Below are 50,219 nucleotides of genomic sequence, written 5' to 3'. Positions count from 1 at the left end.
CGGTGTTGGCCAAAGGCCCGTCGGGTGGGGTGGGTTGGGGGTGGCGGTTCGGGTGGCAACCCGACTCGCCACTCACGACCACGGTGACGCTGGGTCAAGGATGGACTCGGTGATCGTCAAGTCGTCTGAGCGCGTGCCGACGGGGTGCCGGTGAAAGGCAACGCGTCGAAGGGTGTGCGGTAGGACGGAGGCTGGTCTCGCAGGTCGAGGCGCAGCGTCAGGCGGACACAGGTGGAGGGAGGCAAGTCGACTCCGAGCCACGGGCCGTCGACCTGTGTGGACACTGAAGTCACCGTCGGCTGACGATGTCCGTAGTCGTAGAGGTCACCGAGCCAAGACGAGTCCTCGCAGGCGGTGTGCCGCACGCAGCGGATGGAGTGCTCGGCGAACGCCCCCGCCTGCACGACAACGGAACGCGCGGTTCCGGGATCGAGATTGACCAGGTCGAGCGTGGTCGCCTCCGGGTCGATGCTCGACACGAGTGCCGCCACCGAGGGCGGCAGGCCGGGCCGCAGGGCTTCGGCGTCGTAGTAACGCACCCGAGCCTGCTGCAGACCACCGTTGTAGATCACCTGCGGACCACCCCAGGTGAGTTGTACCAGTGCCTCGGTGACGACGGGATTCGACTGCTGCCACAGGTGGATGTCGGCCTCGGACACGTCGTGTTCTCGGTGGCGCTCCATCCGGGCGAGGCGGTGCCGCACCTGCGCCTGCGCGGCGGCCAGGATCCGTTCCGGGTAGTCGGGGTTGTCCCCGGCGAGGAAGGCGAACCAGGGCTCTTCGTGCCCGGCCTCCTCCTTGAGCCGGAACGGTCGCACGGTGCGCCAGTCGTGGCCACTGGCATTACGCAGCGACTCGACGCGCTTCCGGTCGGCGGGTGCGGCCGAGTGATGCCACAGCGCGGCGGGGACCGACATCAGCATCGGGTTGTAGTCGAACCATCCCCGGTCGCCGTGCCGGAACGGTACGAGCAAGGTGGGTGTGTGGACGTCCTCGCCGAGTTGCACGATCCACCTGGACTTCAGGCTGGAGTCCGCCTCGGTGAACGCCATCGTCTTGCCCTGTTGGATGACCTCGTCGAGGGCGGGCCGCACCAGGTCGAGAAAGGACTCGTCGCCGGTCGCCGCGACCGCCGCCAGCGCCGCGATCATCGCGGCGTGCCCGACGCTGTACCAACCGTGTGGCCAGGACCAGCCGTAGTGTCCGCCATACCAGCGACCATCCAGCAACCCGCCGACCGTGCCATCCGGGCCGACGTTGTCGGGGACGATGCCGCCGTTGCCGTCGGCCCGCTTCCGCCACGCCCCGACGTAATCGGCGATCCAGTCCCGATAGCGCTGCTCTCCGGACAGCAGCAACGCGTTGAGGACGAGCCCCGAGGCCGCCAGGTTGACCGCGGTGTCGCCCACTGCCATCCGCCGTCGCATTTCCTCGCCGAGGCGCGGGTCCCGATCTCGCCGCGGTTCGGCCTCGCCCGGAGGCAGCACCCAGTCCAGCGGAAAGCCGTACATGCGGGCTTCTTGAGGCAGCCAAGGATAGGACTCGCCGTCGAACAACCCTTCCCGGTGCGGATCGCTGCCGTTGTGCGGCCGGCGGATGATCCGGTGTTCGGGGTCGTAGTTGCCGTGCGCCGGGTCGACGTAGAGCTCCGCGAAGCGCAGTGCCCGCTCGGCCCAGCGATCGGGCGCGGCCATACACAGGAAGTAGAACATCTGCAGGCTTTCGCCTTGATGGAACCAGTCGTAGCCGCGCTCGTACTCGCCGTGGAGCATGCCCAGTCCGGTGAGCTGGCGGGTGACCCCCTCCCAATGCCATTCGGACGCGGGCAGGAGGTCATCGGCACCACCCAGAAGGTAAAGCTGGGGCCAGTTGAAGAAGGTCTCGTAGAAGTCGTCCACGCCGTCGCGTGAGGTGAGCCGGGCCTGGTAGTTCAGCTGCCCGTCGGCGCCGGTGAAGTCGTGCTCGAACCGGCGCCAGGCATGGTCGAGCAGGTCGAACAGTTCACGTTGCGCGATCGCCCAGTTCGGCGGCTCGAGCAGGGGCACCGAGGCGGTGATGACGGGATGCATCCGGGGCGTTCTCCGTTCCGCGGGTGGGGCGATCACTCCTTGGTCGCGCCGGCCAGCATTCCGGCGACGAGGAATCGTTGGGAGAAAAGGAAGACGACGAGTACCGGGATGATGGCCACCAGGGTCGCCAGCGCCAGTTGGGGGCGCTGGACCGCGAGTTCGCCGACGGTCGGATTGAACTGGGGGACGTTGTTGAGCAACTCGCCCAGGCCGACCTGGACCGGGAAACGGTCGCTCGCGGGCAACAGGACGTAGGGAAGGAAGTAGTTGGTCCAGTTGGTCACGAAGCTGAAGAAACCGACCAGTGCGACGACCGGAGCGGCCAGTGGCAGGGCGACGCGGCGAAACACCCCGAATTCCGAGCAGCCGTCGAGTCTGGCGGCGTCCAGCAGTTCCCTCGGCAGCGCGGTGGTGAAGAAGATGTAGGCCAGGTACACGCCGAACGGGTAGAACGAGTACGGCAGGACGATCGACCAGATCGAGCCGATCAGGCCGACGGCGTTGAGCTCGAGAAAGAGCGGTACCACCAGGGTCGCGTTGGGCATGAGCATCACCACGAGGGTGGCCACCAGCAGCGTGTGCCGACCGAGGAACTCGGTCATCGCGAGCGCGTATCCGGCCGGAATCGCCACGCACAGCGTGATGACCAGCGCGAGACACGAGTACAGCGCGGAATTGCCCAGCCAGCCGAAGATCGCGTTGTCTCCGAATGCTGTCAGCGCTTCCCAGTTCGCCCGTAGCGCCTGCCACGACCCGAGGGACAGCGGGTGGCCGTGGACGAGCTGGTCGTCGGTCTTGGTGGCGGCCAGCACCAGCCAGAGTGCCGGGAGCGCGAAGAAGAGCAGGAAGAACACAAGGACCACTGTGGACAGTGGGTTCGGCAGGTCGCGGCGAGGACGCGCGCGGCGCGAGATCACCGGTCGCGGCGCGGTGACGGGGCCGGAGCCGAGCGTGGACCGCCGGGTGTCAGTCGGCATCGAAGAACCTCGATCGCGCGACGAACAGACCCGCGGCGATGAGCCCGGCCACCAGCAGCTCGACCGAGATGGCGGCGGCGGTGTTGACGTTGTCGTTCTGGAAGGCGAAGTCGTAGGAAAGCTGGTTAAGCGAATAGTCACGACCGGCGACTCCGACACTCGCTTGAGACAGTAGTTGCGGCTCGACGAACAACTGCGTCCCACCGGCGAACGCCAGGATCACCATGTAGACGATCCATTTGCGCAGCAACGGAAGCTGGATGCGCCGCGCGATCTGCCAGGGTCCAGCACCGTCGATTCGTGCCGCTTCGACAAGGTCCGGTGAGATGTTGTTCAACGCCCCGTACAGCACCACGATCCACCCGCCGGCGCCGGTCCAGAACGCGATGAGAGTGAACAGGACCGGCAGGTGTCCCGGCGCCACCACTTGGCCGAAGGTGTCGAAACCGAACGCACGCAACAGGAAGCCGACCGGGCTGACCGCCGGATCGAGCAGGAACAGCCAGACCAGGACGCTCGCCGCTCCGGACAGTGCGCCGGGAAGGTAGTACAGGAAACGCAAGGACCTGCCGAGGGCGCGGGAGGTCACGCGGTGCAGCAGCAGTGCGAGGCCGACCACGAACACCACTAGGGTGGCCAACCAGAAGACCAGGTAGAGCGCGACATGCCCGACGGCCGAGGCGAACCGGAAGTCGCTCGCGGCGGTGGTGAAGTTCGCCAACCCGACGAAGTCGCCCTGGGAATCGGTGAAGGCGAAGTAGAACGCGTAACCGATCGGCACGACCCCGAACCCGGCCAGCAGTACCACGTAAGGCGCGACGAAACCGTAACCGGCGCGGCCACGCCGGCGCGCTACGGCGCTCGACGGCGAGGTCATGGGCTGACTTGGTAGCCGTCGGACCGCGCGTGGTCGGCGATCGCTTTCCGCCACTCCGGGAGCATCGACACGATGGTCTTGCCGGCGTTCAGCCCCGGGGTGACCGTCGCCGCCCAGATCGCCTCCTGGCTGAACTGCCCGTAACCCCAGCCCGGCCACACCTGCCCCGCCGCGGCCTGCAGCGGTGGGGCGATGTCCTGGGCGTAGTACCCGGAGGAGTTCTGGTTCGCCAGCCAGGTTTTCGCCGCGGGCTCGTATGCCGGGTAGCCGGGGGCGGTCTTGCCCTGATAGTCATCCGACGTGGTCACCCAGGTCAGGAAGTCGGTGGCCGCCTTCAAATTCGCGCTGCGGGCGGACAACAGCCAGGTACCACCGCCGACATTGCCGACCGAAGGGGTGCCATCGCCGGACCATTGCGGCATCGGGGCGACCGCGGTCCGGCCTGGCGGAACTTTGAACGTACCCTGGAACAGCGAGCCTCCGTACCACGCGGGCCCCGGCATCATCAGGATCTTGTCGGCGTGGTTCTTGCCGAAGTCCGAACTGAACACGCTGCTGGTGGACAGCGTGCGGTTCTTGATCAACGTGTCGAGCAGCGAGGCCATCCGGGTGCATTCCAGGCTGCTGGTGTTCACTGTGACGGCCTTGGGCCCGGTGATCTGGTTGGCGCCGCATTTTCCCGCCCACAGATAGATTTCCGGGGTGAACGTGTCGCCTGCGGAACCGACCAGGTAGCCGGGGTGTTCGGCGGCGACCTGCTCACCGAGTGCCTGGTACTGCTCCCAGGTCGTGGGGACTTGGTACCCCCACTGCTTCATCAAAGACGCGTCGTACCAGAGCACGGTCTGGGACAGATCGTTGCGCAGACAGTAAAGCGTGCCCTCGACCAGGCACGGGTCGTTGGCACGGGGAGCCCAGCCGTCGAGAAGCGACTGCGGGATCAGTCCCTTGTTCAGCGGCGCGGTGAACTTCGCTTGTACAGCCCAGGTGGTCTCGTTGTTCTGCGAACTGAAGACCACGTCCGGCCAGCCACTCCCGGTCCGATTGAACAGACTCACCTTCGTCTGCAGGTAGTTCGAGCCGTTGGCGCCACCGTCGTAGGTGACGATGTCCATCGGCACCGAAGGGTTCTGCTTCTGATAAAGCTGTGCGGCGGCCAGACGCGTCGAATCCACCCACACCGTCAACTTGCCGCCAGTCTGTTCCACCGGCGTGAACTCGTTCTGGGCGCCCGCGGGCCCGCCACCATTGCCGCAGGCTGCGACCGCGGCCAGGACCAGGGCGGCACCACCGGCCAGCAACGCCGTCCGCCCGCGGCCCTTCCTGGAAGTCGTTTCGCCGCCCGCGTCGAACTTCGCTGTCATGAGCTACTCCACTACGTTGTGGTGCCGACCGATCGAGGCACTGCGAGCTCAAACTTCCAGTATGTGTCTTACTCATTTTTGCGCCACAGGCAGGCAACAACCGAATCATTACTGGGGTCCATGAGAACGCCAGGACGGAGTACCTTGGTTAGATCACACATAACAGCCGCCCGAACGCAGTCAGTCAAGAGATGAACCTGACTAATCCGCCGATCATCGGAACCTGCCGCGTCCGTTTGGCCCTGTCGCGAGGGCAACGTCCACACGCCGCGCAGGTAGGGTCAGGTGGAGTCCGACGATGACTCACACTCTTCTGGTGGTCCTACGATGTAGGAGGCATGCAGGTGGACAGTGAGCCTCTACCGGCCGGCGCCGGCGCGCCCGCGCGGGAGCAGGATGTCGGCTCGTCCGGCGGGTACCGGCCCGGTTACGAACTGGTGGCCGAGCGGATCCTGCACCTCATCGCCGAGCTGAAACTGCGGCCAGGTGACCGCATGCCCACCGAGAACGACCTGGCCACCCGGCTGGGCTCGAGTCGTACCGTGGTGCGGGAAGCGGTCAAGATCCTCTCGGCCATCGGCCGGATCCGGGCCCAGAAGGGCAGGGGGCTCTACGTCGCGGACGACGACGGCATGCTGGGTTCGGCACGCTGGGGAGGATTCTTCCTGCCCACCGACCTCGACCACGTCTACATGCTCTTCGAGTTCCGCCGGGTCCAGGAAACCGCGGCCAGCCGGCTGGCGGCCACCCGGGCGACACCGGCCGAACTGCGAGCCATCGAAGCCGCCGCCGAAACCTGCCACCAGGGCCACCTGACCGATCAGGCCGCGCTGTTCGATCGCGGCGACGACGACTTCCACCTGGGCATCGCCGCCGCGTCACACAACGACTTCCTGGTCGCCTCGGTGCGCGAGGCCCGCCGCCTTCAACGCCAGTCCAGCACCATCGGCCTGCACGGCACGGTCGGCGGCCACGCGGAGGGAGCAATCGAGGAGCATGCCGCCATCTACCGGGCGATCCGCGACGGCGACCCGGAAGCCGCGGCACAGGCCACCGCCGTCCACCTGGACAACACGCTGCAGGACTACCGCCGCGAGATCCAGCGTCGAGTCTTCGGCTGACCTCGGCGCCATCAAGGGCACGCTCGCCGGGGTCATGTCGAGCATGCTGTCCGGCGGGCCAGCTCGACCAGGATCTCCTCCCCACCCCGCACATCCCCTTCCGAGACGGTGGAGGAGATGCGGGCGAGGGGGCGGATGATCGCGTCGATCTGCGCGCCGCCGACCGCGCCCTTCGCGGCGGCTTCGGCGGTCAAGGGCGCGAGAGGCGGCATGCCAACTGGCCATGACCTGAACGATACCGAAGATCGAACACATGTGCTAGCCCGATTAGCGTAGCGGTCAGCCGCCGCTCATTTCACCCCATAGAGGTCAACCTGCGGCCAAACAACTGCGCCGAGCAACAAACTTACGAGACGCGTAGGCGCCTTCTCGACCCGCAAAGCGCCACAACGGAATCGCCGCTCACGACGGCATGGCCGCTTTCTGCGCCGCCCCGGTGATGTTGCGGACCATGCCGCCGAAGATGACACCGTGGAACGGCGCGATCCCCTTCCAGTACGCGTGCCCGGCGAAGCCGTGCGGTTCGAACACCGCGCGCTGCCGGTAGATCGCCCCGCCGTTCCCGTCGGCCTCGACGCCGAGCTCGAGCCAGGCCCGCCCCGGCAGTTTCATTTCCGCGCGGAGCCGCAGCAGCCGTGGCCGGTCGAGGTATTCGACGCGCCACCAGTCCAGTGCCTCGCCGAGGTGCAGGCGTCGCGGATCCCGGCGGCCGCGCCGCAGCCCGACGCCGCCGGCGAGCCGGTCGGCCCAGCCTCGGACCGACCACGCCAGCGGGAACGAGTACCAGCCGTGCTCGCCACCGATCGACTCGATGACGTCCCACAGGGCTTCCGGCGAGGCGTCCGTCCTCTGTTCGCGCTTGTCCTCGTAGACCGTCCCGCCCGCCCAGTCCGGGTCGCTCGGGAGCGGATCCGAAGGTGCCGATGCGGTCGACGCGTCGGACCAGCGGGTCGGTACGTCGGCGTTGCGGATCCGGGTCAGCGCCAGTTCGACGGCGTGTTCGTAATGGGCCAGGCCCGCTTCCGGGTCGGGGATGTGCTCGGCGATCGCGTGGTCGTGGCAGACCACCTCGTGCACCAGCGATTCGATCAGCGGGGCGGCGATCGACTTCGGCACGGGGGTCACCAGGTTGACCCACTGCGCCGAGAGCCACGGCGTCAGCACCGGCACGGGTACGATGGCTCGCCTCGGCAGCCCGGCGACGACGGCGTAGCGGCGCATCATGTCCAAATAGGTCAGGACGTCGGGGCCGCCGATGTCGAAGGCACCTTGCACGTCGGACGGCAGTTCCGCGGCGTGTACGAGGTAGTGCAGCACGTCCCGGATGGCGATCGGCTGGATGCGGCTGTGCACCCAGCGCGGGGTGACCATCGCCGGGAGCCGCTCGGTCAGGTAGCGCAGCATCTCGAAACTCGCCGAACCCGAACCGATGATCACCGCGGCCTGCAGGACGATGGCCGGCACCCCGGACTCCAGCAGGACCCGGCCGACCTCGGCCCGCGACGCCAGATGCGGCGACAACTCGTCGTCGTCCGGCACGATGCCGCCGAGGTACACCAGCCGTCGCACGCCCGCCGTCTTCGCGGCCTCGGCGACCGTGCGCGCCGCCTCCCGGTCGATTTCGACGAAATCCTTGCGCGACAGGGAATGCACGAGATAGTAGACGACCTCGCCGTCGGCGAGCGCCTGCTTGATCGACGCCGGATCGGTGACGTCGCCGCGTTCGACCTCGACCCGATCCCGCCACGGCTCTTCGGCGACCTTCTCCGGAGAGCGCGCCACCACGCGGACTTCATGGCCGGCGTCGAGCAGTTGGGGCACCAGCCGCCCGCCGACATAACCCGTCGCACCGAGCACCACACATCGCATTCCACCGAGTCTTCCCGGCGGAGGCCGGTGGCGCAGCCCGAGTGGCCCGTTCAGGGGGCCAGGCGCCCGCGGACCTCCACCGTCGCGGCGATGCTGCTCCGGAGGAACCGGGCGACCGTCCGGCGCTCGTCCCGCCCCAGGTCCCGCCATGCCGCGGAAAAACGCTCACCCAGCGGCAGGAAGAACTCGGCCCCGATCTGGCGTGCCTGGTCGTGCATACGCAGCTCGACCTTGCGCCGGTCCGTCGCGCTGCGGTCCCGGTAGAGATGGCCGGCCCGCTCGAGCCGGTCGAGCACCGCGGTCGTCGCGGACGCGCTGAGGTGCAGCGCCTCCGCCAACCGGCTCGGACTCATCGGTGCGCCCATCTTGGCCGCGTCCATGATCACCGCGAGCGCGTTCAGGTCGGTCCGGTGCAGGCCGTGCGCCTCCCCGAACATCTCGGCGAACCGGTCGGACTCGACGGTCAGTTGACGCAGCAAGAGGACGAGCAGGGCGTCCGTGACCTCCTCATTGTCTTCAGCTTCGACTTCAGCCACGTCCGAAACCTCCCCTCGCGCTGCACCGTCCGGGTGACCACTCTACTATTTCGATCGTCGAACTATTCACTCGTCGAAGTAGTACTGCCACGGGAGCCATCCGCTCATGATCTCGGAAGTCGAACGCCCCACCCGCACCCGGTCACGTCTGCGCTGGCTACTCCCCGCCCTCGTGGCGGTCGCCTGGCTGATCTTCGGCGGCTTCGGCGGCCCGTACGCGGGCAAACTGAGCCAGGTCACGGAAAACGACAGCAGCAGTTTCCTCCCCGCTTCGGCCGAGGCGACCGAGGTCGGCGAACTCCAGAAGCGGTTCTCGAGCGCCGCCGTCATCCCGGCGATCGTCGTCGCCGAGCGGCCGTCCGGCCTGACCGACGGCGACAAGCGCTTCCTCGCCGACCGGACCTCGAACGCTCGGCTCGTCCCCGCACCGCAAAGCGATGCCGGGGCTCAGGTCGTCGTCCTGCTCGACGCCAAGGGCGATCCCGGTGACGGTGTCGAGGCACTGCGGGAGGCACTGGCTCGCGACACTCCCGACGGCTTGAAGGTCCTCGTCACCGGCCCCGCCGCCCAGGTCGCCGACCTCAAGGAGGCTTTCGGCGGGATCGACGGGCTGCTGCTCCTGGTCGCGGGCGCGGTGGTCGCGCTCATCCTGATCATCGTCTACCGGAGCCCGCTGCTCCCGCTGTTCGTCCTGCTGTCGGCCGTGTTCGCCCTCGGGACGGCGAGTCTCGCGGTGTACCTCCTCGCGGACAACGACGTACTGGCCTTGAACGGGCAGAGCCAGGGAATCCTCTTCATCCTCGTCTTCGGCGCCGCCACGGACTACGCGCTCCTGATGGTCTCGCGTTATCGCGAAGAACTCCGGACGACCGACGACGCCCGCGCCGCCCTGCGCACCGCGTGGCGCTCGACGATCGAACCGATCGCGGCCTCCGCCGGAACCGTGATCCTCGGCGTCCTCTGCCTGCTGTTCAGCGACTTGAACTCCAACAAGGGACTCGGCCCGGTCGCCGCCATCGGCATCGCCGCCGCCCTGCTGACGACGATCACCTTCCTGCCTGCCGTCCTGGCCTTGTGCGGCCGCAACGCCTTCTGGCCCTTCCGGCCGACGGTGGCTCCGCCCCGCGACGAGACCGGCAAGCTTTGGGGACGCGTCGCCGGCTGGGTCGCGCGCGCTCCCCGCACGATCTGGATCGTCACCACCGTCGTCCTCCTGGCGGGCGGCGCGTTCCTGCCGCAGCTCAAGGCTTCCGGCACGGCCCAATCCGACGTCTTCCTCACCCCGGTCGATTCCGTGGCGGGGCAGGAGGTCCTCTCCCGCTACTTCCCCGGCGGCTCCGGCTCCCCCACGGTGCTCATCACCCCTGCCGGACAAGCCAAGACCGTGACCGAACTGGCGCGCGTCCCCGGCGTCTCGGACGTTCGTCAAAGCGGTGAAGCCGGCGGGCTCGCGAAGATCGACGCGGTGCTGGCCGATCCTCCGGACTCCGACGCGGCCGTCGCCACCGTGGAACGGATCCGCGCGGCCGTGCACCCAGTGGAGGGCACCAAGGTCGGCGGCCCGACAGCGACCCTGCTCGACACCAGGACGACTTCCGAACACGACCGGATGGTGATCATCCCGATCGTCCTGCTCGTGATCTTCCTCGTGCTCGCCCTGCTGCTGCGCTCGCTGCTCGCGCCGCTGCTGCTGATCGCGACGGTGGTGCTGTCGTTCGCGGCCACGATGGGCGTCTCGGCGCTGGTGTTCAACCACGTCTTCGACTTCCCCGGCGCCGACCCGGTCGTCCCGCTGTTCGGCTTCGTCTTCCTTGTCGCGCTGGGGATCGACTACAACATCTTCTTGGTGACCCGGGTCCGCGAGGAGGCGGGCAGGATCGGGACCAGGGAAGGAACCCTGCGCGGCCTGCGGGTCACCGGCGGCGTGATCACGTCCGCGGGCGTCGTACTCGCCGCGACCTTCGCCGCCTTGGCCGTCCTGCCGATCCTCTTCCTGGCCCAGCTCGCGTTCATCGTCGCGTTCGGCGTTCTGCTGGACACCCTGCTGGTCCGGTCGCTGCTGGTACCGGCTCTGACGGTGGACGTCGGGCGGAAGATCTGGTGGCCGTCGAAACTGGCGAAAGCAGACCACGGACAAACGCCGACAACCAGCTGAGGACGTGGCGGAGCGCGAATGATACCGACCAATTTAAGTCAATTGATTGACCGCCGGGCTCGCGACGGTGGACTCGTTGCGCCGCAAGGGACATCCGGACGAGATCACGGTGCTGGGCGCTGAACCGCATCTCCCCTACGACCGGCCAGATCCACGTGCACGGAACCTCTTCACCGACGCTGAAGTGTCCATTGTGGAGGGCGAGCCGACCGCACGCCGGTTCGTCGCGGAGTACCGGCGGAACGGTGTGGTGACCGGCGTCCTCGGCTGGAACATGCCCGAACAAGCCCGCCTGCGTCGATCCCCTCGGCCCTGCGGACCGCCTTCTTGACCGGCAGCACGTAGGCACCGCGTTTGGCCTCCAAAAGATCGACGTTTTCCATTGCTGCCACCGATACCGACCTGGACGCGGACGGCACCGAACCCACGGCGCGGACCGTCGGTGATCTCACGGATCTCCTCGGAGATATTCCGCCTCGTGAGTGGTAATGGGGGTTATAGAGGGTTAAGGCATACGTGGCGTGTTCGGGCGGGGTGGTGGCTTGGGTGACGTAGCGCCGTACTCGCGTGCTTGGAGACGGATCTCGTGTGCTTGGAGGCGTAACACCCGAGTGCGGGGTCCAGGCACGCGAGTCCCGTCTCTGAGCACGCGCGTCACGCCTCCGCCCTGCCCCTCACATTCGTCTTTCTTCTCAATAACCGTCATTACCACTCTCGAGGCGGATGCCGCAGTGAGCGGGCCGTCGAAGTCCCGAGCACACGCGAGGCCATCCACGCCAAAGCGTCGGCCGTGCGAGCCGGGGTGTCCGACGGCTGCATGATGTGGCTCAGCACCGTCCGGACGACGACGTCGATCGCCACGTCGAGCTGCGCGGCGTCCAGCGGCGGGCCGTAGGAGCGCACGCGGCCGCGCAACATGACCGTCGCTTCGCTCAGCAGGCTGCCCGCACGGACCGTCAGCAGCGGCAGCAATTCGGTGTCGGCGCCGTGCGTCGCGGAGACGATGGCGCGCAGCAGGAGGTTGTCGTCGGCGAGTTCGAGAACGCCGCGAACGGCGTCGTGGATCGCCTCGACGAGGTCGTCGGGGTGCCGTTCGAAAGCCTCCCGGACGACCGAGAGGAACCTGCCGAGCTCGTGCGAGATCATCGCTTCGGCCAGCTGGGACTTCGAACCGAGTTCGTTGTAGACGGTCTGACGGCTGACGCCGACGATCTCCGCGAGTTTGCTCATCGTCACCGACGACCAGCCGGAGCGCACGGTCAGTTCGATCGCCGCCGCAACGATCGGCTGCCGGTACGGGCCACCCGTAGCGGAGACGGAGGGTGCCTCGCTCATGATCGTCATTCTAGGCCGCCGTTCCCGCCGCGAACGCCAGCGCCTCCGGCCAGGGTGCCCGTCCGGCGATGTGTCGGCGGTACTTCATGATCTCGCGCGGCCGGTCGACGGTCAGGGCGCCGACGATCCGGTCCCCGCGCCGGTACAGCGCGGTGAAGCCACCGGAAGCCGGAACGGCGGTCACCACCTCGTCCGCGCGCGGGGTGCCGACGAACTGGATCCGGTGGTCGTACCAGTCCGACCAGAAGTACGGCACCGGCGCCAGGGCCCGCGCCGACTCCGGGGCGAGCGCGTGGCGAGCGGCCGCGGCTCCCTGCTCCGCGGCGTTCGTCCAGTGTTCCAGTCGCATCAGATCGCCGTCGAACAGCGGGTTCTCGGCGTGCGCGACGTCCCCGGCGGCGTACACACCCGGTATCCCGGTCGCGAGGGTGGCGTCGCAGACCACGCCGCCGTCGCGCTCGTGCAGCGGGACCCCGCTCCCGGCCAGCCAGCCCGTGGCCGGGACGACACCGATGCCGGTGACCACCAGGTCCGCGGGCAGCGTCTCCCCGGTCGAGAGCCGGACGCCGGTCACCACGCCACCGGCCGACTCCAGGCCGGTGACCGCCGTGGACAACCGCAGTTCCGTGCCCGCCTCCCGGTGCAGTGAAGCGCACACCTCGCCGGCCTCGGCTCCGACGGATCGGACGAGGGGGACGTCGAGCGCCTCCAAGATCGTCGCCGCCAGCCCGCGTTTCCGGGCCGCGGCGGCGACTTCCGAACCGATGAACCCCGCCCCGATCACGACCGTGCGTGCCCCGCGATCGAGTGCGGCCCGGATGGCCAGTGCGTCTTCGGCGGTCCGCAGCGCGTGGACCCCGGCGATCCCCTCGCTTCCGGGCAACCGTCGCGCCGTGGCGCCGGTCGCGATCACCAACGCGTCGTACGACACGGTCCGGCCCGCCACCGAGACTTCCCGCGCGGCTGTGTCGAGCCCGTCCGCGGGCGCGCCGAGCAACAGGTCGACGCCGAGTTCGTCGCGCAGCACCGCCTCACTGTGGAACGGCTCGGCCCGGCCGGGACCGTCGGCGTCGAGGAACGTCTTCGACAGTGGCAGCCGGTCGTAAGGCGGATGCACCTCCGCGCCGATCAGCAAGATCCGCCCACGGTAGCCGTCCCGGCGCGCGGCCTCCACCGCGCGCAGCCCGGCCAACGACGCTCCCACGACGACCAGGGTCATGATCAGTCCCGCAACTTCAGAGCGAGGACCGGGCAGGCGTCGACGGCTGCCGTGAGGTCCTGCCGGTACTCCTCGCCGGGCCGCTCGTCGAGCACCACGACGGTGCCGTCGTCACCCACTTCGAAGAAGTCTGGCGCCATCGCCTCGCACATGCCCAGGCCGTCGCATTTCGCGCGGTCCGCCTCGATCCTCATCATGCTCCGACCCTTCCCGGCGCCACGAAATCGATCTTTTCCCGCACCCCGCAGTCCGGGCAGCACCACGAGTCCGGGATCGCCGACCACGGTGTTCCGACGGGGAAACCCTCACGCGGGTCGCCGAGTTTCTCGTCGTAGACGTAGCCGCAGCCGGGGCACATCCCACCCTCGGACGCGTCGCCGTAGGTGTCGGCGGCTACGCGGGACGGCGCGGTGACCCGGGTTCCGTGGCGCGCGAGGATCTTGGCGCGTTTCGACGGCTGGATGTTGGCACGGGAGATGTCGCCGTCGAAATGCGCGAACACCCGCGGGTCCATCACGCGACGCCAGAGCGGCGGGAACAGGGCCAGCACGATCATCCCGGCGTATCCCGTCGGCAGCACCGGCGATTCCGCGAAATCGCGCAGCGTCTGGTAGCGGCGGGTCGGGTTGGCGTGGTGGTCACTGTGCCGCTGCAGGTGATACAGCAGGACGTTGGTGGCGATGTTGTTGGAATTCCAGCTGTGGCTGGGATCCACCCGTTCGTAGCGTCGCCGGTTCGGCGGACCGACCTTCTGCCGCCGCATACCGTAGTGCTCCATGTAGTTCACGACTTCCAGCAGCGAGAACCCGATCACCGCCTGGATCACCAGGTACGGCAGGATGCCGACGCCCAGCCAGGCGATCATCGCCGCCCACAGCACCGCCGACATCAGCCAGGCGTTGAGCACGTCGTTACCGATCCGGAACGGATGCCGGTCACGCCGGGCATACCGCTTGCGCTCCAGTCCCCACGCGGATTTCAGCGCACCGAACACCGTGCGCGGCCAGAACCGGTAGAAGCTCTCCCCCACCCGGCTGCTGGCCGGATCCTCCGGTGTCGCCACCCGGACATGGTGGCCGCGGTTGTGCTCGATGTAGAAGTGGCCGTAGAAGCTCTGCGCCAGCGCGATCTTCGACAGCCAGCGTTCGTGGCTTTCCTTCTTGTGCCCGAGTTCGTGCGCGGTGTTGATGCCGATCCCGCCGATGCAACCGATCGAGATCGCCAGGCCCACCTTGTCCACAACGGACAGATCGCCGCGGGAGATGAGCCAGAACGCCGCCACGAAACCCGCGTACTGGATGGGCAGGAACGCGAAGGTGATCCACCGGTAGTAACGGTCTCGCTCCAGCCTTTCGATCACGTCGTCGGGAGGATTGCTACGGTCCAGGCCGGCGAGCAGGTCGATCAGCGGCACGACGACCAGGATCACGATCGGCCCGATCCAGAACCACACGCCCCAGCCGGTGGCGACATGCAGCCCGATAGCGAGGAAGGCGAGTGAGGGGACGACCAGTCCGATCAGCCACAGGTATCGCTTGCGGTCGGTCCACCGTTCGGTCGAGCCCGCCGGGACCGTGCCCGTCATCTCGCTCATCGCACCCTCCTCCATTGACTGGGTTTACAAAACCATAAAGTATGTACACCCCGTTTGACAAGTAGCCACCTTTTGTAAACCCACCGTTGCTTCATTTCGTGAGAACTTGGCGATATCTTGTGTTTGTAAGGAAACTTACTTAACTTGTGAAAACACGCCGCGACCCACTTCGTCCGCCCCGAAGGAGCGCGAATGCCTCGATCATCCCGTCGGATCCGACCCGCCGCCGTGGCCGCCGTGGCCGCCACCCTGCTGGTACTGCCCACCACGTCCGCCACCGCGAGCACCATGGCGAACAGTTCCTGGCCGGGCGCTTCCGCCGTCACGAACGCCGACGGCTCGAACGTCCTAGGCGGCAACATGAGCGGTCTGTCCTTCGGCGGACCCGACGTCCTGTGGGCGGTGAAGAACGGGCCCGGCACGCTGTACCGCCTCGTGCGCAACGGCACGAAATGGCAGCCGGACACCGCCAACGGCTGGTCCTCGGGCAAGGCGCTGCGCTACCGCGACGGCACGGGCGACCCCGACGCCGAAGCGGTCGTGGCCACCCCGGACGGCGTGGTCGCGGCCACCGAACGCGACGGCGACAACAGCAAGACGAGCGCGCTCAAGGTGCTCCGGTACGACGTCTCCGGCACCGGCAAGACGCTCACCGCCAAGGCGGAATGGAATCTGACGGCGGATCTTCCGAAGGTTTCGGCCAACGACGGTCTCGAAGCCGTCTCATGGGTCCCGGACAGTGCCCTCACCGCGAAGGGGTTCGTGGACGAACGCACGAAAGCGCCGTACAACCCGGGAAGCTACCCCGGCCACGGCACCGGCCTCTACCTCGTCGGCCTCGAGAGCAACGGGATGATCTACGCCTACGCGCTCGACCAGGCGGGCGGGAAGTACACCCGCGTCGCGAGCTTCGCGAGCGGACTCGACTCGATCATGGAACTCGAGTACGAAGCCTCGACCGGCAAGCTGTGGGCTGTCTGTGACGACAACTGCGGCGGTGCCTCGACAACCCTCGCCGTCGGCACGCAGGGCAAGTTCGCCGTGACCGCCGCGTACGACCGTCCGAGCGGGATGCCGGACTACAACAACGAAGGCTTCGCCATCGCGACTGCCTGCGCTTCCGGAAGCAAGCAGGTGGTCTGGGCCGACGACGGGAACGAAGGCGGCCACGCGCTCCGCGCCGGCACCCTTTCCTGCGGCTGAACCGGCACCGTTCCGGCGCGGATCCCCGGAGCCGCGCCGGAACGGAATGCATCGATTTCGGCCTTTGTTCCCACCGGCACGATGGCTTATTTTATCGGCATGAAATTCGCCTCTCTCGCCATTATCCCGGCATTGGCCGCACCTCTGTTCCTGCCCGCCACGGCTTCGGCGGGCAGCGGCTGGGAATCCATCGGAACCGGCATGACTTCGGGCGCCAGCGGTATCGCCGTCCTGAGCCGGGACGACAGCCGCGTCGACGCACTCGTCCTACGGGACAACAAGAAAGCCGGTGAGAATCGGGCGTCCCGGGTCCGGCTCGTCGACGGTCGAGTGTCCAAGGTGGACCCGATCGACTGGCCTGGCGAACTTCCGGTCGACCTGGAAGCGGCCGAAGCGGTGCCCGGAAAAGCGGGCGAATTCATCGCCCTGGCCAGCGGCGGCGAAGGTTTCCACCTCAAGCTGGACGGCCGGCGACTGAAAGTACTCGGCACCTTTCAGGTACCGAAGGGCGACCCCGGCGACAATTACGAGAGTTTCGCGCTGAAAAAGATGAATGGCCGATTGTTCGCGGTCTGGGCCGACCGGGGCCAGGACACGCGCCCGGCGACGCTGTACTCCGCGGAGTTCTCGGTGCCGACACTGTCCTTCGGGAAACCGAAGGCGATCCCGTTCCGCGTCTCGTACCCCGCCACCGACGTCCGGCACGCCTCGGACGTCGAAATCACCGCGGACGACCGGATCCTGATCTCGTCGGCCTCCGACCCCGGTGACAACGGCCCGTTCGACTCCGCCGTGTACGCGGCCGGATCGCTCCGCTCCGACGGTTCGATCGCCCTCTCCCCCGCCCCGGCGAAGATCGGCGACTTCCCCGGCCACAAGATCGAGGCGATGACCTGCCTCTCGCGCTCGTGCGACAGCCTCCTCTACGGAACCGACGACGAAGCCGCGGGCGGTAGGGTCCGGATCGTCACCAGTAACGAGCCGGAGGACCAGTGATCAGCGAAGACCTGCGCGAACGCCGCCTCAAGATCGTCGAAGAACACATGAACACCGAGGTGACCCAGGAGTTCGACCGGACACTGGGCACTTTCAACGGCCATCCGCGCTACGAGATCATGGCGACCGGGCAGATCTTCGATGGCGACGAAGAGGTCATGGACTACTACCGCATGACCCGCACGGCCTTTCCCGACCAGCGGCACGAAAACGTCCGCTACCACTTCGCCGACGAGTCGGTCGTCGTCGAGTTCGACCTGCTCGGCACCAACCTCGGCGAGTTTTACGGTCGCCCGCCCACCGGCAAGGCGTTCCGGGTGCCGATCATCGCGGTGTTCTTCTTCGACGAAGACCGGATCACCAACGAGCGGGTCTATTTCGACGCCGCCAGCCTGATCACCCAGGCGGGGCACGCCGAGCTGCTGACGCTGCTCGCGGCGGGCGGGGCCTGAACCAGCGGGCTGAGTCCATGGCGGTCCACATCGGCGAGCGGACGTCGTTCAGCCTCCGAGGCGCGAAAGGCCGAACGCGGTGAGGAAGCCGGCGACCGTGATCAGCCCGGTCCACAGGTGCGCGTCGTCGAAGGCCTCGGGAATCATCGTGTCGGCGATCATGGCGAGAATCGCCCCGCCCGCGAGTGCGGTGATCACGGCCAGGATGGTGCCGGACGCGCCACCGAGGAGACCGTAACCGAGCAGTGCCGCCACCCCGCTGATCACGGCGATGCCACTCCAGAGCGTGAAAACATAGCGTGGGCTCCGGCCTGCCCGCTTCATCCCCGAGGCGCTGGAAAGTCCTTCCGGGACATTGCTGATGAAGACGGCCGCCACGGTCACCACACTCACCTTGCCCCCGCCGAGCAGGCTGGTTCCGATCACCATCGACTCGGGGATGCCGTCGAGCAACGCGCCGAGCGCGATCGCCGTACCGGAACCGGCCTGCTCCGACTCGGACGGCTGCAGGTCACCCGACCGCTTGCGATGGCGCGCGCCTCGCCGGGCGAGCACGATGTTGGCGAGGGTGTAGATCAGCGACCCGCCAAGGGCGCCCAGGGCCGTCGGCAGGAAACCGCCCTTTTCGTGTGCCTCGGCGATCAGTTCGAAGGACACCGCCGAGATCAGGACCCCGCTGCCGAAGGCCATCACGCTGGCCACGGCCCGGCTCGGGATCCGGACCAGGAAACCGATCATCGCGCCGACCAGCAGGGCCGACCCGCCCAGCAGACCCCAGCCGCCCGCCGCGAGCAACTCCGACACGCGTCCTGTCTCCCCTCCGACGGCGATGCGTCGTCCCGTGCGCCCAGCGTCCTGCCCGGACGCGGTGGCCTCACCCGAGGAATGCCCATCGCCCGCCGCGCGAAACAGGTTTGGCCGGGAGAGAGCAGGGTAGCCGGGCCCCATGACCCGAACACCCAGCCCCACCAGGCGGCATCCGCCCCAAGTGGCCGCGCTCGCCGTCGGTGTGATCTTCCTGCTGGTCGGCGTGCTCGGCTTCATCCCGGGTATCACGACCGGCTACGACGAACTGAAATTCGCCGGACACCATTCCGAGGCGCGACTGTTCGGCCTGTTCGCCGTGTCGATCCTGCACAACCTCGTCCACCTCCTGTTCGGAGTCCTGGGCGTGCTCGCCGCGCGCAAGCCTGCCGCTTCCCGGGCGTTCTTGATGATCGGTGGCGGTGTCTACCTGCTCTTGTGGCTCCTCGGCCTGGTGATTCCCGAGGACAGTCCCGGCAACTTCATCCCGCTGAACGGCGCCGACGACTGGCTGCACCTCGCGCTCGGCCTCGGCATGATCGCGCTGGGTCTGGTCACCACCGCCCTCGAACGCAAGCACGGCGACTATCCCGAGCCGGATCTGCAGCACCAGTGACGGAACAGGCCGGGCCCGCCGCGCGAAGTTCGAACACGGCCGCAGTCTGACCAATTTCCTGGAATGAACCAAGTTGACGTGGTGCGCACGGCCCCGAGACAGCGGAGAGATAGTCGCCTGACCTACCACATTGTCAGTCCTCCCGTGCCAGCAACTCCCGCACCCGTTCTTGCAACGCCTCCCGCGGATACGCGTTCACCTGGGCACCGGCCATCCGCACCGGGTCGCCGAAGAAGAAGTACTCGTACAGCGACTCCCGCCCGGCGAAGCTCGAGACCGACGCGTCGAGCGCCAGCTTGAACAGCCGCGCACGGTCCTTGGCGGGCAGGGTGGCCGACTGGAGGTAGACGTCGATGTCGGGGCGGCCTTCCGCCTCGAAGTCGGCCTCCCCCGGCAGGGCCATGAGCCCGGACGCGGAAAACTTGCGGATGATCTCGGTCAGCCGCGGCGAAACCTTGGTGGGGTACCAGTTCCGGGCGGCGTTGAGGACTTCCCACTTCGGCAGGAAGACTCCGTCCTCGCTGACCGCGCCATCGGCTTCCGCCGCGCGCAGCACGGCCTTCTCGATTTCGACGTAGGAGATCAGCTCCGACAGATCCTGCTGGATGTGCTGGAACCCGCCGATGCCGATCGCCGCGGCGATCTCACTGGCGAGCCCGAGGTAGAACTCGGTCTTCGCCAGCGTGCGGGTGACGACCTGATGGGTCATCAGTGCGCCGGCGCCGGTCTCGGAATACCACGCGTTGCACAGTTCCGGATGCCCCAGCAGGAAGACCCGCTCGTTCGGGACGAACACGTCGTCGAAGACCACGACCGCGTCCATCTCCTCGAAACGTGAAGCGAGCGGCTCGTCGAAGTGCGAGCGGCCGTGGTGGAGTCCGGCGCGGCAGAAGTACTTCAGGCCGGGTGCGTCGTTCGGGATCGCGAAGGCGTAGGAGTACGGGGCGTCCTCGGGGGTGCCACGCAGGACGGTCGAGGGGAACACCAGGAGTTCGTCGGCGATCGGCGCGATCGTGGCGAGCATGCGGGCACCGCGGACGACGATGCCGTCCTCGCGCTCCTCCACCACTTTCGCCGAGAGATTGCCACCACCCTGCTGGCTACCGGATACGGAACGATTGACCTGCGGTGGGATCAGCGTGTGGGTCGCGAGAAGATCGTTCTCGCGGGCCCTCTCGTAGTACTTCTCGATGCGCTCACCGAAGACGGGATCGGCCTGGGAGAAGAACTTCTTCGCGGTCGAAAGCGCGGTGAGCGACGAGTTCATATAGTCGCCTGTCCGGCCGAGAAAACCGTGGGAATACTGGGCCCACACGGAGAAAGCGGCACGACGGCGCTTGAGATCCTCTTCGGTGCGCGGCACGAGGAACGACGTCCCGACGCGCTCCCCCGTGGTCGGCGACTCGTAGGTCAGGACGTCACGGTGCGCCGGGTCGTGCTGGAGGTCGAACAGCTTCGCGTAGGTCAGCGCGTTGTTGCGGAAGGCCGGGTGCTCGGCGACCTTCGAGGTCACCTTCTCGCCGTCGACGTACAGCTCCGGCGTCATCGCGTTGAGCTTGTCGAGGTACTGCTGTCCGGTACGTGCTCCCATGTCGTGCTCCTCCTGAAGGGTGGACGTCGTTGTCAGAACAGGGATTCGTGGCCTTGCGTGGATTCGTGGACGGTCGAGAACTGCCCGTTGACGAAGCCGAGTGCGTCGCCGGTGCGGTAGTCGAACTCCCGCACCTCACCGAGGAACAGGGTGTGGTCGCCGCCGTCGTAGGCGGCCCACGGCGTGCAGTCGAACCAGCTGAGGACGCCGGCGAGCCGCGGCGCGTGCCCGCCTTCGACCCAGACGGGCGCGCCTTCGGGAGTCGGCCGTCCGGCGAAGTTCATCGCGAGCGCCTGCTGTTCGGCGCCGAGGACGTTGACCGCGAACGGCCGCCCCTCCAGCAGATCGTGACTCTTGACCGTGCGCTGGATCGACACGAGCACGAGCGGTGGCTCCATCGAGACGGCGGTGAACGAGTTCACCGTCAGGCCGTGCCGCTTCACCGAGCCGTCGGCGGTAATGGCGTCGAAGGTCACCACCGCCACGCCCGTGACGAACCGGCCGAGACAACCCCGGAAGAACTGCGCCGGTGGCCGATAGAGATTCGAGCCCGGCGAGAAACTGGTTTCGCGTGACATCATCGTCGGATCCTGTTCTATAATCGAACAGCCAGTTCAACTATCGAAATGGATCGTATACGATGGTTTCGGACTCCCGCAAGACCGCGAGCACGTCCCAGACGCTCAGCCGTGGCATCCGCGTACTCGAAGTGCTCGCCGACGCCCAAGAAGCGCTCAGCGTCGACCAGATCGCCGAACGGCTCGGCGTGCACCGGTCGATCGCGTACCGGCTCATCCGCACGCTCGAAGACCACGGACTGGTGACCCGCGATCCCGGCGGCCGGATGGAACTCGGCGCGCGGCTCGCCGCCCTCGCGGCCGGGATCAAACACGACCTGCAGGCCGCCGCGCTCCCCGAGCTGACCACGGTCGCGAACGAACTCGGCATGACGTGTTTCGTGGCGGTACTCGACCGCGAAGAGTGCGTGACCCTGGTCAGCGTGGAACCCCGGCACGCCGTCGCGTCCGTCGCGCAGCGCCCGGGGTCCAGGCATCCGTTCACCGCGGGCGCTCCGGGGCGCGCGGTCCTTTCCCAGCTACCGGCCGAAGAATGGCCGGAGGAGGTCGCGGAAGAAGTCCACGAAGTGATGATGCGCGGATACGCGGACAGTCATGGCGAAGTGATCGAGAACCTCAGCGCCGTCGCGGTGCCGCTTTCCTTGCGCGGCCACAATCCCGCCGCGCTCGCGGTGGTCTACCTGTCCAGTGCGCACGCCCCCGCCGAACTCGCGGAGCGGCTGAAGGCGGCGGCGAAGGCCGTCCGTGACGCCCTCGGCGGGTGAGTCGTCAAGGCCTCCTTAACCAGTACTCGTGAGTGGCGATTCGGGTTAGAACACGAATCGCCACTCACGACCTCGCTACTTACCGAAGCGAAGCGGGCTCACCGCCTGCTCCGCCTCGTGGTCCGGGCCGAGCGGGATCCCCGACCGGTCCCGCAGGAGCAGCGTGGCGATGAGGCCGATCACCGTCATCCCCGCCAGGTACACGGCCACGGACCACGAAGTCCCGGTCGCCCCGACCAGCGCGGTGGCGATCGTCGGCGCGAACGCGCCACCGAGGATCGCGCCGAGCGCGTAAGAGATCGAAACGCCGGAAAATCGGATCGACGCGGGGAACAGTTCCGCGTAGAACGCCGCCTGCTGGCCGTAGGTGAACCCGAGCCCGACGCTGAGAATGATCAAGCCCAGCGCCAGCAGTACCACATTTCCGGTGTCCACCAAGGGAAAGAGCACCGCGACCCCGGCGAGTTGCGCGGTCCAGCCCAGGACATAGGTGCGCCGCCTGCCGATCCGGTCGGACACCGCACCCGCCGCCCACGTCGAAAGCAGCCAGGTCGCCGCCGACGCGGTCACCGCCCACAGCACCGGGCCGCGGTCGAGTCCGATCGGCCCCTTCGGGTTGGTCGCGTAGTTCTGGATGTAGCCGCCGGTGGTCATGTAGCCGACGGCGTTGTTGCCCGCGAACACCAGCGCGGCCACCAGGACGAGCACGGCGTGCTTGCGGAACAGCTGGATGATCGGGGTCCGGGTCTGCTCGCGCCGTTCGGCGATCTCGCGGAAGACGGGACTTTCCTCGACACGGCGCCGGACGTAGTGCCCGACCAGGATCAGCCCGACGCTGAGCAGGAACGGGATCCGCCAGCCCCAGTCGAGGAACGCCTGACCGGGGACGAGCAGGCTGGTCAGCGCGAGCACACCGGAGGCCAGCAGCAGCCCGAGCGGGACACCGATCTGCGGCGCGGCGCCGAACAGGCCTCGGCGTTTCGACGGCGCGTGCTCGACGGCCATCAGCACGGCGCCGCCCCATTCACCGCCCGCCGAGACACCCTGCAGGACCCGCAAAAGGATCAGCAGCACCGGCGCGAGGACGCCGATCTGGTCGAAGGTCGGGAGCGCACCGATCAGCGTGGTCGCGGCGCCCATCAGGATCAAGGTCAGCACGAGGACGGCGCGGCGGCCGTACTTGTCGCCGAAGTGCCCGGCGAGGAAGGCGCCGAGCGGGCGGAACAGGAAGCTCACGCCCACGGTCGCGAAGGACACGAGCGTGCTGTTCGCCCCGAGGCCGGAGAAGAACAGCTTGCCGAAGACAAGCCCGGCGGCGGACGCGTAGACGAAGAAGTCGTACCACTCGACCGTGGTGCCGACGACGGTCGCGAACGCGACCCGGCGCCGATCGGACGACGGCGGGGCGACGCGGCCTGGCGTGCGTTCATCCTGCGCTGGATTCGACACCTTGACTCCTTTGACGTAGGCCTGGCGCGAGTGGCGGCCCGCTGGATCCCGGGCGAGGCGAAGGCCACTCGGTGGCCGCCTTGCCACTGTGGCACAGAATCATATACGTTATTAGATACGAAGCAAGATCAGTCATGAAGCAGGGCCGAGCGATTCAGGGAAACATGGACACTTACGAACCAACGGCGTCATCGGGACGCGGGTCCGGTCCGCTGGGTACACGGCCGGGCAAGATCATCGCCGTCCATCTCAGCTACGCGTCACGGGCCGAGCAGCGCGGACGACGTCCGGCGAACCCGTCGTACTTCTTCAAACCGGCGAGCTCGATCGGCGCGTCCGGGGACACGGTCGAACGTCCCGCCGGTACCGAACTCCTGGCCTTCGAGGGCGAGATCGCGCTGGTCATCGGTACCGCCGCCCGGTGGGTGAAACCGGACAAGGCGTGGGACCACGTCGCCGCGGTCACCGCGGCGAACGACTTCGGCCTCTATGACCTCCGTACCGCGGACAAGGGTTCCAACGTCCGGTCCAAGGGCGGCGACGGCTACACCCCGCTCGGCCCCGGCCTCATCGACGCGCGCGACGTCGACCCCGCGTCCCTGCGCTTGCGTACCTGGGTGAACGGCGATCTGGTGCAGGAGGACACCACGGCCGGACTACTGTTCCCCTTGCGGCAGTTCGTTTCCGACCTCTCCCAGCACTTCACGCTCGAACCCGGCGATGTCATCCTCACCGGCACCCCTGCCGGATCCACCGTGGTCTCCCCCGGCGACGTCGTGGTGGTCGAAGTGGACGTACCCGGCACTTCCGTCAGCAGTGGACGGCTCCACACCACCGTCACGCAGGGAATCCGCTCTTTCTCCGACATCGGAAGCCTCCCCCAGGTCGACGACAAGCAGCGTGCCGAAGCGTGGGGCACTCCCGTCGCCGAGGAGGAGGAAGAGGAAGCCCCCGCGCTCAGCCAAGAACTCCGGGCCAAGCTGCTTCGCGCGCCGGTCGCGGGTTTGTCCGCCCAGCTGCGCAAGCGCGGGCTGAACAACGTCGCGATCGACGGCGTACGTCCCAACATCCCGGGATCGAAGATCGTCGGTACGGCACGGACTCTGCGTTTCGTCCCGAATCGCGAGGACCTCTTCAAAACCCACGGTGGCGGCTACAACGCGCAGAAGCGCCTGTTCGACTCGGTCGGCGCCGGAGAGGTGATCGTCATCGAGGCCAGGGGTGACGCGGGTTCCGGAACACTCGGCGACATCCTGGCGTTGCGGGCACGGTATCTCGGCGCGGCCGGGGTGATCACCGACGGCGGGGTCCGCGATTTCGACGCCGTCGCCGCGACCGGTCTCCCGGTGTTCTCGCGAGGTCCGCATCCGGCGGTCCTCGGCCGCAAGCACGTGCCGTGGGACACCGACGTCGCGGTCGCCTGCGGCGGGGCGACCGTGCTGCCCGGCGACATCATCGTCGGCGACGACGACGGCGCGATCGTCATCCCGCCGGCGCTGGCGGAAGAGGTCGTCGCCGCGACGCTCGTCCAGGAGGACGAAGACGCGTGGATCGCCGAGCAGGTCGGACAGGGCCACCCGGTCGAGGGGCTCTTCCCGCTGAACCCGTTGTGGCGGGAAAGGTATGAGGCATGGCAGAAGAAGCAGTGAAGACGGCCAGCAAATCCGAACTCGCCTACGAATGGCTGCGTGAGCGGATCGCCCGGCACGAATACGGACCCGGCTACCGGCTCGTCCTCGCCGAGATCGCCGGCGCGCTCGACATGAGCGTCGTCCCGGTGCGCGAGGCGATCCGGCGGCTGGAGGCCGAACGGCTGGTGACCTTCGAACGCAACGTCGGCGCACGCGTGGCGATGGTGGATCAGAACGAATACGTCCACGCCATGCAGACCCTGGGTGTCGTCGAAGGCGTCGCCACCGCGCTGTCCGCGCCGGGACTGACCGAAGAGGACATCGCGAAGGCGCGCAGGGTGAACGAACGGATGATCACCCTGCTGGACCACTTCGACGCCCACGAGTTCACCGCGCTGAACCAGCAGTTCCACTCGCTGCTGTTCGCCTGCTGCCCCAACCCGCAGATCCTCGACCTCGTGCACCAGGGCTGGACACGGCTGTCCGGACTGCGCGACTCCACGTTCGCGTTCGTCCCCGACCGTGCTCACCGGTCGGTCGAGGAGCACGAAGAGATCCTCCGGCTGATCTCCGAGAAGGCCGACCCGCTCGACATCGAATTCGCCGCGCGCAATCACCGCTGGGCCACCATGCAGGCCTTTCTGGACGCTCGAGATCGCGCGAACCGCTGACTGAGGAGGACTTTTGACCAGCACGACTCCCCGGCCGATCCCCGACGGTGTCCCGGAGCGGATCCGGCATTACATCGGCGGTGAACTGACCGATTCGGCCGACGGCGCCGTCTTCGACGTGCTCGACCCGGTGACCAACGCGGTCTACGTGCGGGCCGCCGCGGGGAAGAAGGCCGACATCGATCGCGCCGTCGCCGCCGCGCGGAAGGCGTTCACCGAAGGGCCGTGGCCGAAGCTGCTGCCGCGCGAACGGGCGCGCGTGCTCAACCGCATCGCCGACCTCGTCGAGTCGCGGGACAAGCGGCTGGCGGCGCTGGAGAGTTTCGACTCCGGACTGCCGATCTCGCAGGCGCTGGGCCAGGCACGGCGGGCCGCGGAGAACTTCCGGTTCTTCGCCGATCTGATCGTCGCGCAGGCCGACGACGCCTACAAGGTTCCCGGCCGCCAAGTCAACTACGTCAACCGCAAGCCGATCGGTGTCGCCGGGCTGATCACACCGTGGAACACGCCGTTCATGCTGGAGTCGTGGAAACTCGCCCCGGCGCTGGCGACCGGCAACACCGTGGTGCTCAAACCCGCCGAGTTCACGCCGCTTTCGGCGTCGCTCTGGGCGGAGATCTTCGAAGAGGCCGGGCTGCCGCCGGGTGTGTTCAACCTCGTCAACGGCTTCGGCGAGGACGCGGGCGACGCGCTCGTGAAGCATCCGGACGTCCCGCTGATCTCGTTCACCGGCGAAAGCCGAACCGGCAGCCTCATCTTCGGGAACGCAGCGCCGTTCCTCAAAGGACTGTCAATGGAGCTGGGCGGCAAATCGCCCGCCATCGTCTTTGCCGACGCCGATCTGGAGACCGCGATCGACGCGACCATCTTCGGCGTGTTCTCCCTCAACGGCGAACGCTGCACGGCGGGCAGCCGGATCCTGGTCGAGCGCGCGATCTACGACGAGTTCGTCGAGCGGTACGCCGAGCAGGCCGGGCGCGTCGTCGTCGGCGACCCGGCGGATCCCGCGACCGAGGTCGGCGCGCTGGTGCATCCCGAGCACTACGAAAAGGTCATGAAGTACATCGAGATCGGGAAGACCGAAGCCAGGCTGGTCGCGGGCGGCGGCCGCCCGGAGGGTTTCCCGACCGGGAACTACGTGGCGCCGACGGTGTTCGCCGACGTCAAACCGGACGCCCGGATCTTCCAGGAGGAGATCTTCGGCCCGGTCGTCGCGATCACGCCGTTCGACACCGAGGACGAAGCGCTCGAACTCGCGAACAACACGAAGTACGGGCTCGCGGCGTACGTCTGGACCAACGACCTCAAGCGGGCGCACAACTTCGCGCAGTCGGTGGAGGCCGGGATGGTCTGGCTCAACTCGAACAACGTCCGGGATCTGCGCACGCCGTTCGGCGGGGTCAAGGCGTCCGGGCTGGGACACGAGGGCGGATACCGCTCGATCGACTTCTACACCGACCAGCAGGCGGTGCACATCAATCTCGGCGAGGTGCACAACCCCGCCTTCGGCAAGGGCGCGAAGCCCGTCGACTGACGATCCGTTCCTTCGTCCACAAAGGATGCTGTCATGACCCCGATCCCCACGCCGTCCTCACCGCCGCCGGACGTCCTGCGGTGCGCGTACATGGAACTCGTCGTCACCGATCTGGCCCGTTCGCGCGCGTTCTACGCCGACGTCCTCGGGCTGACGGTGACCGAAGAGGACGAGACCACGGTCAGTCTCCGCACGATCGACGAGTTCATCCACCACAACCTCGTGCTGCGCGAGGGCCCGGTCGCCGCGGTCGCGGCCTTCTCCTACCGCGTCCGGTCGCCGGAGGACCTGGACAAGGCCGTGGCGTTCTACTCGGAACTGGGCTGCCGGGTCGAGCGCAACGCGGACGGGTTCACCAAGGGCATCGGCGACTCGGTGCGGGTTCAGGATCCGCTCGGCTTCCCGCTCGAGTTCTTCCACGACGTCCAGCACGTCGACAGGCTCAGCTGGCGCTATGACCTGCACGTCCCGGGCGCGCTCGTCCGGCTCGACCACTTCAACCAGGTCACCCCGGACGTCCCTCGTGCGGTGAAGCATATGGAAGACCTCAACTTCCGCGTCACCGAAGACATCCAGGACGAGCAAGGCGTCACCTACGCGGCGTGGATGCGGCGCAAGCCGACGGTGCACGACACCGCGATGACCGGTGGCGACGGGCCGCGGATGCACCACGTCGCGTTCGCCACGCACGAGAAGCACAACATCCTGTCCATCTGCGACAAGCTCGGTTCGCTGCGGATGTCGGACCACATCGAACGGGGCCCCGGCAGGCACGGCGTCTCGAACGCCTTTTATCTCTACCTGCGCGACCCGGACGGGCACCGCGTCGAGATCTACACCCAGGATTACTACACCGGTGACCCCGACAACCCGGTCATCACCTGGGACGTGCACGACAACCAGCGCCGCGACTGGTGGGGCACGCCGGTGGTTCCGTCGTGGTACACCGAGGCGTCCCTCGTGCTCGACCTCGACGGCAAACCGCAGCCGGTGGTCGCGAGGGCCGAAGAGAGCGAACTGGAAGTCACCATCGGCGCCGACGGCTTCTCCTACACCCGCAAAGGCGACGACGAAGGGCAACTCCCGTCCTGGAAACAGGGCGAATACAAGCTCGGCAACCAGCTCTGAGGCGGAGACATGCTCGAACAGGAAACGATCACGGCGATCGCCGACGAACTGGCGGCCGCGGAGGAGGCCCGGGAAACGATCCCGCTGCTGACGGCGCGCTATCCGGACATGACCGTCGAGGACTCCTACGCCGTGCAGAACGAATGGCGGCGCCGGGGCATCGCGGCGGGACGCCGTCCGGTCGGCCGCAAGATCGGGCTCACGTCGAAGGTCATGCAGGCCGCCACCGGGATCACCGAACCCGACTACGGCGCCATCTTCGCGGACATGGTGTTCGAGAACGGTTCCGTGCTCGAGCACAGCCGGTTCTCGAACGTGCGGATCGAGGTCGAACTGGCCTTCGTGCTGCGTGATTCCCTCGCCGGGCCGGACGCCACGGTGTTCGACGTGCTGCGCGCGACCGAGTACGTCGTCCCGGCTCTGGAGATCCTGTCCTCGCGTATCGAGATGGCGGGCCGGACCATTGTGGACACGATCAGCGACAACGCGGCCATGGGCGGGATGGTCTACGGCGGCAACCCGGTCGCCGTGGACGCCGTCGACCTGCGTTGGGTTTCCGCGCTGTTGTACCGCAACGAAACCATCGAGGAATCCGGTGTCGCCGCCGCGGTGCTGAACCACCCCGCGAGCGGGGTCGCGTGGCTGGCGAACAAACTCGCGCAGCACGGTGACAAGCTCGATCCGGGCGACATCGTGCTGGCCGGTTCGTTCACCCGGCCGATGTGGGTCCACCCCGGTGACACGGTGACAGCCGACTACCGGGACCTGGGGGCGATCACATGCCGCTTCGTCTAGCGCCGACCTTCCGTGCGCGGCTCGCCGAGTCCACTCGGCCGCAGATCGGGATGTGGGTGACGTCGGGCAGTCCCGTCGTAGCGGAGATCTGCGCCGGTTCCGGCCTCGACTGGCTGCTCGTCGACACCGAGCACTCCCCCGTCGGGCTGGAGACGGTGCAAACATTGCTGCAGACGATCGCCGCGTACCCGATTACGCCGATGGTGCGGGCGCCTTCCGGCGACACCGTCGCTTTGAAGCGGCTGCTCGACCTCGGGGCGCAGAACTTGCTCGTCCCCATGGTCGACAGCGTCGAGGAGGCCGAGGCCGTCGTGCGCGCCGTCCGGTACCCGCCACGAGGCGTGCGCGGTGTCGGCAGCGCCCTCTCGCGGTCGGCGCGCTGGAACCGGGTCGAGGGTTACCTCGCCGATGCCGACGAGTTCACCTCACTGTTCGTGCAGATCGAATCCACCGCGGGCGTGGAGGCCGCCTCCGCGATCGCCGCCGTGGACGGCGTCGACGGAATCTTCGTCGGACCGTCCGATTTGGCCGCCTCGATGGGGCTTCTCGGGCAGCAGACCCACCCTGACGTGACCGCGGCCGTCATACGCACCTTCGACGCTGTCCTGGCGCGCGGGAAACCGGTGGGCGTCAACGCTTTCGACCCCGCGCAAGCCCAGCGCTACCTGGACGCGGGCGCTCTGTTCGTCCTGGTCGGCGCCGACGTGACGCTCCTCGCGAACGGTTCGGACGACCTGGCCCGGCGCGCTCGGCGGATGCGGGGCGACTAGCGCCAGCGCATCAGGTAGGACGGACCGTTCTCATCGTGGCGCACATCGCGTTCATCGTAACGCCACTGCGCGAACATCGTCCGCGCCGTGGCGGGCGGCGTGCTATTGCGGGCTTCCAGTAGCGCGTTCAATTCGGTCAGGCGTGCGGGCTGGTGATCCCCCGCGTCCCATGCTGTGACATAGAGCCGCCAGGCTTCCTGTTCGAGGGCGAAACTCTCGTCGTCGATCGGCCAGACGGAGAATTCGTCGCCGTCCTCGAAGGAGCGATTCAGCCGGACGAAATAGTGCGGAACGCCGTCGATGTCGGCGACGCCGGCTTGTGGGCCGTCGTAGCGGTCGTTCTCCACGTGGACGTGCTCGAAGCCGATCGAGAGCAGCTGCTCCCGCGTGGTGTAGCGGCGGTCCTCCAACGGAACGATCGGGATGGGGTACTCGGTGAACCAACCGTCGGTGCGGAACCCGAGTTCGCGGTACACCGGCTCGTCCTCGGCCGGGGATTGGAGCACCACGGTGTCGTATCCGGCGGCGCGAGCACTGTCCACCGCGGCCAAGGTCATGACACCGCCGAATTCCCGGCGCCGGGAGGCGGCCAGAGTGGAGATGTTGTAGATACCGGCGATCCCGGCGTGCCGGAAGGTTTCGCCTGCGCACACAGGCTCGCCGTCGTGGTAACCGAGCAGATAGTGCGCCGGGCAGTCCTCGGCGAGGGCGGACGGGGCCACCCGATCGTAGAACTCGACGGCGGAGGGTGCAGCCCGATCGGCGGCCAGTATCCGGGCATACTCGGCGAGTTCCTCACTGGTGCGGACCCGGCGGACCTCCAGATCCGGGTGCGGGCCTCCAGCGGGGACTTCCGCGCTGTGTGCCCACATCGCGGCTTTGCGCTCCCCCGCGGCCAAGTCGACGCTGTCGAACGGCAGGTCAGCGGACTGCGGACCGGCCAACCAAGAGAAGGCGCGGCCGGTCAACCGCAGCGCGAACGTCGTGCGATGAAGGCGGTCCTTCACCTCCTCGGGCGCGAAACGCGCATTTGCGACGATGTTGAAGGCGGCGGCACCGGTACTGGTATCGCCTTCGATACCGCTGTCGGCGATCACCAGATCATCGGTTTCCGTGACCGTCATACCCTCGGTATGGCGATGCAGATGGCAGACATGTTCGACGAAGTTCGCCTCGATGCGCTGCGTGAGCCCGACGTCCATTGGTTCACCCTACCGACGTGGCCGGCGCCTGCCCGGTCGAATCGCCAGTGAACGCACCGTCGGGCTCGGGTTCAGTGCCAGTGGGTCGTCGAGACCGCCGTTTCCGCGCGGGACGCCTGGCGCGACCTGTTCGTGACGGTAACGGAAAGACGCGAGGAGTCGCAGCCGTGATGTCGGTGGAACCGGACCGCATCACGATCCTGTTCGACGACTTCGACTACCAGACGCTGGACCTGTCCGCCGTCGACGAAAACGACCTCCTCACCGCCGAGGAGACCACGACTGGGCGAAACCCGTCGGCGGCCGAGTTCTCGGGTTGTGAATGCTAAGGAGGGTTGTTGAGGGGTAAGGCAAAGGTGTCGTGTTGCGGGCGGGCCTGTTCGTACCGCGGCCTGATGTCCCCAATGTGGCATTGGGGACGCTGATCGTCTCCACTGCCGCATTGGGGACATGCCCGCCTCCCGATTCCCCGCTCACACCGCCAGGGGTGACCAGCCTCCCCCAGCCCTCACGGAGGTGTCGCGAAAGCCACTTTTAGGACATCACATGTCCCGAAAGTGGCTTTCGCGACACCTCCGGGACGCCACCGCCCAGTGCCGAAGCCTGACGTCTCACAGACCCTCCCCAACACGACACCTTTGCCTTACCCCTCAATAAAACCCGCATCGCCACTCACGACCACCACGCTCCGGCACCCTCACGCGGGTGAAGTACATGATGGCCTCCTTCCTTGCGCCTGACGCAAGGAAGGAGGCCATCATGTACTGGGAAAGCCGCGAAGGTCGAGGTTCCCCGACTGAGGGCCGGTCCGTCTCGGCAGGGAAAGCCGCGTGGGTGGCGGCGAAACGCCGTGACCGGGCGGTGGGTCGCCACGCCATCGGATCGCGGCGACCCACCGCGTTTCATCCTGCCGCGCAGGATGCCGTTCCGAGCCGGAAGCCCGACGGTGCGGGCGTCGTCACGCCCGTCGCCTGGAATCCGACGGTCGTGCTCGCACCGGCGGCCAGAGCCGGTGCCCACGACGGTGCCGACGCCGTGACCGTCGTCCCTGCCAGGGTGACTGTGGCGTTCCAGCCGCTCACGAGCCGCACATCGGGTGGCACCGTCCAGGTGGCCACCCAGTTGTCGACGGCGGCCGAACCCGTGTTGGTCAGCCGGACCGACGCGGTGAAGCCGCCGTTCCACGTGTTCTCCACCCGATAGGCCACCGTGCAGCCTCCCGGCGTTGGAGCCGGTGTCCCACCTCCCGACGGCGGGATCAGGTACGGGCTGAGGTACCCGTGCTTGACCGTGTTCACCGTGGTCCAGTCGTCGTTGAGGATGCCGCCGGTGTCGCCGGAGTTGGGGTTCCACGACCAGAAGGTGAAGTCCATTCCGGACGGACCGGTTCCCGCGTACCGCATCAATTCCCGGAGCCAGACACCGTCACGCGGATCCCGCAGCGTGGTGCCGAACTCGCCGAGCAGCACCGGCGCGATGTTCTCCTTCTCCAGATACCCGAACCAGTGGTCCCACAGCGCGGGCAGGTTCGCCGGGAAGGCCGGATCGGAGAACCACGGCTGCGCGAACACCGACGTCGCGTACTCGTGCGCCGAGTAGACCAGCTTGTCCGGTTTGCTCAGCCGGACGGGGAACTGCCGGGCACCGGAGAGGTTCCCGCCCCACCAGCCGCATTGCGGCGAGCCGGTACCGGCGACACAGTCGACGCCTTCGACGATGATCAACCAGTCCCGGTTGACCGTGAGGATCGCGTTGCCCGCCCTCTCGGCCGCCAGGCGCCAGTCCACCGCCTGATCACCGCAACCCCAGCAGGCGCCGCCGCCACCGGACGTCGCATGCGGTTCGTTGTGCAGATCCGCGCCGACCACGGTGGGGTTTCCCTTGTACCGTAAGGCGAGTTTCTTCCAGTCGTCGATCCAGCGCGACTCGGGATAGGCGGCGGTGTACCAGAGCGGGGACTGCCCGGCACCGTCCGGGCGATGCCTGTCGAGGATCACCCGCATTCCCCGCGCCCCGGCCTCGGCGATCACCTTGTCGATGATCTGGATCCCGGAAAGGCCTGCCAGATCCGGGTTCTTCGCCAAATCGATGCTCGTGGGCGTCGAACCCACGTCGAGCATTTGGTTGGAATACGGGATACGGATGGTGTTGTAGCCGAGGCCCACCATCTGCGCGACCATGTCACGGTAGTTGCGGCTCCACAGGCCGTGGAAGGTGAAGTTCGCCGTCTCGGCGCCGAACCAGTTGACGCCGGTCATCCGCACCGGATCGCCCTTCGCGTCGACAAGCTGCGCGCCGCGAGCGCTCCAGTAGCCGGATCCCGTGCCCGCCGCGGATGCGGTCGGGCTCACCGCCGTCAAGCAGGCGAGCCCGACCAACGCGGCGATCAAGCACTTCATCGTGCGTGAACGCCATGCTCTCACCGATGTCCTCCTGGTCAGCCGAAGAGTTGGACGTGCAGGGAAAACGCCGTGGCTATCTCGGCCTGCGCCCAGAACCTGTGGAAGGTGAACGACGGCGCCGCACCACCGTCCAGATAGGACCTGACTTTCGGCCATTGCGGATCGTCTTCGAAGAACGACCGGATCGACAGGAACGTGCTGTTCGCGTTGATGGCGTCCCCGTTGGGCATCTTGCCGGTCCAGCCCGGCGGAACGTAGGTCCCTTCTCCCGTGGTCGCGTTGTAGGCGTCATCGAATCGGTTGTAGTCGGTGCGGGTCTCCGGGGTGCCGATCCCGAGCGGGTCGGTATGTGCCAGCATCCCGTTCAGCAGGGCCTCACCGGTGCTCTTCGCCGCGGCGTTGCCGGATTTCGCCGCGTAGTTCAGCAAAACCTTCGCGTACGAAGCCGCGATCCCGACGTCCTGGTTGTGATTGAGCACCCGGACGTGCAGGCCCGTGTTGCCACCGGGGTTCGCCGGGTTCCACGTGTCGGGCGCGCCGGTCCATTCGAGATCGGCCGGAATGCGGAAGCCCGCGCCGGTGGTGGTGTTGGCGATCGCCCACGGCACCCATTTGTCCAGGATCTTTTTCGCCCTGGCGTCACCGGTCAACTGGTACAGCGACGCGACCCGTTCGAGGTTCCACACCTGGAAGCCGAACCAGCGGTTGCTCGGCGGATCACGCCAGACCGGATGGTCTTCGTAGAACATGCCGTAGAACGTCGGCGTCCCCGCGGGCGGTGCGCCGTACTGGCCTTCCCAGCTGTTGGTCACGCCGCCGGCGATCCCGCCCTCGTTCGCCTGCAACCATTGCAGGACCTCGAGTTGCCGGTCCAGGCTCTTCGCCCAGTCGGCCGCACCTGTCGCCGACTGCGGCTTCAGCGCCGGATCGTTCGCCAGCGCGTACGCCGCGAGCGGGTTCTGGTAGCCCTGGTGGTTCGCGCCGTCGCCGATCCGCCAGGCCCAGCCCGCCGAGGTGTCGGTCGCGCCGCCCCAGGCGTAGTACCAGGACATCAGGTAGTGCGCGCTGTCCTTGCCCGTCCCGGCCGGACAACTCGGGCTCGTGCAGCCGCCGATCTTCTTGAAGTACTTGTCGAACATGGCGTACCGCAGATAGTCGCCCATCTTCGACGCCTTCTTCACCACCCCGTCGACCTGTGCGCCCTTGCCCTGCGCCGTCGCCCATTTCTGGGCGAGGTAGGCGACCTGGACGGCCCGCGCGTCGGCGTCCGGCGCGTTGGTGTACTTCCATTGCTTGGCGTACGACGAGTCCTTGGTGAACAGATCGAGATACCCGTTCGGACCACCGTGGGCGAAGGTGTCGCAGGACGGCTGCGGGATCGTCTCCCACACCGATTCCGACGAACCGCGCTGATAGGTGTTGATGTACGCGGGGGCCGTGGTCCCGTCACCGCAGCGGCCGAAGCCGTAGGTGTTGTCGACGTCGAGCAGCCAGTGCATCCCGTAGATGTCGTCGGTGCCGTAGGCCGCCTTCAGTTCCCCGGCGATCGGGTCGGAACCGACCGGGACGCCGGAATCGAGCACGGACGGATACCGGTCCATCCGGGGATGTTCGGGCGCGTACGTCGCGGGCTTGCCCGCGTTGTACTTGTCGTTCGTCGGCTGATCGGTGTGCGCCGGGATGATGTACTTCTCCAGCGACGCCCATGCCGCGTTGAACGGTGCCCAGTCGCCCTGGAGCTGGCCGTACGCGGCTTCGAGCCACAGGTAGTAGCTGAACGCCTCGGACGTCGTCTGGTGGCCGTGGTCCGGGGCTTCGACCAGCAGGGTCTCCACCGAGTGGTAGGGCACCAGCAGGTCGCCGAACCGCCGGAAGTAGCCGCTCGCCGGGTCCTTGATCTTGTTGTACTGCGTCAGGAACGCGGACTTGAACGCCGGCGTCGCCGGATCGAGTTCGCTCGCCGCGATGGTGGCCGCGTCGAAGCCGGCCGCGGTGGCGGAGAAGGTCGCCGTGGCGAGCGCTCCCCCATTGGCGGCCGAGGCGATCGTGACCTTTTGAGCGACGTTCCAGTTCGCGGGCGTGAAGCTCAGCTGCGTCGGCGACGCCGTGAGATCCGTACTGCCCGACGTCCTGGCGATCGTGACCGGGACGGTCGCCGACGGCGCGCTCGCCAACGTCACGTCCACCGTGGCCGTCGTGCCCTGTCTGACCGAGACCGTCGCCGGTGTCGCGACGATCGTCGGGGCCGCGAGGACCCGGACCGCGATCGGTGAGGACACCGTGGACGCGCCCTTGTCGTCATAGGCCTTGGCAGCGACGGAATACTGGCCCGCCGCGGCCGGGGTCCAGCCGAGCTGGAACGGGGCCGAGGTGTCGGTGCCGATCAGTTCGGTACCGGCGTAGAACTCGACCTTGCCGATCGTGCCGTCGGCGTCGCTCGCCTCCGCGGCCAGCGGGACGACGGTCGAAACGGGATGGCTGGAGTTGTTCGCCGGGCTGGTCAGGGCGACCGCCGGCGCCCGGTTGGCGCCGGTGCACGCGACGCCGTTGACGGCGAAGTCCACCGGCGTCCGGTTCCCGGCGGTCTTGCTGCCGTTGAACCCGAATTGGGCCGATCCGCCGACCGGGATCGTCCTGTTCCAGTCCACGTTGCGCACCGAGACCGTGGCTCCGGTCTGGGTATGGGTCCCGTTCCAGAGTTGGGTGATCCGCTGACCGTCGGCGAACGTCCAGGTCAGGTCCCAGCCGTTGATCGGTTCGGTGCCGGGGTTCCGGATGGTCACGGCGGCGCCGAAACCCGTCGACCACTCGTTGGTGACGCCGTACTCGGCCGTGCAGGACACGGCCGCCGCCGCGGGCTGAGCCGCGGTCATCAGGGCGGCCGAGAGTAACACCGTCAGGGATAAAGCGGGTAAGGCTCTTCTGGATCTCATAAATCCTCTCCTCTGGCCGGACCGGGCGACTGGGAGCGCTCCCATGCAGGGTAGCCGGGCCGTTACGTTCTGGGAAGACGCGCTCCGCCGAACGGAGTCTTCAGTCCTTTGTGGACGATCGAGAGGTATATCGGTTGCGGCAAGATCCAGGTTGCCCCACGATGAGCCGCCTACCAGCGGGACGGAATTGAACGAATGGGTGGTTCATGTTCGATGTGATCATTGCCGGGTGCGGGCCGACCGGTGCGATACTGGCCGCTGAACTGCGGCTACACGATGTGCGGGTACTCGTCGTGGAGAAGGAGACCGAGCCCGCGTCGTTCGTCCGGATAGTCGGCCTGCATATTCGCAGTATCGAACTGATGGCCATGCGCGGACTGCTGGATCGCCTCCGCGAAAACGGGAGGCAGCGTCCGGCGGGCGGTTTCTTCGCCGCCATCGACAAACCCGCGCCCGAGGGTCTGGATTCCGCGCATGCCTACCTGCTGGGCATCCCGCAGCCGGTCATCGTCCAGCTTCTCGAAGACCACGCGACCGCCCTGGGCGCGGAGATCCGGCGCGGTCGCGCGGTGACCGGTTTCGAACAGGACGACGACGGCGTGACCGTCGAACTGGCCGACGGGGAGCGGCTGCGGACGCGCTACCTCATCGGCTGCGACGGCGCGCGCAGCACGGTGCGCAAACTGCTCGGAGTCGGCTTCCCCGGTGAACCCTCGCGGAACGACACGCTCATGGGCGAGATGAAAGTGGGTGTGCCGCAGGAGGAGATCGCCGCCACGATGGCCGGACTCCCCGAGCCCCGCAGGCGATTCTGGCTCAGGCCCTTCGGCGAAGGGGTCTATAGCGTCCTGGTCCCCGCCGCGGGAGTCAGCGACCGCTCGGAACCACCCACCATCGAGGATTTCAGGCAGCAGCTGCGCGCCGTGGTCGGAACCGATTTCGGCGTGCACTCCCCGCGCTGGTTGTCCCGCTTCGGAGATGCCACCCGGCAGGCCGAACGGTATCGGGTGGGACGTGTCCTGCTGGCAGGCGATTCGGCGCACATCCACCCGCCGCTGGGTGGACAGGGTCTGAATCTCGGCATCCAGGACGCGATCAATCTCGGCTGGAAACTGGCCGCGCAGATCCGTGGCTGGGCGCCGGAAACCTTGCTGGACACTTACCAGACCGAACGTCATCCGGTCGCCGCGGACGTACTGGACAACACCCGCGCCCAGGTGGAACTTCAGTCCACCGAACCGGGCCCGCAAGCCGTCCGCAGGCTGCTCACCGAACTGATGGACTTCGACGAGGTGAACCGGCATCTGATCAAGAAGATCACCGCGATCGGCCTCCGTTACGACTTCGGCGACGGCCCCGATCTGCTCGGCCGCCGCCTGCGTGACCTCGACCTGAAACTGGGCCGCCTCTACGACCAGCTGCATCAGTGCCGCGGCCTGCTCCTCGACCGCACCGAACGGCTGACCGTCGAAGGCTGGTCGGACCGGGTCGACCTCATCGCGGACCCCACCGCGGCGGTGGACGCTCCGGCGCTGCTGCTCCGGCCCGACGGCTACGTCGGCTGGATCGGCGAGGAGCAGCAGGACCTGAACGAGCACCTGACTCGTTGGTTCGGCACGCCAACCGGCTGAGCCCCCAGGCGCAGCCGGGGCAGGTAGCACGCGACAAGATCCACACGGTCACGCATCGCCGTGCTCCGGGGCCCCACTCACGACTGTGCCGCGCGATCGGCGACCGAACTCACCGGCAACCGGACCGCCGCGACGGCCCCGCCCGCGGCGATCAGGCAGATGACCAGGAAAACGACCCCAAAGGCCAACTTGGGGCTCGCGTCGAGGCCGGCCAGCACCGCGCCGGTCACCGCCACTCCCGCGACCGCACCCACCTGTCGCACGGTGTTGAACAACCCCGAGGCACCACCAGCGGCGTCCGGGTCCACCGATGCCATCGCGATGGCGGACAGCGGCGACCACGCCAGGGCGTTGGCGGCGCCCAGCATCGCGGCTCCGGGCAGGATCCACCAGGGACTCAGGTTCAGCATGACCACGAGACCGATGAGCAAGAGACTCGCCGTGAGCAGGCTCATGCCGAGTATCGCCGGCAGTCTCCCTCCCACCCGGTCGACCCAGCGGCCCGCCGAGGGCGACATCAGGATCGCCACGAGAGCATCCGGCGACATGACCACGGCGGCCTCGATCGGTCCGAACCCTCGTACGTCTTGGATGTAGAGCATCGTCGGCAGGGCCATCGCGAGGACCGTCGCACCGAGAGAAGCCATCGCGAGACTCGCGGTCAAATAGCCGGACGATCGATAGAGATCCAACGGCGCCAACGCCTCCTCGCCTTCGCGACGTTCGCGGCGGTAAAAGCAAACGAGCAGCGCGACGGCGATGAAGGCCGCGGGCAAGGAAAGAGCGCCCCAAGACAGCAGGGCCCAGACGAGAAGGCTCAAGCCCGCTGTGCTCAACACAGCACCGAGGAGATCGAATCGTGTGGTCCCGCCCCGGCTACCGGGAATCAGGCGGACACCCACGACGACGGCGATGCCGCAAAGGGGCACGTTGACCCAGAAGATCCAGCGCCAATCCAGGCTCGCCGTCAGCAGCCCGCCCAAGATAGGCCCGAGCAGGGTGGCAGCGGCGGCGACCGAACCCCAGATGCCGAAGGCGCGCCCGCGCTCGTCCTCGGCGAACAGCCGTCGAATCAGCGTGAGCGGCTGAGGGGCCATCGCGGCGGCCGCCAAGCCTTGCAGGGCCCGGAACGCGATGAGCCAGCCGATCGACGGAGCGAGACCACACAGCGCGGACGCGACCGCGAAACCGCCCATACCGAAGAGGTAGACGCGCTTCGGATCGAAGAGATCACCGAGCCGTCCGGCGACGAGCAGCGGGACCGAGAACGCCAGCAGGTATCCGGCCGTCACCCAGAACAGCTCGGCGACGTCCCCGCCGAGATCGGCTTGAATGCTCGGGCTCGCCACGGCCACGATCGTCGTATCGAGCAACAGCACGAAGAACCCGGCGAGCAGGGCAGTGAGCCCTCCCCAATTGGACGTCACCACTGGGCGTTTCGTCCTCTAAATGCGGTAGTTCGGTGTACGAACTACCGCATTTAGAGGACGAAACGCGGGGCAGTCGTGGTCGGCTGGCACGGGCATGGGCACATCGATGTGCGTAGCTGACATGGAAGTGCCTCCTTACCGCCGCGGCCCATACTGGCGTAAGTTGCGGTTACGAACAAGAAGTATCCAAGGAAGTGGTCATGACTGCGTCTGCCGCCCCCGAAGCACCCGAAAACGCGCTTCCCGAAGAACCGGAGCCTGCCGGACCGAAGCTGGTCGTCCTCGGCTCCGAAGACGCGCCGCTCTGCACGGATGGGGTGTGCTCGTGGTGATGTACGTCGACGTCTGGTCCGACGTCGTCTGTCCGTGGTGCTACATCGGCAAACGCCGGATGGAGACCGCGCTCGGCGAGTTCGCGCACGCCGACGACGTCGAGGTGCGCTGGCACAGCTTCCAGCTCGACTCGTCGCACCCCAAGGGCCATCGCGAGCCGGTGCGGGACATGCTCGCCAAGAAGATCGGCGCGCCGCCCGAACAGGTCACGGCGATGACGCGGCAGGTAACCGAACTCGCCGCCGCGGAGGGCCTCACCTACGACCTCGACAACGCCGTGTCGGTCAACACGCTCGACGCCCACCGCCTGAACCATCTGGCCGACCAGCACGGGCTCGGCGATCGGATGCACGAACGGCTGCTCAAGGCACACCTCTGTGACGGCGAGATCGTCGACGATCTCGACACGCTGGTCCGGCTCGGCGCCGAAGTCGGCGTCCCCGAGGACGAGGCGCGCGAGGTACTGGAGGGCACGAAGTTCGCGGGCGAGGTCGACGCGGATTTCGCCGAAGCGCGCAGGATCGGCGTCAACGGCGTGCCGTTCTTCGTACTGAACGGCACTTATGGCGTTTCCGGTGCGCAGTCCCCGGTCACGTTTCTTTCCGCGCTGGAAAAAGCGCACCGATCACGATAGGGCCACGGAACCCGTCCGTCGTAACAACGCCCGTCCGCCCCACGAGTGGTAAGCCGATGGCTTCGGCACGCGAAAAGGGGAGACGATCTTGCAACGGGCGGGTTCTGTATGGTTCTGGTCCCTGCTCGGCGCCTTCATCGCCGCGGCACTCGGCACCGCGATCAATTTCGCGACCGACCTCAAGACCAATTACCTGGCGTGGGGTCTCGCCGTCGCGTTCACGATCGCGACGGGGCTGATCAGCGGAATTTCACAGGTGCTCAGTCGTCGCGACGGTGACGGCGCGCGGTCAGCGGACCCGGCGCGCGTCCCCCACGCCGGGCAGCCACAGGTCAACGTCTGGCTGGTGTTCTTGGTACTGGGGGTCTCGGGGTCCGTGCTGACGGCCATCTTCGTCGGCGTTCACTTCGCGGGCTCGGCCCAGACAGCCGGCACACCGCTGCCCGCCGTGGTCGAACCGCGCCCGCAATCCCCACCGCCGACGACCACCACGCTGATGCAATCCACGACCTCGCACGTGACGACTTCCACCGCGACCGGGCCCACCTCGAGCGAAGGCATCGCGGAGTTCGTCACCGGTTACTACCGCCTGATGCCCGACACCCGTGCGGGCTGGCCGCTCATCGGGCCGAACCTGCGACGCCGCGGTCTGACCGATTACGAGGCCCACTGGGGAAAGATCAGTGCGGTGGACGTTCACAGCGCCTCGGCAAGCTCCGCGACGACCGTGCGGGCGCGCATCACCTTGCACTACCGCGACGGCCGTCCCGCCCCCACCGAAACCCACGAACTGACGGTCATTCCCTGCGACGGCCGCCTCTGCATCGACGCCGATACCCTGCTCCGGGCGAAATAGCGATCGCGATCCGGACGAACGCGGTTTAGGGTGCCGATCATGACCGCTCTTCCCCGTGGCGGCCGCCCTGCCGAGGCACTGGCCGCCGTCGAGGCGAGTATCGAGGAATGCTGGCGGCGGTTCCGCACCGAATACGGCGTCGCCGCCGGAACACGCGAGGAAACCGAACTCGCCGAGATGGTCGTCGCCGATACCTCGGCCTTCGCCTGGCGAGTGGTCGACGCCGCCCTGTGCCGGCTGCGATGCCCGGGATGCGGCAATGAGCTCGGTGCCGGTCCCACCGGTTGTGAGAAATGCGATGGTGCCAACGGTTTCCGGTTCGCGGCCATCGAGATCGACAGGCCCGCGACGCCGCGGGGCACCGAACACGGGCTCCGTGTCGCCACGGCCGTCGCCCGTACCCGGCACCGCTACGGAGTGCGGGCCCGCTGCGGCTTCGAACTCGGACTGCCGGTTCTCCTCGACGGCGAGCTGTCCAGCACGGCCCGAGCACAGGCCTACCGGGCTGCGATCAACAAGCTCACCGAGGAGGAGTGCGAACGCGTGACCTCTTTCGAGGAGGTCACGCGCCGGCTCAGTAGTCGTCGCGGCCGGTGAACTGCTGTTCGAGCAACTCCGCCGAACCCGCGACGAGTTCGAGCGGGTCGGTGAACTCGTTGATGTCGAGGTTCACCAGCGGCAGGGAATGGCGCAGCACCAGGTGCTCCCCCATGACCACCAGGCCCCCGACGACGATCGTGTTGCCGATCTCGGTCAGCACGGTCGCCAGATCGACCTGGTCGACGCGCGCGAAAGGCGTCGCGATCTGCACCCAGTCTTCACGGCGGTCGAAGACCTCGCGCGCGATGACCACGGTCTGGGCCCGCTCTTCGTAGTCGTCATCCCCATAGGACAACCGGATCCGGATTTCGTCCGGTTCGTCCCGGACAATCCGATATTGCTGCCGTACGAACGCGACCAGATCGGCCCACTCCGCCATGAACTCAGTCCTCCCTCGCAGTCGAAGACCAAGCCTAGCGACAGCGGGTGGACAGGAGCCGCCCAGTAACTCGTGAGTGGTAATGACGGTTAGAACCGTCATTACCACTCACGAGACCGAAGATCAACCGCCGCTCGGATGCCCCGCTCGCGCTTCCTGCGAGGTCAGCGGCCGCAGCGACAGCGTGTACTCGTAGGTGCTGTCCTGCTGGACTTGGCTACGCTCACGGACCGGGTTGGGCGTGTCCCCGACACCGGTCACCGCGTGACTCGCGTGCAACGTGAACCAGCCCTTGTTGCGCTGCAGTTGGAACGGGTACGCCGCCCGGTCGAGGTCGTCGAACGGCGTCACACTGACGTCGTTCGCTCCCCCGACCAGCAGGCCACCGGTCCGGCCGTCGGTGAGCAGCGCCCACCGGCTGTCGGTGTGGTTGCCGTGGTCCTGCGGCCGGTGATAGTCGACGTACTGCTGGTCCACCGTGGTCGACTGCACGCCGATCGGCGTCCCGTCCTTGCGGTCGACGTAGCTCTCGGCCTTCCGCCCGTACCAGGCGAACCGGTCGTAGGAATCCGGCACGGCCAGTGAGACACCGATCCGGGGCAGGTACGGCAAGGTACGCACACTTCCCTGCGGCACCACCTTGTTGCCGAGGCTCAGCGTCCCGGACTTGTCGACGGTGTAGGTCATCGTCTGGTCGAACCAAGCCCCGGTGACGTCCGGCGCGGCGACCCGGCTGTCCACGATCACCCGCGCGCTTCGCGAGCCGTCCTTCTCCACCCGGACACCGGTGACCGTGGTCTTGAGCCGGTCCAGCCCCGCCTTGCGCCAGTCCTCGCCTTCGGCCCGGCCCCAGGCGAAGGTCTCGTTGCTGATCGGCGCCCGCCACGCGTCGAGCTTCGGCCCGCCGCTCAGCAGTTCCTTGCCCTGGTGCCGGATCGACGACAACGTCCCGGTGGTCTTGTCCACTTTGTACGTGACGCCCGCCGCGGACGCCGTCACCGATGCCGTGTCCTCGACTACGCCGACAGACTTCCCGCCGAGCGGTGAGCGGTCCAGACCCGGAATCCGCTTGCCGCCCAAGGAGAACTGGTCGTGCGCCAGGACGTGCCCTCGCGCGAGCATCGGCTCGCCCTGGGTGGTCACCGCCTCGACGGTGAGGAACCGCTCCCGGTCGGTCGGATTCGGCGGTATCGGCAAGGAGATCTTCCCCGTCGACGCCGCGCCGACGCGCAACGGCCGCTCGCCCTGAGCGACGATCCGGGAACCTTCCTGGATCCGCCACCGCAGGTTCAGCTCGTCGGTGCCCTTGAACTGCCGCTCGTTGGTCACCGCCAGTGTGCCGCCTTCATACGCGAACCGGATCGGCTGGTGCGCCCACGCCATCTGCGCGGTCTCCGGCTGCACCGAACGGTCCGAACCGATCAGACCGTCCACACCGGACAGACTCGATCCGTAGGAGAGGTGACTTCCCCGCTCGGTGACGCTGTCGAAGTCCAGCGCCAGTACCGCTCCACCGACCGGGGTGGTCCCGGACAACTCCGCCGCGGTGAGCGGCTTGTCGTAGATGCGGACGTCGTCGACGGCGCCGCGTCCCATCCATCCGATCGAAGACGGGTCGTTCCACGACGTTTCGAAATCACGGCCGATGTTGACCTCGGCCGACGAGGTGTCGATCGCGCCGGTGAACGGCTTGTTCGCGATCTCCTTGCCGTCGAGGTACAACCGCAGGGCCGTGCCGTCGTAGGTGCCGCTCACCCGGTGCCAGTTGCCGTAGAAATCCGCGGGCACCTTGGCCTGGACGGCTTGCCACGTTCCACTGTGGATGAAGAACTCCAGGGTGTCCTGCGTCTTCATCTTGAGCGCGTACTGGTGGTCGCCCTTGCCGAGAATGCGGAAGTCGCCGGTCCATTCACCCGGCTTCACCCACGCGTCGAGTGTCAGCGCCTTGCCCGTGATGTCGAGTTTCCGGTCGCGGTACACCTCGACGAAATCGTCCAATCCGGACAGTGCCAGCGCCTTGCCGCGATGCCCCTCGACCAGATCCGGCTTCCCGGTCACATGCGCCGAGATGTCGTTGCCGGACGAGTCCGGCGTGAGCCGGATCGGCTGCCGGATGTTCTGCTCCGCCCAGTCCCAGATGAACCCGCCTTGAGTCTGCGGATGCGCGCGGGTGATGTCCCAGAACTCCCGGAAGTTGCCGAGGCTGTTGCCCATCGCGTGGGCGTACTCCCCGAAGATCAGCGGCTTCGTGGTGTTCTTCGCCTGTTCGGCGAACTTCTCCGGAGACGGATAGCGCGGCCCCCAGACGTCGGCGAAGGGGGCGTCGCCGTCCGGATTGTTGGACTGGTGGTAGATCGGCCGGGTCGGCTCGTTCGCGTCCAGCCATTCCGCCAGGGCGAAGTGGTGAGCACCGAGCCCGGCCTCGTTCCCGGTGTCCCAGAGGAAGACGCTCGGGTGGTTCTTGTCCCGTTCGACCATGCCGATCATCCGGTCGAAGAACGCGTCCCGCCAGGCCGGATCGTTCGCCTGGCAGTACTTCGCGCAGTTCTCGTGATTGTGGGTCTCGATGTCGATCTCGTCGTCGACCCAGATTCCGTGCCGATCGGCCAGCTCGTAGAAGTACGGGTCCGACGGGTAGTGCGAGGTGCGGACCGCGTTGACGTTGAGCTGCTTCATCAGCGCGACGTCGCGTTCCTGCGCCCGGCGCGGCACATGCCTGCCGTGGTCGGGATCGGTCTCCGCGCGGTTGACGCCCTTGAACAGTAAGCGCTTTCCGTTGACCAGCAACTGTTTGTCGCGGATCTCGATCTCGCGGAACCCGACCGTCTCGCTGGTGATGTGCGTGACCCGGCCGTCGGGTGCGGTCAGCGTGAGGACGGCCGTGTACAGGTTCGGCGTCTCGTCGGTCCACTTCGCCGGATCGCGCACCGGCAGGCTGAGCGCGGTCTTCCCACCGGGCTCGACATCCCCGCCGGTCTTCCCGACTTCCCTGCCGGCCGCGTCACGCAGGCTCAGGCCGACACGGTGCTTGCCCGTCGTTCCACCGGGCTTCGTGGCGACCTCGACCGCGGCCTTCAGCGTGGCGTCGGTGTAGGTCGCGTCGAGATCGGTGGTCAGGCCGACGTCCTGGATGAAGGTGCCCGGCGTCGAGCGCAGGGTCACCGAGCGGAAGATGCCCGAGTACCGCCATTGGTCGACGTCCTCCAGGTAGGCACCCGCGCTCCAGCGGTGCACCTGCACGGCGATCCGGTTCGGCCCCGGCCGCAACGCGGACGAGATGTCGAACTCCGCCGGCGTGTATCCGCCCTGGTCGTAGCCGATGTACGTCCCGTTGACCCAGACGAAGTACGCCGACGTGACGCCCTCGAAGCGCAGGAAGGTCTTGCGCTGGGTCCAGTCCCCGGGCAGCGGGAAGTCCCGGATGTAGGCGCCGGTCGGGTTGACCTCACGCGGGACGCGCGGCGGGTCGTCCGGCTGGATCTCGGTGGCGATGTTGCGGAAGATCGGGTGGTCCAGGCCGTCGGTCTGCCACGTGTGGGGCACGGACACTTCGCGCCAGCGTGACGCGTCATAGCCGTCTTCGTGGAATCCCGCCGGTACCTGCGCCGGGTTGTCCGCCATCGCTATCCGCCAGATGCCGTCGAGCGACATCGTGTACGGGCCGCGTTCGTCACGACGGGCGGCGGCGGAAACGTCCGCGTAGGGACGCAGGTCGGCGTGGGCCGGTTCCTGTCCTTCGGAGACTTTCCGTGGATCTTCGAGGTAGGTGTAGACGTCGTCGGGCGGGCCTTCGGCCGAGGCCGGTGAGCCGGCGGCGACCAGGGTACCGGCGAGCATCGCCAGAACCCCGACGATGGGGCGTGTTCGCAGCACTGCGTTCAACCTCCCAGAGAGTTCAGCTGAGCCGGAAGCTGACCCGTCGACGATCTCGTACCCCGGCACCGGGGCGGAAGGGCAAGATCCTTCCATTGTCGTGGGCCAAATAGGTGGCGGAGTCGCCCAGCAGCCGGAACGACACCGCCTGCGAGTCCGCCAGGCCCGGCACCCGGGTGAAGCTCGCCGCCCGGCCGTACGTGTCGCTTTCGTCGTACGGATCGATCCGGACGGTCGCGCCGTCGACCACCCGGACGTACCGGTCCGGGAAGTTCACCGACTGCAGCGCCACCGTCCCGGCACCGCGGAAACCCGCCACGATCCGGAACTGCGAGTCGGCGAGTTCACGGACGTCGCCGTCGACCGTGAGCCGGTGTTCGTAGTGCCGCACATACGACGCGGGAGCGTCCAAAGGGGACAATCGGAAGCACGGCCCGCCCTTGCCGACCGGGACACCGAAACTCGGAGTGCCGTCGTTGTTCCAGTACAACCGCTGGACCCGCGTGTGCCGGTTCGGGTCGTACAGCGGATCGCCGGTGATGTCGCGGTAGTCGCGGGCGTGGTAGACGAGCACGTCGGTCCGGCCGTCCTCGGCGACGGTGAACGAGTTGTGCCCCGGCCCGTATTGCCGCGTCGCCTCGTTCGTGGTGAACACCGGCTGCGGCGACTTCGTCCACGACCTCGGATCGAGCAGGTCCGAACGCTCGTCGGCGGTGAGAAGTCCCATGCAGTACCGGGCGTCGGTGGCGCTCGCCGAGTAGGTCATGAAGACCCGGCCGTTGCGGACGAGCACGGCCGGGCCCTCGTTGACCTTGAAACCTTGGATCTCCCACGGCAACGTCGGCACGGCGAGCCGCACCGGTTCGCCCTTGAGCGCCAGCGGTGAGGCCATTTCGGCGAGGTAGAGATTGCTGTTGGTCTCGATGCCCGGCTCGCTCTGCGCCCAGGCGAAGTACCGCTTGCCCCGGTGCTCGAACGTGGTCGAGTCCAGGGTGAAGGTGTCCCACTTGGTCACCATCTGCCCGCGCAGCACCCAGGTGTCCGCGCGTGGATCGTCCGAAGTGGACTCCAGGACGTAGGTCCGGATGCGGAACACGTTGTCCGAATCCCCGGCGGCGAAGTAGATGTACCAGCGGCCGTCGATGTGGTGCAGTTCGGGCGCCCAGATGTGCCCGCCCATCTTCCCGGACGACGGACGCCGCCAAACCGTCTTTTCCTTGGCCGTGGCCAGTCCGTCGATCGTGGCGGCGCCGCGCACGACGACGCGGTCGTACTCGGGCACCGAACCGGTCAGGTAGTACATCCCGTTCACCGGCCGGGTGATGAACGGGTCGGCGCGCTGCTCGACCAGCGGGTTCCGGGTGGTCAACTGGGTCGGCGCAGCAGCGGTTTCGGCGGCCGTGGCGGTGTTCGCCGCCAGCGTCCCCACGGCGGTGGCGGCCAGCAGCCCGCCACCCGCTTTGAACAGGTCACGTCGGTCGATGGTCATGGTCATCCCCTCACTCGGGCCGGAAACCGCAGGAAGGTCACGGAGTTCGGTGGGAAGGTGTAGCTGAAGGTGTTCGCCACCCCGGTGAAGCGCGACTCTCGCGGCGCGATCGGCGTGGCGAAGGCGGTGTTGACGTCGTCGGGCGAACCCTGCAGCGTCGTCACGCGAGCCGTGGAGCCCGGCTGGACGCGGGTGCCGAGGTCGACCCGGGTGCGGGCGGCCGCGTTCTGCGCGTTGACCACCTTGACCACGAGTTCACCGGTCTTGAGGTCGCGGGTGACGACCTGCCGGAACGGTTCGGCGACCTGGTCGTCGGTGAAGGAGCCCCACTTCTGCCCGTCGAGGAACAACGTCACCTGACGGCCGCGGACCTCGACGCGCAGGTCGTACTGACGACCGGTCTCGATCTTGGTGTCGTTCTGGAACAGCGTCTGCTTGGCGCCACCCTCGGCCTTCTCGACGGCGGAGACGGTGTTGTTCCAGCCGCCGAGGTTCCACCAGTAGTTGTTGCCGGTGTCCTTCACCCCGAACGCGACGAGGAACCCTTCCCGTCCGGCGGTCTTGGTCGCCTTCACCGAGAAGTCGTAATTGCTCCAGGCCGGATCACCCGCGGTCACCAGCGTGTTCTCCGCGGCCTGATCGGTCTGGACGTACGCGCCGTTCGACACCGCCCACGAACCGCGTCCGGCCACCTTCGACCAGCGTGAGTCGTCACCGGAGAAGTCGTCGGAGAACAGTTGCGCGCCGGCGGCCGAGGTGACCTTGACGTCGTCGTAGGCCGCGCTCGTGGCCCAGGTCGACAGTCCGATCGCACCCGAGATCGGGGCGACCGTCGACGGCGTCGACGAAGCCTTGCTCGGTACGACGTGGTCACCGGCGTTGGTCATGAACAGCTTCTGCGTCTGGTAGCTGGCCGATCCCCACGAGCGCTGGTTGTCGAACCAGATCATGTCCGGTTTCCACTGCACGTAGTCGGTGTTCGCCAGCAGCGGCGCGTACGACGCGAGCTTGACGACGTCGGCGTTCCGCTCCAGCCCGGTCATGTACGCCGCCTCGGCCAGCGCGTTGCCGAACTTGTTGTCCAGCGACGCGTACTCGCCGAGGAACACCTTGGGCCCGTTGCGGTCGTAGGTGTCGTACCGCTGGTTGTTCTGCAGAAACCACTGCGGACTGTTGTAGTAGTGCTCGTCGACCATCGCGACCTTCGCGTCGCGGTTCAACTGCCACAGCCTGTCGAACGTCGTCCCCGTGTCGTCCGGACCGGAGTTGCCGATCACGGTGATATCCGGGTACTTCGCCGCGATCGCCTTCCGGAACTCCGTGAAGCGGGCGAAGTACTCGTCCGGCAGGTTCTCCTCGTTGCCGACACCGAGATGCGTCAGGTTGAACGGCGCCGGATGCCCCATCTCGGCCCGCTTCTTGCCCCAGGTCGAGGTGACCGGGCCGTTGGCGAACTCGATCAGGTCGAGCGTGTCCTGGATGTGCCGCTGAAGCAACGCGGGATCGTCGGTGGCGCGGTTCTGCCCGCAGCCGGTGACCAGCGCGGGCACCACCGGCAGCGGCATCGCGCCGATGTCCTCGGAGAATTGGAAGTATTCGTAGTACCCAATGCCGTAGGACTGGTTGTAGCCCCAGAAGTTCGCGTTCGTGGCCCGCTGCTCTACCGGCCCGATCGTGTCCTTCCACTGGTACGAGCGCTTCCGCTCCCAATTCGGCGCCTCGTAGCCCTGATGGCTGCCGGTGTTGACCAGGCAGCCGCCGGGAAACCGGACGAAGCCCGGCTTCAGCGCGGCGATCTTCTCGGCCAGGTCGGCCCGCATCCCGTTGGGCCGGCTCTTGTAGGTGTCCTTCGGGAACAGCGACACCATGTCCAGCCGCAGTGTCCCGCCGCCGGAAGCGGTCAGCGCCAGCCTGCCGACCGCGCTCGACTCCCGCGCCCGGATCGTGCCCGAGTACCGCACCCAGCCGTCGCCGCGGACCTGGATCCGCAGCGGGTCAGCAAGCGCTTTCCCAGCCGGGTCGGTGACCGCCGCCGTGAGCGGCGTCCCCGCCACGCGATCGGTCCGCGCGAACACCGAGAAGTCGTACTGCTTTCCCTTTTCGACGCGGACTCCCGAGTTGTAGCCGGAGTTCGCGACGCCGTATTCACCGCTGGAAAGGTCGAGCCGGAGGTAGCGCCGGTTCCGGTCGTTGAGTCGCTGGGCGTCGTCGGCGACCTGCGCCGTACCGGTCCCCCCGCCGAGTGACGTCGGCGCCCAAGACGTCAGTGGGGTGTAGGACGCGTTGTCGGCCTTGTCGTACTCGAAGGACCGGTTCTGGACGAGTTCCGCGTACAGACCGCCGTCCGCGGCACGGTTGA

General features: G+C 67.4%; 41 protein-coding genes and 3 pseudogenes (1 of these 44 running past the window's edge). 20 read left to right on the top strand and 24 right to left on the bottom strand.

The features are described 5' to 3' along the window. Positions 1-116 precede the first annotated feature (116 nt). Genes ACZ54P_RS31035 through ACZ54P_RS31020 form a run of 4 tightly spaced genes read right to left on the bottom strand, consistent with a single transcriptional unit; the run spans position 117 to position 5,287 of the window. Positions 117-2,069: a DUF8034 domain-containing protein gene (locus ACZ54P_RS31035; protein ID WP_465465138.1), complete on the bottom strand. Its 1,953-nt coding sequence runs from the start codon at positions 2,067-2,069 to the stop codon at positions 117-119. A gap of 32 nt (positions 2,070-2,101) precedes the next feature. Next, entirely contained in the window at positions 2,102-3,046 is a 945-nt protein-coding gene (locus ACZ54P_RS31030; protein WP_465465137.1) for a carbohydrate ABC transporter permease, read from the bottom strand. Further along, the gene (locus tag ACZ54P_RS31025; protein ID WP_465465136.1) at positions 3,036-3,923 is read right to left on the bottom strand and encodes a carbohydrate ABC transporter permease; all 888 of its coding nucleotides are present in this window, start codon (positions 3,921-3,923) and stop codon (positions 3,036-3,038) included. Before ACZ54P_RS31025 ends, ACZ54P_RS31030 begins: the two co-directional genes overlap by 11 nt. Next, positions 3,920-5,287 carry an ABC transporter substrate-binding protein gene (locus ACZ54P_RS31020; protein ID WP_465465135.1) on the bottom strand — a complete coding sequence of 456 codons (1,368 nt, stop codon included), beginning with the start codon at positions 5,285-5,287 and terminating at the stop codon, positions 3,920-3,922. Before ACZ54P_RS31020 ends, ACZ54P_RS31025 begins: the two co-directional genes overlap by 4 nt. 344 nt (positions 5,288-5,631) lie before the next feature. Between ACZ54P_RS31020 and ACZ54P_RS31015 the strand changes: the two genes are divergently transcribed. Next, on the top strand, positions 5,632-6,408 hold the full coding sequence (locus ACZ54P_RS31015; RefSeq protein WP_465465134.1) for a FadR/GntR family transcriptional regulator: 777 nt from the start codon (positions 5,632-5,634) through the stop codon (positions 6,406-6,408). 32 nt (positions 6,409-6,440) lie between these two features. Here ACZ54P_RS31015 and ACZ54P_RS31010 read toward each other — a convergent pair whose 3' ends face one another. The 3 genes from ACZ54P_RS31010 to ACZ54P_RS31000 form a co-directional block, all read right to left on the bottom strand. Further along, a complete protein-coding gene (locus ACZ54P_RS31010; protein WP_465465133.1) occupies positions 6,441-6,620 on the bottom strand; it encodes a hypothetical protein in 180 nt (59 codons plus the stop codon). Positions 6,621-6,810: 190 nt separating this feature from the next. Next, positions 6,811-8,277 carry an SDR family oxidoreductase gene (locus ACZ54P_RS31005; RefSeq protein ID WP_465465132.1) on the bottom strand — a complete coding sequence of 489 codons (1,467 nt, stop codon included), beginning with the start codon at positions 8,275-8,277 and terminating at the stop codon, positions 6,811-6,813. Positions 8,278-8,327: 50 nt separating this feature from the next. Beyond that, entirely contained in the window at positions 8,328-8,813 is a 486-nt protein-coding gene (locus ACZ54P_RS31000; protein WP_465465131.1) for a MarR family winged helix-turn-helix transcriptional regulator, read from the bottom strand. Positions 8,814-8,919: 106 nt separating this feature from the next. On the opposite strand from ACZ54P_RS31000, the gene ACZ54P_RS30995 reads away from it, so the two are divergent. Continuing rightward, a complete protein-coding gene (locus ACZ54P_RS30995; protein WP_465465130.1) occupies positions 8,920-10,968 on the top strand; it encodes an MMPL family transporter in 2,049 nt (682 codons plus the stop codon). 146 nt (positions 10,969-11,114) lie between these two features. Next, positions 11,115-11,299 (top strand): annotated as a pseudogene (locus ACZ54P_RS30990) (hypothetical protein); the annotation flags it as partial. Here ACZ54P_RS30990 and ACZ54P_RS30985 read toward each other — a convergent pair. The 5 genes and pseudogenes from ACZ54P_RS30985 to ACZ54P_RS30965 form a co-directional block, all read right to left on the bottom strand. Next, a pseudogene (locus ACZ54P_RS30985) lies at positions 11,292-11,351 on the bottom strand (hypothetical protein); the annotation flags it as partial. The pseudogenes ACZ54P_RS30990 and ACZ54P_RS30985 overlap by 8 nt on opposite strands. 322 nt (positions 11,352-11,673) lie before the next feature. Continuing rightward, on the bottom strand, positions 11,674-12,312 hold the full coding sequence (locus tag ACZ54P_RS30980; protein ID WP_465465129.1) for a TetR/AcrR family transcriptional regulator: 639 nt from the start codon (positions 12,310-12,312) through the stop codon (positions 11,674-11,676). Between the two features lies 1 nt (position 12,313). Then, positions 12,314-13,522 carry an NAD(P)/FAD-dependent oxidoreductase gene (locus tag ACZ54P_RS30975; protein WP_465465128.1) on the bottom strand — a complete coding sequence of 403 codons (1,209 nt, stop codon included), beginning with the start codon at positions 13,520-13,522 and terminating at the stop codon, positions 12,314-12,316. Positions 13,523-13,524: 2 nt separating this feature from the next. After that, positions 13,525-13,719: a ferredoxin gene (locus ACZ54P_RS30970; protein WP_465465127.1), complete on the bottom strand. Its 195-nt coding sequence runs from the start codon at positions 13,717-13,719 to the stop codon at positions 13,525-13,527. Continuing rightward, positions 13,716-15,116 (bottom strand): fatty acid desaturase, encoded by a 1,401-nt coding sequence (locus ACZ54P_RS30965; protein WP_465465126.1) that lies wholly within the window; start codon positions 15,114-15,116, stop codon positions 13,716-13,718. Before ACZ54P_RS30965 ends, ACZ54P_RS30970 begins: the two co-directional genes overlap by 4 nt. Positions 15,117-15,308: 192 nt before the next feature. Between ACZ54P_RS30965 and ACZ54P_RS30960 the strand changes: the two genes are divergently transcribed. From ACZ54P_RS30960 to ACZ54P_RS30950, 3 genes are all read left to right on the top strand, one after another. Then, positions 15,309-16,319, top strand: a complete 1,011-nt coding sequence (locus tag ACZ54P_RS30960) for a hypothetical protein (protein ID WP_465465125.1) — start codon at positions 15,309-15,311, stop codon at positions 16,317-16,319. 99 nt (positions 16,320-16,418) lie between these two features. Next, complete coding sequence (locus tag ACZ54P_RS30955; protein WP_465465124.1) at positions 16,419-17,315, top strand: hypothetical protein; 897 nt, start codon at positions 16,419-16,421, stop codon at positions 17,313-17,315. Then, positions 17,312-17,767: an ester cyclase gene (locus ACZ54P_RS30950; protein WP_465465123.1), complete on the top strand. Its 456-nt coding sequence runs from the start codon at positions 17,312-17,314 to the stop codon at positions 17,765-17,767. Before ACZ54P_RS30955 ends, ACZ54P_RS30950 begins: the two co-directional genes overlap by 4 nt. Positions 17,768-17,815: 48 nt before the next feature. On the opposite strand, the gene ACZ54P_RS30945 is transcribed toward ACZ54P_RS30950, so the two are convergent. Next, complete coding sequence (locus ACZ54P_RS30945) at positions 17,816-18,571, bottom strand: ZIP family metal transporter (protein ID WP_465465122.1); 756 nt, start codon at positions 18,569-18,571, stop codon at positions 17,816-17,818. Positions 18,572-18,713: 142 nt separating this feature from the next. On the opposite strand from ACZ54P_RS30945, the gene ACZ54P_RS30940 reads away from it, so the two are divergent. Further along, positions 18,714-19,187, top strand: coding sequence for a DUF4383 domain-containing protein (locus ACZ54P_RS30940; RefSeq protein WP_465465121.1), 474 nt, complete (start codon positions 18,714-18,716; stop codon positions 19,185-19,187). Between the two features lie 133 nt (positions 19,188-19,320). On the opposite strand, the gene hpaB is transcribed toward ACZ54P_RS30940, so the two are convergent. Then, entirely contained in the window at positions 19,321-20,778 is a 1,458-nt protein-coding gene (gene hpaB, locus ACZ54P_RS30935) for a 4-hydroxyphenylacetate 3-monooxygenase, oxygenase component (protein WP_465465120.1), read from the bottom strand. 32 nt (positions 20,779-20,810) lie between these two features. Further along, a complete protein-coding gene (locus ACZ54P_RS30930; protein ID WP_465465119.1) occupies positions 20,811-21,359 on the bottom strand; it encodes a flavin reductase family protein in 549 nt (182 codons plus the stop codon). Between the two features lie 59 nt (positions 21,360-21,418). Between ACZ54P_RS30930 and ACZ54P_RS30925 the strand changes: the two genes are divergently transcribed. Further along, complete coding sequence (locus ACZ54P_RS30925; RefSeq protein ID WP_465465118.1) at positions 21,419-22,120, top strand: IclR family transcriptional regulator; 702 nt, start codon at positions 21,419-21,421, stop codon at positions 22,118-22,120. A 75-nt stretch (positions 22,121-22,195) separates the two neighbouring features. On the opposite strand, the gene ACZ54P_RS30920 is transcribed toward ACZ54P_RS30925, so the two are convergent. After that, complete coding sequence (locus ACZ54P_RS30920; protein ID WP_465465117.1) at positions 22,196-23,569, bottom strand: MFS transporter; 1,374 nt, start codon at positions 23,567-23,569, stop codon at positions 22,196-22,198. Positions 23,570-23,733: 164 nt separating this feature from the next. On the opposite strand from ACZ54P_RS30920, the gene ACZ54P_RS30915 reads away from it, so the two are divergent. The 6 genes from ACZ54P_RS30915 to ACZ54P_RS30890 are packed head-to-tail and all read left to right on the top strand — an operon-like array spanning position 23,734 to position 30,098. Beyond that, on the top strand, positions 23,734-25,218 hold the full coding sequence (locus ACZ54P_RS30915; RefSeq protein WP_465465116.1) for a fumarylacetoacetate hydrolase family protein: 1,485 nt from the start codon (positions 23,734-23,736) through the stop codon (positions 25,216-25,218). Next, a complete protein-coding gene (locus ACZ54P_RS30910; protein WP_061982504.1) occupies positions 25,200-25,871 on the top strand; it encodes a GntR family transcriptional regulator in 672 nt (223 codons plus the stop codon). The genes ACZ54P_RS30915 and ACZ54P_RS30910 overlap by 19 nt, the downstream gene beginning before the upstream one ends. A 13-nt stretch (positions 25,872-25,884) precedes the next feature. Then, positions 25,885-27,405, top strand: coding sequence for a 5-carboxymethyl-2-hydroxymuconate semialdehyde dehydrogenase (hpaE, locus tag ACZ54P_RS30905; protein ID WP_465465115.1), 1,521 nt, complete (start codon positions 25,885-25,887; stop codon positions 27,403-27,405). A gap of 33 nt (positions 27,406-27,438) precedes the next feature. After that, positions 27,439-28,533, top strand: coding sequence for a 3,4-dihydroxyphenylacetate 2,3-dioxygenase (hpaD, locus tag ACZ54P_RS30900; protein ID WP_465465114.1), 1,095 nt, complete (start codon positions 27,439-27,441; stop codon positions 28,531-28,533). Positions 28,534-28,542: 9 nt separating this feature from the next. Further along, positions 28,543-29,328, top strand: a complete 786-nt coding sequence (gene hpaH / locus ACZ54P_RS30895) for a 2-oxo-hept-4-ene-1,7-dioate hydratase (RefSeq protein ID WP_465465113.1) — start codon at positions 28,543-28,545, stop codon at positions 29,326-29,328. After that, positions 29,313-30,098: an HpcH/HpaI aldolase family protein gene (locus ACZ54P_RS30890; RefSeq protein ID WP_465465112.1), complete on the top strand. Its 786-nt coding sequence runs from the start codon at positions 29,313-29,315 to the stop codon at positions 30,096-30,098. The genes hpaH and ACZ54P_RS30890 overlap by 16 nt, the downstream gene beginning before the upstream one ends. On the opposite strand, the gene ACZ54P_RS30885 is transcribed toward ACZ54P_RS30890, so the two are convergent. Further along, a complete protein-coding gene (locus ACZ54P_RS30885) occupies positions 30,095-31,300 on the bottom strand; it encodes a GNAT family N-acetyltransferase (protein WP_465465111.1) in 1,206 nt (401 codons plus the stop codon). The genes ACZ54P_RS30890 and ACZ54P_RS30885 overlap by 4 nt on opposite strands. A 170-nt stretch (positions 31,301-31,470) precedes the next feature. On the opposite strand from ACZ54P_RS30885, the gene ACZ54P_RS30880 reads away from it, so the two are divergent. Then, the gene (locus ACZ54P_RS30880; RefSeq protein ID WP_465465110.1) at positions 31,471-31,629 is read left to right on the top strand and encodes a hypothetical protein; all 159 of its coding nucleotides are present in this window, start codon (positions 31,471-31,473) and stop codon (positions 31,627-31,629) included. A 573-nt stretch (positions 31,630-32,202) separates the two neighbouring features. On the opposite strand, the gene ACZ54P_RS30875 is transcribed toward ACZ54P_RS30880, so the two are convergent. Next, positions 32,203-33,699, bottom strand: a complete 1,497-nt coding sequence (locus ACZ54P_RS30875; protein ID WP_465465141.1) for a cellulase family glycosylhydrolase — start codon at positions 33,697-33,699, stop codon at positions 32,203-32,205. A 38-nt stretch (positions 33,700-33,737) separates the two neighbouring features. Beyond that, the gene (locus ACZ54P_RS30870; protein ID WP_465465109.1) at positions 33,738-36,575 is read right to left on the bottom strand and encodes a glycoside hydrolase family 48 protein; all 2,838 of its coding nucleotides are present in this window, start codon (positions 36,573-36,575) and stop codon (positions 33,738-33,740) included. 266 nt (positions 36,576-36,841) lie between these two features. Between ACZ54P_RS30870 and rox the strand changes: the two genes are divergently transcribed. After that, positions 36,842-38,266: a rifampin monooxygenase gene (rox, locus tag ACZ54P_RS30865; protein WP_465465108.1), complete on the top strand. Its 1,425-nt coding sequence runs from the start codon at positions 36,842-36,844 to the stop codon at positions 38,264-38,266. Positions 38,267-38,343: 77 nt separating this feature from the next. Here the strand turns inward: rox and ACZ54P_RS30860 are convergent, their stop codons facing one another. Continuing rightward, a complete protein-coding gene (locus tag ACZ54P_RS30860; protein ID WP_465465107.1) occupies positions 38,344-39,696 on the bottom strand; it encodes an MFS transporter in 1,353 nt (450 codons plus the stop codon). Between the two features lie 200 nt (positions 39,697-39,896). On the opposite strand from ACZ54P_RS30860, the gene ACZ54P_RS30855 reads away from it, so the two are divergent. From ACZ54P_RS30855 to ACZ54P_RS30840, 4 genes and pseudogenes are all read left to right on the top strand, one after another. Continuing rightward, complete coding sequence (locus ACZ54P_RS30855) at positions 39,897-40,028, top strand: hypothetical protein (protein ID WP_465465106.1); 132 nt, start codon at positions 39,897-39,899, stop codon at positions 40,026-40,028. Then, a pseudogene (locus ACZ54P_RS30850) lies at positions 40,028-40,579 on the top strand (DsbA family oxidoreductase); the annotation flags it as partial. The gene ACZ54P_RS30855 and the pseudogene ACZ54P_RS30850, both read left to right, overlap by 1 nt. A gap of 172 nt (positions 40,580-40,751) precedes the next feature. After that, positions 40,752-41,519, top strand: a complete 768-nt coding sequence (locus tag ACZ54P_RS30845; protein ID WP_465465105.1) for a serine/threonine protein kinase — start codon at positions 40,752-40,754, stop codon at positions 41,517-41,519. Positions 41,520-41,558: 39 nt separating this feature from the next. After that, positions 41,559-42,116 (top strand): hypothetical protein, encoded by a 558-nt coding sequence (locus tag ACZ54P_RS30840; protein ID WP_465465104.1) that lies wholly within the window; start codon positions 41,559-41,561, stop codon positions 42,114-42,116. Here ACZ54P_RS30840 and ACZ54P_RS30835 read toward each other — a convergent pair. The 4 genes from ACZ54P_RS30835 to ACZ54P_RS30820 all read right to left on the bottom strand — a co-directional run. Further along, positions 42,094-42,498, bottom strand: a complete 405-nt coding sequence (locus ACZ54P_RS30835; protein ID WP_465465103.1) for a hypothetical protein — start codon at positions 42,496-42,498, stop codon at positions 42,094-42,096. The two genes, ACZ54P_RS30840 and ACZ54P_RS30835, sit on opposite strands and share 23 nt — an antisense overlap. A gap of 123 nt (positions 42,499-42,621) precedes the next feature. Beyond that, complete coding sequence (locus ACZ54P_RS30830) at positions 42,622-46,371, bottom strand: glycoside hydrolase family 2 TIM barrel-domain containing protein (protein WP_465465102.1); 3,750 nt, start codon at positions 46,369-46,371, stop codon at positions 42,622-42,624. Positions 46,372-46,393: 22 nt separating this feature from the next. Then, positions 46,394-47,860, bottom strand: coding sequence for a family 43 glycosylhydrolase (locus tag ACZ54P_RS30825; protein WP_465465101.1), 1,467 nt, complete (start codon positions 47,858-47,860; stop codon positions 46,394-46,396). Positions 47,861-47,862: 2 nt separating this feature from the next. After that, on the bottom strand, positions 47,863-50,219 hold the 3' portion of the coding sequence (locus ACZ54P_RS30820; protein WP_465465100.1) for an alpha-L-arabinofuranosidase C-terminal domain-containing protein. 175 nt of this gene lie beyond the right edge of the window; 2,357 of the gene's 2,532 nt are visible here — the last part of the coding sequence; its start codon lies off the right edge, out of view; its stop codon occupies positions 47,863-47,865.

It is taken from the genome of Amycolatopsis sp. NPDC034160 (assembly GCF_055575355.1).
This window is presented reverse-complemented; position numbering and strand designations above follow the sequence as displayed.

What these genes read in the sequence shown, in the direction of transcription:
- ACZ54P_RS31035 (WP_465465138.1), bottom strand. Translation starts at nt 2,069, where the DNA reads ATGCATCCCGTCATCACCGCCTCGGTGCCCCTGCTCGAGCCGCCGAAC.
- ACZ54P_RS31030 (WP_465465137.1), bottom strand. Translation starts at nt 3,046, where the DNA reads ATGCCGACTGACACCCGGCGGTCCACGCTCGGCTCCGGCCCCGTCACC.
- ACZ54P_RS31025 (WP_465465136.1), bottom strand. Translation starts at nt 3,923, where the DNA reads ATGACCTCGCCGTCGAGCGCCGTAGCGCGCCGGCGTGGCCGCGCCGGT.
- ACZ54P_RS31020 (WP_465465135.1), bottom strand. Translation starts at nt 5,287, where the DNA reads ATGACAGCGAAGTTCGACGCGGGCGGCGAAACGACTTCCAGGAAGGGC.
- ACZ54P_RS31010 (WP_465465133.1), bottom strand. Translation starts at nt 6,620, where the DNA reads ATGCCGCCTCTCGCGCCCTTGACCGCCGAAGCCGCCGCGAAGGGCGCG.
- ACZ54P_RS31005 (WP_465465132.1), bottom strand. Translation starts at nt 8,277, where the DNA reads ATGCGATGTGTGGTGCTCGGTGCGACGGGTTATGTCGGCGGGCGGCTG.
- ACZ54P_RS30995 (WP_465465130.1), top strand. Translation starts at nt 8,920, where the DNA reads ATGATCTCGGAAGTCGAACGCCCCACCCGCACCCGGTCACGTCTGCGC.
- ACZ54P_RS30980 (WP_465465129.1), bottom strand. Translation starts at nt 12,312, where the DNA reads ATGACGATCATGAGCGAGGCACCCTCCGTCTCCGCTACGGGTGGCCCG.
- ACZ54P_RS30975 (WP_465465128.1), bottom strand. Translation starts at nt 13,522, where the DNA reads ATGACCCTGGTCGTCGTGGGAGCGTCGTTGGCCGGGCTGCGCGCGGTG.
- ACZ54P_RS30970 (WP_465465127.1), bottom strand. Translation starts at nt 13,719, where the DNA reads ATGATGAGGATCGAGGCGGACCGCGCGAAATGCGACGGCCTGGGCATG.
- ACZ54P_RS30965 (WP_465465126.1), bottom strand. Translation starts at nt 15,116, where the DNA reads ATGAGCGAGATGACGGGCACGGTCCCGGCGGGCTCGACCGAACGGTGG.
- ACZ54P_RS30960 (WP_465465125.1), top strand. Translation starts at nt 15,309, where the DNA reads ATGCCTCGATCATCCCGTCGGATCCGACCCGCCGCCGTGGCCGCCGTG.
- ACZ54P_RS30955 (WP_465465124.1), top strand. Translation starts at nt 16,419, where the DNA reads ATGAAATTCGCCTCTCTCGCCATTATCCCGGCATTGGCCGCACCTCTG.
- ACZ54P_RS30940 (WP_465465121.1), top strand. Translation starts at nt 18,714, where the DNA reads ATGACCCGAACACCCAGCCCCACCAGGCGGCATCCGCCCCAAGTGGCC.
- hpaB (WP_465465120.1), bottom strand. Translation starts at nt 20,778, where the DNA reads ATGGGAGCACGTACCGGACAGCAGTACCTCGACAAGCTCAACGCGATG.
- ACZ54P_RS30930 (WP_465465119.1), bottom strand. Translation starts at nt 21,359, where the DNA reads ATGATGTCACGCGAAACCAGTTTCTCGCCGGGCTCGAATCTCTATCGG.
- ACZ54P_RS30925 (WP_465465118.1), top strand. Translation starts at nt 21,419, where the DNA reads ATGGTTTCGGACTCCCGCAAGACCGCGAGCACGTCCCAGACGCTCAGC.
- ACZ54P_RS30915 (WP_465465116.1), top strand. Translation starts at nt 23,734, where the DNA reads ATGGACACTTACGAACCAACGGCGTCATCGGGACGCGGGTCCGGTCCG.
- ACZ54P_RS30910 (WP_061982504.1), top strand. Translation starts at nt 25,200, where the DNA reads ATGGCAGAAGAAGCAGTGAAGACGGCCAGCAAATCCGAACTCGCCTAC.
- hpaD (WP_465465114.1), top strand. Translation starts at nt 27,439, where the DNA reads ATGACCCCGATCCCCACGCCGTCCTCACCGCCGCCGGACGTCCTGCGG.
- hpaH (WP_465465113.1), top strand. Translation starts at nt 28,543, where the DNA reads ATGCTCGAACAGGAAACGATCACGGCGATCGCCGACGAACTGGCGGCC.
- ACZ54P_RS30890 (WP_465465112.1), top strand. Translation starts at nt 29,313, where the DNA reads ATGCCGCTTCGTCTAGCGCCGACCTTCCGTGCGCGGCTCGCCGAGTCC.
- ACZ54P_RS30885 (WP_465465111.1), bottom strand. Translation starts at nt 31,300, where the DNA reads ATGGACGTCGGGCTCACGCAGCGCATCGAGGCGAACTTCGTCGAACAT.
- ACZ54P_RS30880 (WP_465465110.1), top strand. Translation starts at nt 31,471, where the DNA reads ATGTCGGTGGAACCGGACCGCATCACGATCCTGTTCGACGACTTCGAC.
- ACZ54P_RS30875 (WP_465465141.1), bottom strand. Translation starts at nt 33,699, where the DNA reads ATGAAGTGCTTGATCGCCGCGTTGGTCGGGCTCGCCTGCTTGACGGCG.
- ACZ54P_RS30870 (WP_465465109.1), bottom strand. Translation starts at nt 36,575, where the DNA reads ATGACCGCGGCTCAGCCCGCGGCGGCGGCCGTGTCCTGCACGGCCGAG.
- rox (WP_465465108.1), top strand. Translation starts at nt 36,842, where the DNA reads ATGTTCGATGTGATCATTGCCGGGTGCGGGCCGACCGGTGCGATACTG.
- ACZ54P_RS30855 (WP_465465106.1), top strand. Translation starts at nt 39,897, where the DNA reads ATGACTGCGTCTGCCGCCCCCGAAGCACCCGAAAACGCGCTTCCCGAA.
- ACZ54P_RS30840 (WP_465465104.1), top strand. Translation starts at nt 41,559, where the DNA reads ATGACCGCTCTTCCCCGTGGCGGCCGCCCTGCCGAGGCACTGGCCGCC.
- ACZ54P_RS30835 (WP_465465103.1), bottom strand. Translation starts at nt 42,498, where the DNA reads ATGGCGGAGTGGGCCGATCTGGTCGCGTTCGTACGGCAGCAATATCGG.
- ACZ54P_RS30825 (WP_465465101.1), bottom strand. Translation starts at nt 47,860, where the DNA reads ATGACCATCGACCGACGTGACCTGTTCAAAGCGGGTGGCGGGCTGCTG.